Below are 40,735 nucleotides of genomic sequence, written 5' to 3'. Positions count from 1 at the left end.
CCCCAGCTTCTCAGCCCACCCCCGGGTGAACAACCTTCATAGCTTCGACACCTAGTGCCCCTCCACCGCTGAAGCCGGGGCGAAGGCTAGCACCCCTCCACCGCTTCGCGGTCCCCCTCCCCACGCCTGCGGCGCAGGGAGGAGACAGAAGCCCGCACCGTCTCCTCCCCATTCCATGGGGAGGGGGACCCCGAAGGGGTGGAGGGGAAGCCGCCCCGCCCGCGCGTCTACCCGAACTGCCGCTCGAACCGGCCCAGGGCGGCGGGATGCAGGCGCACCACGACATGGGTGCGGCCCTCGGCGTCGGTTTCGCGGCCGGTGACGCGGCCGTTTTCGTAGAGCCAGGCCAGGGCCTCGCCCTGGGAGGGCAGCAGGATCAGCTCGGTCTCGGGGTCGTCGTCGATCAGGTCGGCGATGGTCTGGCGCAGGGGTTCGATCCCCTCCCCGGTCCAGGCCGAGACGGCGACGGCCTTGCCCTGGGCGCGCAGGCGTTCGGCCTGGCCGAGCACGGCCTCGCGGGTCTCGGGATCGAGCAGGTCGGTCTTGTTCCAGACCTCCAGCATCCGGCGGGTCTTGCCTTCGGGTGTGGGGATCTGTTTCAGCACCGCCTCGACGTCTCGGGCCTGGGCCGCGCTGTCGGGACTGGCGATATCGCGGACGTGCAGGATCAGATCGGCCTCGCCGACCTCTTCCAGGGTGGCGCGGAAGCTTTCGACCAGTTCGTGCGGCAGGTCGGAGATGAAGCCGACGGTGTCGGCGACGATGGCCGGGCGGCCCTGCGGCAGGCGGATGGTGCGCTGGGTTGTGTCGAGGGTGGCGAACAGCAGGTCTTTCGCCACCACGTCCGAGCCGGTCAGCCGGTTGAACAGGGTCGACTTGCCGGCATTGGTGTAGCCGACCAGGGCCACGGTCGGGAACGGCACCTTCTTGCGCGCCTTGCGGTGCAGGCCACGGGTGCGGCGCACCTCGTCCAGCTCGATCTTGAGCTTGACGATGCGGTCGGCGATCAGGCGGCGGTCGAGTTCGATCTGGGTCTCGCCGGGGCCGCCGGTCGAGCCGGTGCCGCCGCGCTGGCGTTCCAGGTGGGTCCAGGTGCGGACCAGCCGCGACTTCTCATAGTCCAGCCGCGCCAGCTCGACCTGCAACCGGCCTTCCTTGGTGCGGGCGCGGCGGCCGAAGATCTCGAGGATCAGGCCGGTACGGTCGATGACCTTGGCGTCGAGCGCGTTTTCCAGATTGCGCTGCTGCACCGGGGTCAGGTCGTCGTCGATGACCACGGCCTCGGCCTCGGCGGCGCGGACCAGGGCGGCCAGTTCCTCGACCTTGCCCGAGCCGAACAGGGTCGCGGGCGTGATGCGGCGCAGGTTGACGATCTCCTCGGCGCGCACGTCGAGGTCCAGGGCCCGGGCCAGGCCCGCCGCCTCTTCCAGCCGTTCGCTGGCCAGACGCGGACTGTCGTCCGCGCCGGCACCGGTGCGTTCGGGGTGGATGACGACCGCCCGGATCAGCGGGACGGTGTGATCAATGAATTTCTGGGTCAATCAGTCTTCGTCGGCCTCGGGCTCGTACATGGTGACGGGCGCAGCGGGCATGATGGTGGAAATGGCGTGTTTGTAGACCAGTTGCGACTGGCCGTCGCGGCGCAGCAGCACGCAGAAATTGTCGAACCAGGTGACGATGCCCTGCAGTTTGACGCCGTTGACGAGGAAGATGGTCAGCGGGGTCTTGGTCTTGCGCACGGTGTTCAGGAAGGTGTCCTGGAGGTTCTGGCGCTTTTCTTGAGACATGTCAGGTTTGTCCTGTTCTTCGTTGTTCGCCGGCCGGGGAAGCGGCACGGGGTCGATCGGCGTCGACCCTGCACCTTAGGCACCGTCTTCGCCGGGCTGCAACGCCGGCTCCCTCTAGATGGCCCCGCGTTTCGCCTGGTCAAGATACAGGGTCCGCAGTTTGCGCGTGACCGGTCCCGGCGTGCCGTCGCCGATGGTGGTGCCGTCGATGGAGACGGCGGGCATGACGAAGGCCCCCGCGGCGGTGAAGAAGGCCTCGCGGGCGCGTTTGGCCTCGTCGACGCTGAACGGGCGTTCGTCCAGTTCGATCTTTTCCTGTTCGACCAGGGCGAGGATGGCGGCGCGGGTGATGCCGCGCAGGATGTTGGCCTGGGTATCGCGCGTGCGCAGCCTGCCGTGCTCGTCGACGATCCAGGCATTGGTCGAGGACCCCTCGGTGACCAGGCCCATGTCGTCGACGAACCAGGCCTCATAGGCCCCGCGCTCGCGGGCCGCCTGTTTGGCGAGGATGTTGGGCAGCAGGCCGACGGTCTTGATGTCGCAGCGGCCCCAGCGGATGTCGGGCTGGGTGATGACGGCGACGCCCCGGTCGGCCTGGGCCTCGGCCTTGACCGCACTCATCGAGCGGGCGGTGACGATGACGCTGGGCGGGGTGCCCTCGGGCGGGAACGGATGGTCGCGCCGGGCGGTGCCGCGGGTGACCTGCAGATAGACGATGCCATTGCGCACGCGGTTGCGGCGCACCGTTTCCTTCAGCACCCGGGTCAGGGCGTCGCGGGTCATCGGGATGGCGATGCGGAGTTCGGTCAGGCTGCGCGCCAGACGGGTCATGTGGCCGTCGAAATCGGCCAGTTTTCCGTCGAACACCGACCAGACCTCATAGACGCCGTCGGCGAACTGGAACCCCCGGTCCTCGACGTGGACCACGGCCTGGCCGTGCGGCACATAGGTGCCGTTGACATAGGCGACGCGGCTCATGACTCTTCGCTGCCTTCCACGTCGTCGTCGCCGCCGCGCGACGGCGAAACGCCCAGCGACTTCAGCTTGCGGTGCAGGGCCGACCGCTCCATGCCGATGAAGCCGGCGGTGCGCGAGATGTTGCCGCCGAACCGCATGATCTGGGCGGCCAGATATTCCCGCTCGAACACCTCGCGGGCCTCGCGCAGCGGCAGGGCGATGATCCGTTCGGCCCCCATGGTCGTGCTGCCCGCGTTGTTGCTTTCCTCGGGCGGCAGCATGTCGGCGGTGATCGGCTCGCTGACGTCGCCGGTGGCCAGGATCAGCAGCCGTTCGATGTTGTTGCGCAGCTGGCGGACGTTGCCGGGCCAGGGATGGACCTGCAGTACCGCGATGGCGTCGTCACCGAGACGGCGGCGCGGCAGGCCCTGGGAACTGCACAGGGTCTCGATGAAATAGTCGATCAGCTCGCTGATGTCCTCGCGCCGCTCCGACAGCGGCGGCACCCGGATCGGCACGACGTTGAGCCGGTGGAACAGGTCCTCGCGGAAGCGGCCGGCCTCGATCTCCAGCTTCAGGTCGCGCGAGGTCGAGGTCACGACACGGACGTCGACCTGGACGTCCTGTTCGCCGCCGACCCGGCGGAAGCGCTGTTCGACCAGGACGCGCAGGATGCGGCTCTGGCTTTCGCGCGGCATGTCGCCGACGTCGTCCAGATACAGGGTGCCGTTGTGGGCCCGCTCGAACACGCCGATCTTGCGCGGGCGGCCGTCGACCCCCTCCTCGCCGAACAGTTCCAGGTCGAGCCGTTCCGGCGTCATGCCGGCGGCCGAGATGGCGACGAACTCGGCCCGGGCGCGGGCGCTGGCCTCGTGGATCTGGCGCGCGACCAGCTCCTTGCCGGCTCCCGGGGGACCCGAGATCAGCACCCGGCTGTTGGCCGGGGCGACCTTGGTGATGGTGGTGCGCAGGGTCTGGGCCGCGGCCGAGCGGCCGATCAGGCCGGCCGGGGTCATCACCTGGGCGCGCAGCCGCCTGTTCTCGCGCTTCAGCGTCGCCGCCTCCAGCGCCCGTTCGATCACCACCACCAGCCGATCGGACTTGAACGGCTTTTCGATGAAGTCATAGGCCCCGCGCTTCAGGGCGCTGACCGCCGTCTCGATATTGCCGTGCCCCGAGATCATCACCACCGGCAGGTCCGGGTCGAGCTCCTTGATGATGTCCAGCAGCTCCAGCCCGTCCAGGCCGCCGCCCTGCATCCAGATGTCGAGCAGGGCCAGGGACGGCTTGCGCGCCCGGATGGCGGCCAGGGCCTCGTCGGAGTTGGCGGCGACGCGGACCGCATGGCCCTCGTCCTCCAGCAGGCCGGACACCAGTTCCCGGATGTCAGCCTCGTCGTCGACGACTAGAATGTCGGCTCCCGTGGATCGCATGACGCCTCGCTATTCGGCCGTCGGGGCGGTCGACGGGCGTGAGCCGGCCTTCCGGTCCCCGGCGGCGCCGGTCGGTTTCAGGGGGAAGATAAGGGAGACGCGCGCGCCGCCCAACTGTTCGGCGTCGGCCAGTTTCAGCTCGCCGCCGTGGTCCTCGCAGATGCGCTTGACGATGGCCAGGCCGAGGCCGGTGCCCTTGTCGCGCGTGGTCACATAGGGCTCGGTCAGTCGGTCCCGATCCCTGGCCGGAAGGCCGACGCCGTCATCCTCGATGATGAAGCTGGCGAGGCCGTCCTCGATCTCCAGCCGGGCGATCACACCGGCGGTTTCGTCGTCACCGGCGCGCGGCTCGCGCTCGCGTCGCGCCGCGACGGACTCGCCGGCGTTCTTGAGAATATTGGTCAGGGCCTGACCGATCATCCGGCCGTCGCCCTGCAGCGGCCCGCGCGGCAGCGGGTCGGACATCTCGACCAGGATGTCGGGGGCCGCCACGCGCTGGGCGAAGACGGCCTCGCGCAGCAGTTCGGCCGGGTTTTCGGTGGTGAAGCGCGGGGCCGGCATCCGGGCGAAGGACGAGAATTCGTCGACCATGCGGCCGATGTCGCCGACCTGGCGGATGATGGTTTCGGTGCAGCGATCGAAGACCTCGACGTCGTCGACCACCTGGGAGCGGTATTTGCGCCGCAGCCGCTCGGCCGACAGCTGGATCGGGGTCAGGGGGTTCTTGATCTCGTGGGCGATGCGTCGGGCCACATCGCGCCAGGCGGCGTTGCGCTGGGCCGTGACCAGTCGGGTGATGTCGTCGAAGGTCAGCACCATCTCGCCGCCCAGCCCCCCCTCGATGCGCACGCGCAGGCGGCGGGTCTCGCCGTCGCGGGTGACGTCGATGTCTTCCTCGATATGGGCCTCGGCGCGTTTGACCAGGTCGCTCAGCTCCGGCGAGATCGCGGCCAGCGGCTTGCCGTGCACGGTCGGGGCGTCGATGCCCAGCAGCTGGACCGCACTGTCGTTGACGGCCGAGATCCGGCCCTTGCGATCCAGGCCGATGACCCCGGCCGAGACGCCCGACAGCACGGTCTCGATGAAGCGGCTGCGGCCCTGGGCCTCCTCGCTGGCCGCCTTCAGCGCCGCCTGCTGGGCCTGCAGGTCCTCGGTCATGCGGTTGAAGGCCTGGGACAGGACCACGATCTCGCCGGGATCGCCCTCGGAATTGACCCGGGCCGTCAGATCCCCGCCGGCCACCCGGTCCGCCGCCTTGACCAGGCGTCCGATCGGGGCCGAGATCGCCCCGGCTGCGGACATGCCCAGCCACACGGCCCCGACCAGCACCAGCAGGGCGGTCTCGAGATAGCTGAGGGCGAAGGCGGTCTGGATCCGGGCCCGGCTTTCCTGGGCCTCGCGATAGGCGATGATCGATTCCTCGCCGTTGCGCATCTGGGCGATCAGGCCGGGCTGCATCGGACGCACGAGATAGAGATAGGCGTCACCGTACTCCGACAGCGGATAGAGGGTGCGAATGGTGTCCGGGTTTTCCGTCACATTGATCGGTGCGGTCTCGCCCTGTGCGGCCTGCTCCAGGTCCTGTTGCGACGGCGCGAGGTAGGGTGGCGCGCCCGGCAGTTCGCCCTGGGCCAGCACCTGCCCCCGTCCGTCCAGGATGTAGAGCGCGGGATAGCCGAACAGATCGGCGATCTGGGCCAGGATTTCCGAGAACTCGATGCGATAGGGGAAGCGGGAGCGGGCCTCCGGCGCCGACAGCTCGTTCGAGATCACCTCAAGGTCCGATTCCACCTGCAGGCTGACGTCCCGGACATAGGCGCGACCGATGTTGGCCCCGTTCTCGACCGCCGCCTGGACGTTCTGGCTGAACCACTGGTCGACGCCGCGATTGACCAGAACCCCGAACACCAGCGCGATCAGAATGGCCGGGACCACGGCCACGAGGGAAAACAGGGTGACGAACCGCAGGTGCAGGCGCGCGCCGGCATCGCGGCGATTGCGCACGACCAGCAGCACCCGGCGACCGACGACGACCGCCAGGCCGGCGATCAGCAGCAGATTGCCGATCAGGATGTAGAGGACCGCATGCCCGGCCATGGCCCGGGCCCCGCCCTCGCCGTCGCTGCCGCCGCCGCCGGGGGCCACGGCCACCAGCCAGATGGCGGTGGCGGTGATCAGGAAGGCGATGACATAGGCCGCGGCGAACAGGGTACGGCTGCGTTTCTGCGACAACCAGCCGGTCAGCAGGGCGGGGCTCCGGAACGGATTTCCGGAGTCCTTGTCCGACAACATCTGCAGCGGGTTGCTCATACCCCTCCAGCTTCGGCCAACTGTGGCGCAGGATCAACAGCGGAGTTGCGGATATGCTCCACTTCTGTGTGCCAGAGGTCCGTCAAGGCCTGCGCGACCGCGTCGGGGTCGTCCAGTCGGCACAGGCGGGCCTTGGCCGCGCGCCGTTCCAGCGGGTCGGCCGGCCACGGAGCCTGTTCGATGTACCAGCCCAGGTGTTTGCGGAACATCTTCAGCCCCAGCGGCAGGCCGTAGAAGGCGGCCGAGGCGCGCAGGTGGTCGATGACGATCGTCAGCCGGGCCGCGCGGCCCGGCTCATCCAGCACCGTGCCGTCGGCGAGGGCCCGTTCCAGGTGGGCCGCCAGCCAGGGGCGGCCATAGACGCCGCGGCCCAGCATCACCCCGTCCGCCCCTGACTGTGCGAGAGCGTCGCGCGCGTCCTGGGCGGTCAGGATGTCGCCGTTGACGATGACCGGGATCGCCACCGCCGCCTTGACCTCACCGACGGCGGTCCAGTCGGCGACGCCGGTGTAGAATTGCTTGCGGGTGCGGCCATGGACGGTGACCGCCTGGATGCCGAGACCCTCGGCCCGTCGCGCCAGGTCGGCGGCGTTGCGGCTGGTGTCGTCCCAGCCCAGCCGCATCTTGACGGTGACCGGGCGGCCGGTGGCCTGGACCGCGGCCTCGATCAGCCGGCAGGCCAGATCCGGCGTGCGCATCAGAGCCGAGCCGCAGGCGGCGCCGGTGACCTCCTTGGCCGGGCAGCCGAAATTCAGATCGATGATGTCGGCCCCGGCCGCCTCGGCCATGCGCGCGCCCTCGGCCATGGCGGTGGGATCGCGCCCGACCAGCTGGATTACCGTCAGCGGCAGGCCTTCGCCCACGGCGGCGCGACGCACCACATCGGGCCGGGCCCGGGCCAGTTCGGCGGCGGCCACCATCTCGGTTGCGACATAGGCCGCACCCAGCCGCGAGGCGAGCTGCCGGAAGGGCAGATCGGTGATTCCGGTCATGGGGGCCATCAGCACCCGGCCGGGTACCGAAACGTCGCCGATCTGGAGTCCTGTGCGCATCCGTTCCCTGACACCGGTTGAGGCCCCTCTCGTCAAGGCCGAGTTGGGCGCTTAGAAGGCGGCCATGACATTTGCAGCGATCGTCGTGGCCGCCGGAACGGCCTCCCGGGCCGGGGGTAACAAGCAATGGCGGTCCCTGGGCGGCAAGCCCGTGCTGCGCTGGTCGGTCGAGGCCCTGCTGGCGGCCGGGGCCGAGGATGTGGTCGTGGTGGTGGCTGCGGGGGCCGGTGCCGCCGCCGCCGCGGCCCTGGCCGGGCTTGAGGGCTGGCGCACGGCGACCGGAGCCGACAGCCGGGCCGGTTCGGTCCGCAACGGGCTTGAGGCCCTGGGCGGATCCGACGCCCGTGCGGTGCTGGTGCATGACGCCGCCCGCCCCTTCCTCGACCGGGCCGTGATCGATCGGGTGCTGGCCGGGCTGGACGGAGCCGACGGAGCCCTGCCCGCCCTGCCCGTCGCCGACAGCCTGCGTCGCGGCGACGGCGGTTTCGTCAGCGGTGCCGTCGAGCGCGACGGCCTGTGGCGGGCCCAGACCCCCCAGGCCTTCCGATATCGGACCCTGGTCGACGCCTGCGCCGCCTGGACAGATGCGCCCGGGCCGGCCGACGAGGCCACCGCCGTCGAGCGCGCCGGGGGGCGTGTCCGGCTGGTCGCTGGTGATGCCCGTCTGATGAAACTGACCTATCCCGAGGATTTCGCCATGGCCGAGACGCTGATCGCCCGCCGGACCCGCGTCGGTCAGGGGTTCGACGCCCATCGCTGGGGGCCGGGAAGCTCGGTCTGGCTGTGCGGGGTCGAGATCCCGCATGACCAGACCCTGATCGGTCATTCCGACGCCGACGCCGGGCTGCACGCCCTGACCGATGCGATTCTGGGGGCCATGGGCGACGGCGACATCGGCGATCATTTCCCGCCCACCGACCCGCAGTGGAAGGGGGCGTCGTCCGACCGTTTCCTGACCCATGCGGTCGCGCGTCTGGCGGCGCGCGGCGGTCGGCTGGTGAACGTGGATGTGACCCTGATCTGTGAGCGCCCGAAGGTGAAGCCGCACCGGCAGGCGATGCGCGAACGCCTCGCCGACCTGCTGTCGCTGCCGCTCGACGCGGTCAGCGTCAAGGCGACGACGACCGAGGCCATGGGCTTCACGGGGCGGGGCGAGGGTCTGGCCGCCCAGGCGCTGGCGACGGTCGAGCTGCCCGCCTAGTTGCCGTCACCCATGCCCCGGACCATGGCCCCGAACAGATTGATGTAGTCATCGGTCCACGGCCGCACGTCCGGATCGGCCAGGGTGCGCCAGCCGCTGTCGGGGCGGAATTCGGCCAGGCCCGCCGGCGTCGGTGACAGGACCAGGGCCTCGGTCGAGGCCTCGGCCATGACCGGCGACTCCGGGGTTTCGATATAGATGCGGTGGCGGCTGGCCACGCCCAGGGCGCGCGCCGCGGCGGCGGCCGGCAGGGTGATGTCGAGGTTGCGGTTCGACAGGTGCAGCACCACCACCCCGTCGGGCTTGAGCAGCGACAGATAGCCGTCGATGGCCTCGACCGTCAGCAGATGGGTCGGCACGGCATCGGACGAGAAGGCGTCGATGATCAGCAGATCGTAGGTGCCGGCCGGCTCGCGCGCCATCGTCAGCCGCGCGTCGCCCAGCACGGTCCGGACCGGGCCGGCGGCACAGTGCGAAATATAGGTGAACCAGTCCGGGTCCCGCGACAGCCGGTCGACCATGGGGTCGATCTCGAAGAAGGTCAGCCGGTCGCCCGGCCGCTTGTAGGCGGCCATGGCCCCCGAACCCTGGCCGACCACACCGATATTGGTCCCCGGGCCGCGTGACTGCACCATCTGGGTGGCCTGGCCGATCGGCGTGGCCGTCGCATAATAGAGGGTCGGCCGGCACTCGAACTCCGGAGCTCGCGCCTGGGCCCCGTGCAGGGTGGTGCCGTGCATCAGCACATGGACGTCGCCGCCCAGCCGCGGGTCGGGCACATTGGCCACGCGCATCACCCCGAAGAAGCTGCGCTCGCTGTAGCTCCAGTCATAGCCGCGGGCGATGTGCTGGGCCGACAGGGTGATCAGGGCCAGCAGGATCACATAGGCGGGGGTGCGGTCGCGCAGCAGGAAGGCCCCGATCATCGCGACCATCAGGATGACCTGGGTCAACTGCTCCATGCGCCAGTCGAAATTGCGGTTGAAGGCCCAGGCCAGGTCCCAGTCGGCCTGGAACATGGCCGACAGCAACGGCGGCAGGGCGCAGACCAGCACCGCCCCGACGAAGGTCAGGATCTCCCATTTCCGCACCTCTTCGCGCGACCACGGCCGGGCCAGGGCGACCAGCACCAGCACCAGCGGATATTCCCACACCATGTTGAAGATGACCGGGGCCAGCAGGGCGGTGAAGGCCCCGCCGACCACGCCGCCCAGCGACAGCAGCAGATAGAATTCGGTCAGCCGGTCGGGCGGTGGCCGCCGCTCGGCCAGGCGCTGGTGGCACATCAGGGCCAGGAAGAAGAAGGTGGCCAGATGCAGGGCGAACATCAGCGGCCAGGCCCCGGTGCGGAAGGCGGTGAAGCTGACGCAGACCGCGCCCAGGGCCCCGGCGAGGGTCAGGGTCACCGGCAGGGGGATCCACGGCCGGGTCTGGAAGGCGATGACGAACGTCAGCAGATACAGGGCCAGCGGGATGACCCACAGGAAGGGGGCCGAGGCCACGTCGGTCGACAGATGGGCGGTGACCCCCAGCATCAGGCTGGACGGGGCCGCCGCCAGCAGCACCCATTTGCCGCGCTCCAGCCAGGCGACCGGCGGGCTGCGGACCAGGCGGGCGGGCTCGAGGCGGCGATCGGCGCGCCGGAACCAGACCACGCCGGCCAGGGCGGCGATCATCAGCACGAACAGCAGATAGCCGCCGCTCCAGCCCCAGCGCTGGCCGGACAGCGCCGCCAGCGGCTCGACCAGAACCGGATAGGCGAGCAGGGCCAGGAAGCTGCCGAGATTGGAGGCGGCATAGAGGGTATAGGGGTTCTGGCCGTCGGCATGACCGGCGCGGACCCGGGCGTACCAGGCCTGCAGCAGCGGGGCGGTGGCGGACAGGACGGCGAACGGGGCCCCGACCGACAGGGTCAGGGTCGCCAGCAGCCACAGGATGGGGGCGGACGGGTCCGGATCGCCGGTCACGCCGCTGATCGCCAGCGGCAGGGTTACGGCCGCGGCCAGCAGCAGGGCCAGGTGCACCCCCAGCTGGACGCGCATCGAGCCGAGCTTCTGCAGCAGATGGGCATAGCCGTAACCGATCAGCAGCGCGCTCTGGAAGAAGACCATGGCGGTATTCCAGACGGCCGGCGATCCGCCCAGCATCGGCAGGACCAGCCGGGTCACCATCGGCTGCACCACGAACACCAGGGCGGCCGAGGTGAAGATGGCCACCGCGAACAGCCAGGGAGTCAGGCGGTCGGCGACCGGGGGGGCCGCGCTCCGGTCGATCACGGTGTCGCTCATCTGGCCCTCCGGTTGCGGGCCCCGTCGACAGATCGGCGGCCGGGGGCCACGTTAGACCGACTCGCGCCCGCTTCGGATAGACCCATGTTCCCAGACGACATCGATGCCCTCGCCGCGACGGTGATCCGGCTGGCGATCGGGCGCGGCCTGCAGCTGGCCACGGCCGAGAGCTGCACCGGCGGGCTGGTGGCCGGGGCCCTGACCGGCGTGGCCGGCTCATCGGCAGTGCTCGACCGCGGCTTCGTCACCTACAGCAATGCCGCCAAGACCGATCTGGTCGCGGTGCCGGCCGCCCTGATCGAGGCCCACGGGGCCGTATCGGCCCCGGTCGCCCGGGCCATGGCGGCCGGGGCCCTGGCCCGGTCCGCCGCCGCCCTCGCCGTGGCGGTCACCGGCATCGCCGGCCCCGGCGGCGGCACGGAACACAAGCCGGTCGGGCTGGTGCATTTCGCGACGGCGGGGTCGACCGGGGTGGTCCATGTCGAACACCGGTTCGGCGATCCCGGGCGCGAGGCGGTGCGCCTCGCCAGTGTCCGGGTGGCGCTGACCCTGCTGATCGACCGGTTACAGGCCGGATGAGCGGGGCCGGTCCGATCCTGGTCGACGCGCGCGGTCATCGGTGTCCGGTGCCCAGTCTGAAACTGCGCCGGGCCATGGCCGGCCTGGGCCCGGGCGTGCGGCTGACCCTGCTGGCCACCGACGCGATGGCGCGAATCGACGTCCCCTGGCTGATGAGCGAGCTCGGCGGCCGGATGATCGGGATCGAGGAAGCCGACGGCGTCCTGACGCTTACCGTCGAGACGCCCGTCGCTCCGACAGGTTGACGACGGAGCTCGGCAGGGGTTCGGGCGGATCGAGCGACGCGATCCGGTGGGCGCGCAGCGCGATCTCCAGTTCGGTGGCGAAGGCCCCGCCGTAGAAGATGGCGTTGACGTTCCACGACAGCCAGATCAGCAACACCACGACGGCGCCGACCGAGCCGTAGGTCGCCCCCAGCAGGGCGATCTGCTCGACATAGACGGCGCACAGCCACGACGACACCATCGACATCACCGTGGCGACCAGCCCGCCCGCGACCGACGGCCCCCAGGCGACCGGGACGCGATGGGCCATCGCATAGCGGTAGAGCAGGGTCAGGCCGAGGGCGAGGCCCAGGGCCGGCAACAGGCCGTCATAGGGCAGGCCACTCTCGCTGATCTGGATATTGGTCCCGGCGTGCTGCAGCAGGCGCAGGGTCACCACCGCCCCCGAGACGATGGTGAACAGGGTGAAGGCGACGACGGCGACGAAGAAGGCCAGCAGGTTGAACCGGAAGAAGCCGTGCGGCTCGCTTTCGTCATGAATAAGGTTCAGTCCGGCCAGCAAGGCCTTGAATCCACGGTGGGCGGCATAGGCACCGACAATCAGGGCGAAGGCGCTCTGGGTCGAGACGGTGCGCGCCGAGGTGTTGGCCAGCCGTTCGATCTCGGCCAGGAAGATGGCGCGGGCCGCCGAGGGCAGCACATCGGCCAGGGCTGCGGCCTGTTCGCCGACCTGTCCGATCGACATCACCACCTTGTAGAAGCCGATCAGGATGGCGATGGCCGGGAACACCGCCAGCAGGGCGAAGAAGGAGACGCCGCCCGTATAGAGCATCACGTCCCGACCCCAGCTGCGGGTGAAGGCGCGCACGGCCAAGCGTCCCCAGAGCGACGGTCGGCCCATGAACCGGGCCTCGGCAATGTCCGACTTAAGGTTCAAACCGGTTCCCGCGACCGCACAGTCGGCAAGTCTAGCGCAATTCGGTGGCGGGGAAAGCAGATGGTTCATCCCCGGCATTCGCCGCTGCGGCGTTGCGTCCGCGCCCCGGCCCTCGCTATGGTCGCCCGGGGTTCGCTCGACGCGTGTTCAGTGTTGTTGGACCGGGGCCATGGAGACAGTGTTTGGGTTTCGATCCGCGTATTCTGATTGTCGCGCCTGACGACGATCTGATCGGGCCCCTGTGCCAGGGGCTCGACGCCCTGGGCTGGACCACGGTCACGGCCCGGACCCTGCCCGCCGCCCTCGCCAGCCTGGCCGACCTGCCGGTCGAGGCGGCCATCGTCGATGCGCGCGCTCCCGGCGTGGCGGCCACGATCGCCGCCCTGCACGACGCCGTCCTGCCGCGACGCCTGCCGGTGATGGCCGTGGGCACGGGCGATGGCGATTCGCCGCCGGCCGGGGCGGACATCGTCATGTCGACGCCGCCCCACGCCGTGCAGGCCGCCCTGCGGCTGGAACATCTGGTGCGTACCGCCATCGCCGGGGAGGAGATGATCCAGCGCGAGGCCACCTTCGCGGCGCGCGGGGCCCCCCTGCCCCCGGCAGTGGTTGACGTGTCGCCGCTGCGGATCCTCGCGGCGGGCAAGCCCGATCATCGCTTTCTGGCCCTGTCCAATGCCCTGACGGCGCGCGGCTGCGAGGTGGTGGCGGCCCCGACCCCCTACACGGCCTTCGACTATCTGCATGAGCGGCCGTTCGATGCCGCCATCCTGTGGGGGGCGGAGGATCATGCCCCGGCCCTGTCGATCGCCGCGGGCATGAAGCGCAACACCCGCCTCTATCATATCCCGGTGGTCCTCTATCTGCGGGGCAGCGGCGAGATCAATCTGGGCGAGCTGTACAACCGGGGTTTCGCCGACGTCGCCGCCGCCGATACCGCCGAGGACGAGACCGCGGAACGGGTCGTGGCCCTGGCCCGGGGCCATCGGCACCACCAGAGCATCCGCAAGGCGCTGGAAGCCGCGCGGGGCTCGGGCCTGACCGATCCGACCACCGGCCTGTTCACGCCCGAACTGTTCGCCGCCCACCTGGCGCGGATTTCCGGCGGGGCGCGGGTCCGCCGCCGGCCGCTGTCGGTCTGCGTGCTGCGGGTGGCCGAGACCGAGGCGGTGGTCCAGGCGCGCGCCGACGGCTGGCTGGACCGGGCCCTGCCCCAGATCGGGGCCATGGTCTCGCGCCTGATCCGCACCGAGGACACGGCGGCGCGCCTGTCGGCCGATGTGTTCGCCCTGGCCCTGCCCGCGACCCCGGCCGCCGCCGGGCGGATCGCCGCCGAACGGATTGCCGCGGTGATCGGCTGCACCGCCTTCGACGCGGGGCCGGACCGGTCGCCGTTCGTGGTCGAGTTCGAGGTCGGGGCCGCCGAGGCGGTCGCCTCCGAGTCGCCGGCCGCGGTGCTGGAGCGGGCCTCACGCGATGTCGGCAAAACCCAGAGCAAGATCGCGCCGGATTGAGGTCGTCCGTCGGGGCTCAGGCCGCGGCGACCCGGGCCAGGTCGGTGGTGATCCGTTCGGCCACCTTCAGCCGTTCCTCCGGCGTGTCCCAGTCGCCCTTGACCACGATCTTCTGGTCCGGCCGCAGCTTCCAGAAGGCATGGTTCTTCTGGATCAGCCCAACCAGGCCCATCGGATTGGGGAAGGTGTTGTTGCGCAGGGTCAGCACCGCCCCCTTGGGCCCGATGTCGATGCGCTCGATACAGGCGATCTTGCAATTGGCCTTGATGCCGACGATGCGCAGCAGCTGACGGGCCTCGTCCGGCAGCGGGCCGAACCGGTCGATCAGCTCGGCCGCCAGGGCTTCGCGCTCCTCGCTCTGCTCGGCGTCCGAGAGGCGACGGTACAGGCTCAGTCGAACGTTCAGGTCCGGGACATAAGCCTCTGGAATCAGGACCGCCGCCCCGACATTGATGGCCGGTGACCAGCCGCGGTCCGGGGCCTCGCCCCCGCCGGTCTCGCGCAGTTCGGCGACCGCGTCCTCCAGCATCTGCTGATACAGCTCGACCCCGACCTCACGGATGTGACCCGACTGCTCGTCGCCCAGCAGATTGCCGCCGCCGCGCTGGTCGAGGTCATGGCTGGCCAGCTGGAAGCCGGCCCCCAGATTGTCGAGCGACTGCAGCACCTGCAGCCGGCGCTCGGCCGACAGGCTCATCGGCCTGTTGGTCGGTGTGGTCAGATAGGCGAAGGCCCGCGCCTTGGAGCGGCCGATGCGGCCGCGGATCTGGTGCAACTGGGCCAGGCCGAACATGTCGGCGCGGTGCACGATCAGGGTGTTGGCGGTGGGAATGTCGAGGCCGCTCTCGACGATGGTGGTCGACAGCAGCACATCATAGGTGCCGTCGTAGAAGGCGCTCATCACGTCTTCCAGCTGGGTCGGCGACATCTGGCCGTGGCCGACGACGCATTTCACCTCGGGCACGTGCTCGCGCAGGAACTGCTCGATGTCCGGCAGGTCCTTCAGGCGCGGCGCGACATAATAGGCCTGACCGCCGCGGTATTTCTCGCGCAGCAGGGCCTCGCGCACCAGCACCGGGTCCCACGGCGTCACATAGGTCCGCACCGCCAGCCGGTCGACCGGCGGGGTGGCGATGATCGACATCTCGCGGATGCCGGACAGGGCCATCTGCAGGGTGCGCGGGATCGGTGTGGCCGTCAGGGTCAGCAGGTGGACGTCAGCGCGCAGCGACTTGAGCTTTTCCTTGTGCTTGACGCCGAAATGCTGCTCTTCATCAACGATAACAAGGCCCAGATCGCGGAACCCGACCTGATCTGACAGGACGGCATGGGTGCCGACCACGATCTCGAACTGGCCGGTCTTCAGGCCCTCGCGGGTCTCGGCCGCGTCCCGGGCGGTCACCATCCGCGACAGGTGGCGCACCGTCACCGGCCAGCCGGCGAAGCGCTCGCTGAAGGTCTTGAAATGCTGGCGCGCCAGCAGGGTCGTCGGGCAGACGATGGCCACCTGCTGGCCGCTCATGGCCACGACGAAGGCGGCGCGGATGGCCACCTCGGTCTTGCCGAAGCCGACGTCGCCGCAGATCAGCCGGTCCATCGGCGTCCCCTTGCCGAGGTCCTCCAGCACATCGCCGATGGCATTCAGCTGGTCGTCGGTCTCCTCATAGGGGAAGCGGGCGCAGAATTCGTCGAACAGGCCGTGCGGCGGGGTGATCGACTCCGAGGTCCGCATCGCCCGCTTGGCCGCCAGGGCGATCAGCCCCTCGGCCATGTCGCGCAGCCGGGCCTTGGCCTTCGACTTGCGGGACTGCCACCCGGCCCCGCCCAGCCGGTCCAGCTGGACCCCGTCGCTGTCGGTGCCGTAGCGGGTCAGCAGGTCGATGTTCTCGACCGGCAGATAGAGCTTGCTCTCGCCCGCATACAGCAGCTCGAGGCAGTCGTGCGGGGCCTCCTGGATCTCGAGCGTCTTCAGGCCTTCGTAGCGGCCGATGCCGTGGTCCAGATGGACGACCAGATCGCCGGTGGTCAGGGCCGAGGCCTCGGCCAGGAAGTTCGAGGCGCGCCGCTTGCGTCGCGGTCGCGCCAGCCGGTCGCCGAGGATGTCGGTCTCCGAGATCACCGCCACGTCGTCGGTGACGAAGCCGTGCTCGACCGGCAGGACCCCGCGCAGCATGATCTCGGGCGGCGCGGCCTGGACATCGGCCCAGTTGCGCACGGCGATCACATGCTCGAGCCCGTGGTCGGCCAGCATGGCCGCGAGCCGTTCGGACGAGCCTTCGGTCCATGAGGCGAACAACACGCGTCGGCCGTCGGCTTTCAGGCTGCGGGCGTGCGCGGCGACGGCCTCGAACAGATTGACGCTGTCCTGGGCCCGCTCGGCCGCGAAGGTCCGGCCCAGGCGGCCACCGACGTTGTCGTCGGGGCCCTGCAGCGGGGTGAAGCGGCGCACGGCGCGCCCGGCCAGGGCACTGTTCCAGTCGCCGTCGTCCAGATACAGGGCGGCCGGTTTCAGGGCGCGGTTGGCGGTTCCGGTCTTGGCCTTCGACGCCTGCTGGCGGGCGTCCCAGGCGTCGGCGGTCAGGGTCCAGCGTTCGGCCCGCGCCTGTTCGACCTGGTTGTCGAGGAAGACGGCGGCGCTGTCCGGCAGATAGTCGAACAGGGTCTCCAGCTGCGGATAGAGCAGCGGCAGCCAGTGCTCCATCCCTTGCCGGCGTGCGCCTTCGCTGACGGCGGCATAGAGCGGGTCATCGCCTCCGGTGCCGAACAGATTGAGATAGCCGGTGCGGAAGCGCGAGATGGTCTCGGCGTTCAGCAGGGCCTCGGACACCGGCGACAGGGCCACGGCCTTCAGCTGGCCGGTCGAGCGCTGGGTGGCCGGATCGAAGGTGCGGATCGACTCCAGCTCCGAGCCGAACATGTCCAGCCGCACCGGCTCCTCGAAGCCGGGCGGGAAGACGTCGATGACGCCGCCGCGCACCGCATATTCGCCGCGCTCGGACACGGTCGAGGCGCGCACATAGCCGTTGATGGTGAAATAGGTTTCCAGCGCCGCCGTATCGAGATCGCGACCGACCCGGGCCTCGAAGCCCGCGCTGTTGGTGACGCTGCGCGGCGGGGTGCGCTGGATGGCGCCGGCCACCGTGGTCACGATCAGCAGCGGTGTACGATCGTCCGGCGCACGGTGCGACAGCCGGGTCAGGGTGGCCATCCGCGCCGCCGAGACCGAGGACGACGGGCTGAGCCGGTCGTAGGGCAGGCAGTCCCAGGCGGGATAGTCCAGCACCTCGAGGTCGGCGGCGAAGAAGCCGAGGGCCTGGCTGAATTCACTGGCGCGGCTGTGGTCGCGGGCGATGAACAGGCTGACCCCCCCGCCGGCCGCCAGCTGTTCGGCCACGGTCAGGGCGTCGAGGCCCTCGGGTGCGCCGCCCAGCTGGGTATCGATACGTCGCGGAAGACTGCCGTCCATCACCCCGCGCCCTCGGCGACCACGGCGGCGACATGGTCGCGCATGAAGGCCTGCAGGCGGGCCATCACCGGGCCATCGTGTTCGGGCGGGATCGGCGTCGTACCGATGATCCAGGCATAGAGGTCGTGATCCTCGGCCTCGAGCATCGCTTCAAAGGCGTCCAGCTCGGCGGTGTCGAGCGTCGGACCGATCTGTTCGGCGAAGGGACCCAGCACCAGATCGGCCTCGCGGAAACCCCGGCGCCAGGCCCGGAAGATGATCCGGCCCAGGCGTTCTTTCAGACGTGCGTTCGTATCGGCCACAAGGATCCTTGCCCGGTTCATTCGATTCACTGACGCGTTCAGATAGCGTTCCATGGGGCGTTTCGCCAGCTATGCTGTCGGCATCATGCGGCCCCAGATTCTCTTTCCCCTGTTTGCGGAGGTTTCCAGCCTGAAGGGCGTGGGACCGCGCATCCTGCCGCTGGTGCAGAAGTTGGCCGGACCGCTGGTGCGCGACGTGCTGTTTCTCGGCCCGACCGGCCTGATCCTGCGCCGCCGCACCACGGCCGCCGCCGCCGTCGAGGGCGAGGTCGGGGTGTTCGATGTGGTGATCGACCGGCTGATCCCGCCGCACAAGGTCGGGGTGCCGCTGAAGATGCGGGCCAGCGACGACACCGGCTTTATCCATTTGATCTGGTTCGCCGGCTCACCGACCCATATCGACCGGCTCGCGCCGGCCGGGTCGCGGCGGCTGGTCTCGGGCAAGGTCGAGCGTTTCAACGGCGAGGTGCAGATCGCCCATCCGGACTACATCCTGGCCCCCGACAAGGCCGACGAAATTCCGGTGGTCGAGGCCGTCTATCCGGCCACGGCGGGCCTGACCTCGCGGGTGGTGCGCAAGCTGGTGACGGGGGCGCTGGCCGTGGCTCCCGAGCTGCCGGAATGGCAGGACCCGGCCTGGCTGGCGGCGCGTGGCTGGCCGGACTGGCACGCGGCGATCATGGCCCTGCACGCCCCGGCCGGCCTGGCCGACCTCGAGCCCGACGCCCCGGCGCGCCAGCGACTGGCCTATGACGAACTGCTGGCCCACCAGCTGGCCCTGGCCCGGCGGCGGCAGGCGCGGCGGGTTACGCCGGCCACGCGGATCACGCCGGGTGAGGCCTCGGCCGCCCTGCTGGCCGCCCTGCCCTTCACCCTGACCGGGGCCCAGGTCGGGGCCATCGCCGAGATCCGCGCCGACCTGGCCTCGGGCGAACAGATGGGCCGGCTGCTGCAGGGCGACGTCGGTTCCGGCAAGACCGCGGTCGCGGCCCTGGCCATGGCCGATGCGGCGTCGTCGGGGGTTCAGTCGGCCCTGATGGCCCCGACCGAGATCCTCGCCCGTCAGCACTGGCAGCGGCTGGCTCCGATGCTGGAGGCAGCCGGGGTGCGCAGCGTGCTGCTGACCGGGCGCGACACCGCCGGCGAACGGCGCGAGCGTCTGGCGGCCCTGGCGTCCGGCGACGCCGCCGTGGCCATCGGTACCCATGCCCTGTTCCAGGACGCCGTGGTCTTTGACCGGCTGGGTCTGGCGGTGATCGACGAACAGCACCGCTTCGGCGTCAGCGAACGCCAGCGGCTGCAGGCCAAGGGCGATCCGCGCACCGGCGGCGTGCATCTGCTGACCATGTCGGCGACCCCGATCCCGCGCACCCTGGAACTGACCCAGTACGGCGAGCTGGAGGTGTCGCGCCTGACCGAAAAGCCGCCCGGCCGCACGCCGGTCGCCACGGCGGTCCTGCCGCTGGCGCGGATCAGCGAGGTGGCCGCCCGGCTGAAGGCCGCGGTCGACAGCGGGGCCCAGGCCTACTGGATCTGTCCGCTGGTGGCCGAATCCGAGGCCAGTGACCTGGCCGCCGCCGAGGCGCGGGCCGTCGACCTGGCGCGTGTGCTCGGGGTCGAGGTCGGCCTGGCCCACGGCCAGATGCCCGGAGCCCGGCGCGAGGCGGTGATGGCCGAGTTCGCCGCCGGCCGTCTGCCGGTGCTGGTCGCCACCACGGTGGTCGAGGTCGGGGTCGACGTGCCCAATGCCTCGATCATGGTCATCGAACACGCCGACCGGTTCGGCCTGGCGCAGCTGCACCAGCTGCGCGGACGGGTCGGGCGCGGGGCCAAGGCCAGCGCCTGTATCCTGCTGTACGGCGGTCAGGACGGGGGGCTGGGCCAGACGGCGCGCGAACGGCTCGAGACCCTGCGCCGCACCGAGGACGGCTTCGAGATCGCCGAGGAGGATTTCCGCCTGCGCGGCGGGGGGGATCCGCTGGGCCTGCGCCAGAGCGGTTTCCCGGCCTACCGGTTAGCCGATCCGGTGCGGCACCGGGCCCTGATGCAGACGGCGGCGGACGACGCCCGTCTGGTGCTCAACCGCGACCCCGACCTGACCTCGGCCCGGGGTCAGGCGGTGCAGGTCCTCGAGGCCCTGTTCGACTGGCGCAACGACCGGGCCGGAACCGACTAGATCCGGGGCTGGTCGGCCAGCCAGACCGCCAGCCTTGCCTCAACATCTGCTTCAATATCGCCATAGAACAGATTGTAGGGGCGTGCCTTTCTACGATCGCTCCAGCTTCCCGTCTCGCGGAAGGACTCCAGTCCGGGCTGGCTGTAGCGCAGCAGGCCGTCGCGGCATTCGGTGGCCACCTCACGGGCGATCAGGGCCGGACGCGCGCCCTGTTCCAGGCCGGTGGCATTGGTCGCTCCCCGGTGGTGACGCGCCTCGACCGGCGCGGTATCAGTCGAGCCGGTCACCGGATTGACGCAGAGGGCGGCCCGGTCGTTCAGATCCACCAGCTGACCCCGCGCGTTCCACACCAGCGCCCGCCGCAGCCGTCCGCGCGCGGCCCCGTCATTGTCGAAGGCCACCGGAGACCAGGCGACCACGCAGCCGGTGCGGTTGCGGCTGACGCAGGCCGGCACCGCCGGGGCCAGGCCGGAGGCGGGCGCCACCACATCCATCAGATAGACCGCGACCAGCCGGCGCCGCAGGGCCGGATCGTCGGCGATCCGCTCGCGGACCAGCCGTTCCAGCAGTTCCCCGCCCTGTTCGACCCCGGCCAGCACCAGGGGGCCGTGCGGGTGGCCGTCCAGCCAGACGTCGAACGCCGCGGCGATGTCACCGTAGGCGAAGGCCCGGGCCTCGCGGGCATCATCGCGCAGGGTCAGCCGGGTATAGAGGCTGGCCTGGCGGTAGCGGGGGGCACTGATGGCCCCGGCGCGCGCGAACGGCCCGGCATAGTTGGGCAGAACGACCCGCTTCAGATAGGCGTCCGCCTTGCGGTCGCCGATCGGTCCGTTCCACTCGCGCCCGCCGTCATAGGTGGTGGAATGGACGAAGAAGACGGCGGCGGGACCGGCGTCGGCGGTGCGGGCGTCGCGCAGGGCCCAGGCGGCCGGCGTGGCATAGTCCGGGGGCGGGGGCGGACTGTAGGTCTGGAACGGCACCTGGGGGTTCAGTCCGGCCTGCAGGATGTCGCCACGCCAGACCGCAATCGCCGCCACAAACGCGAACACCAGCGCAAAGCCGGTCCAGCCGACCCATTGGCGCAAGGTCAGCGGCGGGCCCTTCATCGATACGGATCCGGGGTGGCGAGATAGTCCTGCACATAGCGCCGGACCCCCTCTTCCAGCGGCGTCGACTGGCCCTCGAAGCCGGCGGCGCGGATCCGGTCCATCCGGGCCTCGGTGAAATACTGGTATTTATCGCGGATCACCTCGGGCGTATCGACATAGTCGATGCGGGCCGCCTTGCCGGCGGCGGCGAAGGTGGCGCGGGCCAGGTCGGCGAACGAACGGGCCTGACCGGAGCCGGCGTTGTAGATGCCCGAGACCGACGGCGTCTCCAGCAGCCAGATGATGATGTCGACCACATCGTCGACGAAGACGAAGTCGCGCATCTGGCCGCCGTCGGCATAGTCGGACCGGTGCGAGCGGAACAGGGTCACCGGCTTGTCGGCGGCGACCATGGGCCAGATCTGGGCCACGACCGACTTCATCGTGCCCTTGTGGCCCTCGTTCGGGCCGTAGACGTTGAAGAATTTCAGCCCGGCCCACTGGGCCGGGGCCTGACTGCGCTCGGCCTGGCGCAGGGCGTACTGGTCGAACAGGAATTTCGAATAACCGTAGGCATTTAGCGGACGAAGCGCCGACAGGGAGTCAAGATCGTCCTTGTCCTCGAAGCCCTGCTCGCCGTCGCCGTAGGTCGCGGCCGAAGAGGCGTAGATCAGCCGGCAGTCGCGGATGGCGCACCAGTCCCACAGGTCGCGCGACAGGGTGTAGTTGGTGCGCAGGATCAGGTCGGCGTCGGGCTCGGTGGTGGCCGAGATCGCCCCCATATGCACGACCGCCAGTATGTCCTCGGCGTGGCGTTCCAGCTGTTCGAACAGCTCCTCCGGCTGCCAGAAGTCGGCGATCGGGTGTTTGGCGATATTCTTCCACTTGGCCAGGTCGGCCGTCTCCAGCCGGTCGCAGACGACGACGTCGTGGCGGTCGTCGGCGCACAGCCGGGCCACAATGTTGGAGCCGATGAAGCCGGCCCCGCCGGTCACCACGATCATCTGACGGCTCATGCGGGATCCTTCATCTTCTCGATGGTGCGGGTGGTGGAATAGCCGTCGCTGAAGGTGGCCAGACGGACCACCCCGCCCCAGCTTTCGACCGCGTCGCCGCCGACGACGCCCTCGCGGGTATAGTCGGCCCCCTTGATCAGCACATCCGGGCGCAGGCGTTCGATCAGGGCGATCGGGGTCGGGTCGTCGAAGGAGGTGACGCGGTCGACGCTGGACAGGCCGCCCAGCACCACGGCGCGGCTGTCCAGATCATTGACCGGCCGCCCCTCACCCTTGAGCCGTCGCACCGAGTCATCCGTGTTCAGCGCCACGATCAGCCGGTCGCACCAGCCGCGCGCCTGGGCCAGATAGGCGACGTGGCCGCGGTGCAGGATGTCGAAACAGCCGTTGGTGAAGCCGACCTTCAGGCCCTGGCGTTTCCAGCCCTCGACCTCGGCCGCCAGCTCGTCCAGCGGGGTGACCTTGGCGTGGGCGGCGTGGGCGTGCTGGCTCATCTCGGCGTCGATCAGCTCGGCCGGGGTGACCACGGCCGTGCCCGCCTTGCCGACCACCACCCCCGAGGCGAGGATGGCGAACTGGACGGCGGTTTCCAGCGTCGATCCGGCCGCCAGGGCCAGGCCCAGGGCGGCCAGACCGGTGTCCCCGGCCCCCGAGACGTCGAACACCTCGCGGGCCCGGCCCGGAAAATGCTGAACCGGCCCGTCCCGGCGGGCCAGGCTCATACCCTTGCCGGCGCGGGTGACGACGATGGCTTTCGCGGTCGTTGCGGCCAGCAGGGCGGTCAGGGCCGCCTCGACCTCGGCGTCGGTCTCGACCGGCAGGCCGGTGGCCCCGGCCAGTTCGCTGGCATTGGGCTTGATCACATCGACGGCCCCGTAGCGGGCGAAGTCGCGTCCCTTGGGGTCGACTACCACGGCCGCGCCGCTCGCACGGGCTGCGGTCAGGGCCGCGGCGATCAGGCCGTCGCCGACCACCCCTTTGGCGTAATCTGACAGAAGAATCGCAGAAGCCGTGGAAAAGGCGTCGCTGTCATCCAGTGTCTGACGCTGATCCGACTCGTCGTCGAGACGCAGCAGCTGCTGGCCGGCGGCGACGAACCGGGTCTTGATCACGGTGCTGGCCCCGGCTGGTCGGACCACGAAATCCTCGATCCGGGACTCATCGGCGATCAACCGGCCCAGATCCTGACCGGCGGCGTCGTCGCCCGCCACCGCCCCCAGTCGCGCCCGCCCACCGAGGGCCGCGACATTGCGGGCGACATTGCCGACCCCGCCGGGCATGGCCACCGTCTGACCGGCCCGCAGCACCGGAATCGGGGCCTCGGGCGAGATGCGGCTGACCTCGCCATAGACGTAGCGGTCCAGCATCAGATCGCCGACGCAGGCGATCTTCAGGTCGCGCACCCGGTCAAGCAGGGTCTGCAGGGTCCCGAGGTCGAGGGGACGGGTTTCGGGAGATCGTTCAGCCATGGAACCGGGCTACCGGATTCACCCGGCCTTGGCCATCACGGCCTTGGCCAGATCATCGAAGGCCAGCAGCTCGGCGCACAGGGCCTCGAACCGGTTCAGCGGCACCATGTTGGGCCCGTCGGACGGGGCATTGTCCGGGTCCTGGTGGGTTTCCATGAAGACGGCGTCGACGCCGACGGCCACGGCGGCCCGGGCCAGCACCGGCACGAACTCGCGCTGACCGCCCGAGGAGGTGCCCTGCCCGCCCGGCTGCTGCACGCTGTGGGTGGCGTCAAACACCACCGGGCAGCCGATCTCCCGCATCACCGGCAGGCCGCGCATGTCCGAGACCAGGGTGTTGTAGCCGAAGCTGGTGCCCCGCTCGCAGGCCATGACGTTGGGATTGCCCGCGCCGGCGACCTTGGCGATGACGTTCTTCATGTCCCACGGGGCCAGGAACTGGCCCTTCTTGATGTTGATGACCTTGCCGGTGGCGGCGGCCGCCAGCAGCAGGTCGGTCTGGCGGCACAGGAAGGCCGGGATCTGCAGCACGTCCACGGCCTGGGCGGCCTCGGTGGCCTGGCTTTCCGAATGGACGTCGGTCAGCACCGGCAGGCCGGTGACCGCGCGGATCTCGGCGAAGATCGGCAGGGAGTCCTTCAGGCCCAGACCGCGCGCGGCGCTGGCCGAGGTGCGGTTGGCCTTGTCGAAACTGGTCTTGTAGATCATGCCGACATTCAGCCGCTCGCCGATTTCCTTCAGCGCATGGGCCATTTCCAGCGCGTGCTGGCGGCTCTCCAGCTGGCAGGGGCCGGCGATGAAGGCGATGCGGTTGCCGCCGCCGATGACGACGGGTCGCCTCAGGCCTTCGGACAGGGTGATGATGGCGTTGGGTCGGCTCACGGGCGGGACTTTCGACTGGATGGGGGCTTGTGACGCTGGGTCGATGCCGGGTCTATGCGGCCATCAGGTGGCGTCAGCCGTAACTGTGCGCAAGCTACCATGGAGATCGCCCCCGTGACCACCGAGACGCCCCCCGACGACGCCCCGGTCATCGTCTGGTTTCGCCGCGACCTGCGCCTGGCCGACAACCCGGCCCTGGCGCACGCCCTGGCGACGGGCCGGCCGGTCGTGCCGGTCTATATCCACGACGAGGGCGGGACGGTGCGCCCGGCCGGGGCCGCGTCCCTGTGGTGGCTGGACGGATCGCTGCGGGCCCTGGCCGCCGACCTTGCCGCCAAGGGGGCCCCGCTGGTCCTGCGCCGCGGGAACTGCGAGGCCGAGCTGCGGCACCTGATTGCCGAGACCGGGGCCGCGACGGTGTTCCTGAACCGGCTGTTCGAGCCCGAGGCCTGGAGCCGGGACGCCGACATCGCCCACGGGCTGAAGGCCGAGGGGGTCGAGTGTCGGGGCTTCAACGGCTCGCTGCTGGCCCGGCCCGGGACGGTGCTGACCGGCAGCGGCGGGCCGTACAAGGTGTTCACCCCCTTTCTCAAGACGCTCCTGGCCGGGACCGAGCCGTCGCCGCCCGTGCCGGCACCGGCGGCCGTATCCGGCGTCGGGACCCTGGCCTCCGCCTGCATCGACGACTGGTCCCTGAAACCCACGCGCCCGGATTGGGCCTCCGGCTTCGTCGGAACCCCCGGCGAGGCCGGGGCCGCGGCGGCGCTGGCGGCCTTTGTCGATCACGGACTGGGCACCTACAGCCGGGATCGCGACAGGCCCGCGGTCCCGGGGACCAGCCGCCTGTCACCGCATCTGCATTTCGGCGAGCTCTGCCCGTGGCGCGCCGTGGCCGCCGCCCGTAGCGCCGCCGCCGATGGCCGGGTTCCGGGACCGGAGGCCGAGAAATTCGTGGCCCAGCTGGGCTGGCGCGATTTCTCGACCCATCTGCTGCACCAGTTTCCGGCCATGGCCGACCGGGCCTTCCGGCCGGATTATGACGCCATGCCATGGCGTGAGGATCCCGCCGGCCTCGCCGCCTGGCAGACCGGACAGACGGGATTTCCGATTGTCGACGCCGGCATGCGCCAGCTCTGGGCGACGGGCTGGATGCACAACCGGGTGCGCATGATCGTCGGTTCCTTCCTGGTGAAGGACCTGCTGATCGACTGGCGCGTGGGCGAACGCTGGTTCTGGAACACCCTTGTGGATGCCGATCCGGGCAACAATATTCAGAATTGGCAGTGGATCGCTGGATCCGGAGCCGATGCCGCCCCGTATTTCCGGGTGTTCAACCCGGTCACACAAGGCGAAAAGTTTGATGCAGACGGTCGATATGTCCGGACATGGGTCCCCGAGTTGCGGCGGCTCCCCGACCGCTGGCTGCACGCGCCGTGGACCGCCCCGCCCGAGATCCTGCGCCAGGCCGGGATCCGGCCGGGCCACGACTATCCCCGGCCGATCGTCGATCATGCCCGGGCCCGGCTCCGCGCGCTGGATGCCCTGCGCACGATCACCCCGGCCCGCAATTCTGATGACTGAACCGACCGCCGCCGTGTGCCGGGCATGACCGCCGTTACGGCCGACATCCCGACGGCGGCCGCGCGCACGCCGCGGGGCTTCAGTCTGCTGCTGCGGTTGCTGGCGGCCAACTGGACCTATGGCCGGCTGTCGGTGCAATTGCCGAACGGCGAGGTGCATCAGCTCGAAGGCGGTCGCCCCGGTCCCTCGGCCATCCTGGATGTGCGCGACTATCGCTTTGCCGGGCGGGTGCTGGCCAGTGGCGACATCGGTTTCGCTGAAGGTCATATGGCCGGTGAGTGGGAAACCCCGCATCTGGCCGTGCTGCTGGAGTCGATCGCCGCCAACTATGACCACATCCGTCAGGTGGTCGACGGCAATCCGGTCATGCGCGTGATCAACCGGCTGTCGCACCGGCGTCGCCGCAACAGCCGCAGTGGCTCGCGCAAGAACATCCATGCCCACTATGACCTGGGCAATGCCTTCTATGCCGCCTGGCTGGACGCGACCATGACCTATTCGTCGGCCCGGTTCGCCGGTCCGGACGACGGTCTGGAGGCGGCCCAGACCCGCAAATACGCGGCGCTCGCCCGGCTGATGGATCTGCAGCCCGGCCAGACCGTGCTGGAAATCGGCTGTGGCTGGGGCGGGTTCGCCGAATATGCGGCACGCGAGATCGGGGCCCATGTCACCGGGGTCACCATCTCGCAGGAGCAGCACGACTTCGCCCGTCGCCGCCTGTTCGAGGCCGGTCTGGCCGAGCGGACCGACATCCGCATGCTCGACTATCGCGACGTCGCGGGCCGGTTTGACCGGGTCGCCTCGATCGAGATGTTCGAGGCGGTCGGCCGCGAGTACTGGCCGGCCTATTTCGACAAGATCCGCGAGGTCCTCGTCCCCGGCGGTCGCGCGGGCCTGCAGATCATCACCATCCAGGACGCCCTGTTCGAGGACTACAACAGCCGGACCGACTTCATCCAGAAATACGTCTTCCCCGGCGGCATGCTGCCGTCCGAGGCCCGGCTGCGGCCGGTGATCGAACAGGCGGGTCTGGACTGGCAGGCGGTCGAGCGCTTCGGCAGTGACTATGCCGACACCCTGGCCCTGTGGGACGGGCGCTTCCAGGCCGCCTGGCCGGACATCCGCCGCATGGGCGGCTTTGACGAGCGTTTCCGGCGGCTGTGGCGCTTCTACCTCGGCTATTGCGAGGCCGGTTTCCGCTCGGGGCGGACCGATGTGATCCAGCTGGCGCTGAACCGGATCTGAGGGTGTAGGATTCGGCCATGACCCCGTCCTTGCCCCTGATCACCGTCCCTGACCTCAAGGCCCTGCTGGGCCACACCGATCTGCGGATCGTCGATGCCAGCTGGCATCTGGACGGGCGCGACGGGCGGATCGATTTCGCGCGCGAACGGCTCCCCGGGGCGGTGTTCTTCGATCTGGAGGCCGGGTCGGACCGGGCCAGTCCCCTGCCCCATATGCTGCCGACGGCCGCCGCCTTTGCCGCCCATGTCTCGGCCCTGGGCATCGGCGATCAGGACGACATCGTCGTCTATGACACCCCCGGCCTGGTCTCGGCCGCGCGGATCTGGTGGATGTTGCGGACGTTCGGCGCGTCGCGGGTCCGGGTGCTGGACGGCGGCCTACCGGCCTGGCGCGCGGCGGGCGGTCCGCTGGAGGCCGGACCCCGGTCGCCGCCGGACCCGGCCCGGTTCCGGGCCCAGTTCGATCCAGATGCGGTGGCGGACCGGGCTGCGGTGGCCGGCGCTGCCGACGCCGGGGTCCAGGTGCTGGACGCCCGGTCCGCGGGTCGCTTCGCCGGCACCGCCCCGGAGCCCCGACCGGGCCTGCGCGGCGGCCATATGCCGGGGGCCTGCAACCTGCCCTTCGCCGACCTGCTGCGGCCGGACGCGACGATGAAGCGCGGGGCGGCCCTGCAAGCGGCGTTTCACGCGGCGGGGATCGATCCCGACCGGCCGGTGATCACCAGCTGCGGCAGCGGCGTCACCGCGGCTGTCCTGTCCCTGGGGCTGGCCGTCCTCGGCAAGCCGTCGCGCCTGTATGACGGCAGCTGGGCGGAATGGGGCGGTCGCGCCGACACGGCGATCGCGACCACCCCGACAGACCGTTAGGGCGGCGGGGCGACCGGCTCGGGCAGGCCTTCCGGCACGATGTCGTCGGTCTCGCCGCGCGACACCACCGTGGCCAGCACCAGGTCGCCGGTGACGTTCAGCGTGGTGCGGCACATGTCGAGGAAGCGGTCGACGCCGAGGATCAGGCCGATGCCCTCGGCCGGGACCCCGACCATGACCAGGATCATGGCCACCACCGGCAGGGAACCGGCGGGGACGCCGGCGGTGCCGATGCCGCCGAGGATACAGACCAGCATGACCACCACCTGCTGGGTGATCGTCAGGTCGATGCCGAAGAACTGGGCCAGGAACAGCACCGTCACCCCCTCGAACAGGGCCGTGCCGTTCTGGTTGGCGGTCGCGCCGACGGTCAGGACGAAGCGGGCGATCTTGCGCGGCAGCTTCAGTTCGAACTCGGCGGCCCGCAACGCCACCGGCAGGCTGGCGTTGGACGAGGCGGTCGAGAAGGCCACGACCATCGGCTCGCGCACGGCGCTGAAGAATTTGACCGGCGACATGCCGCCCATGGTCCAGACCACGATCGGATAGACCACGAACATATGGATCAGCATGGCCCCGACGGCGACGCCGACATAGGCGGCCAGCCGCACCAGCAGTTCCCAGCCGAACAGGGCCGCCAGGTTGAACATCAGGCAGGCGATGGCGATCGGGGCCAGTTTGATGACCAGGTTGATCAGCTTCATCGTCACTTCGAAGATGCCCTCGATCACCTCCTGAAGGCGGTCGGTCGAGCGGCTCCTGGCCATGACCAGGCCGATGCCGAACAGGAGGGCGAAGACCATCACCGGCAGGATCTGGTTCTGCGAGGCGGCGGTGAAGACATTGGACGGGATCAGGTCGAGGAAGAACTGGCCCAGCTCGACGGACTTGGGCGCATTGCCGACGATATTGGCGGCCCCGGCCGCGCCCTCCTCGAGGAGTCTCTGCGCCAGCAGCGGATCAACGCCGTCGCCGGGCCGGAAGATATTGACCATGGCGATGCCGATCAGCACGGCGATGCTGGAGACGACAACGGTCAGCATCAGGGTCTTGGTGCCGGCCCGGCCCAGCGCCTTGAGGTCGCCCATCTCGGCGACGCCGACCACCAGGGCCGAGAACAGCAGGGGGATGACCAGCATGAACAGCAGGCGCAGGAAGATCTGGCCGGCCGGTCCGGTGATGTTCGAGGTCAGCCACTGGACCCAGCCGGTGTCGGCGCCGACCGTCAGATTGACGAACATGCCGCCGCCCAGCCCGACGAGGAAGCCGATCAGCATCAGCCAGTGAAGCGGCAGCTTGCCGCGCTTGATCGTATCCATAGGTCTTCCCCCGGGGCGCTCTTGAGTGGCGTCTATCGAATCGGCAGGGCGTAGATCAACCCGCCGGGTCGTGCGTTCCATTGTGCGTTCAAGCCGCGCGCCAGGTCGAGCGCTGAATCGTCACCCAGGTTGCGATTGAAGATTTCCCCGTAGTTGCCCACGGCACCGATGGCATTGCGGGCCCAGTTCCTGGACAGGCCCAGCATCGGCCCGAACTCGCCCTCGACCCCCAGCAGGCGACGCACGCGCGGGTCGGTCGAATCGCGGGCCTGGGCGGCCACCGTGGCCCTGGTCACGCCCAGCTCCTCGGCGAGGATCACCGCGTTCAGGGTCCAGCGCACGATGGCGGTCCATTGTTCGTCGCCGCGCCGCACGACCGGGCCGAGGGCCTCCTTGGAGATGACGTCGGGCAGGATGGCGTGCTGCTCGGGGTTCGACAGGGTGGTGCGGGTGGCCGCCAGGGCCGAGATGTCGGCGCTGAGGGCGTCGCAGTCCTCGCGGGCATAGGCCTGGCGCGCGGCCTCCTCGCTGGGCAGGACCACGGGCCGGTAGTCGATGCCGCGCGAGCGGAAATAGTCCGCGGCGTTCAGCTCGGACGTGGAACCGGCCTGGACGCAGACCCGGGCCCCCTTGAGCTCGACCGCGCTGTTCAGGGTCAGGGCCCGGCGCACCATGAAACCCTGGCCGTCGAAATAGTTGATCCCGGCGAAGCTCAGGCCTTCGCCGCCGTCACGGGTCATGGTCCAGGAGGTGTTGCGCCACAGGACGTCGACGCGACCGTCATCCAGCGCCTCGAACCGCCGGCCGATGGCCAGGGGCACAAACCGGACCGCGTTCGGATCATTGAAGATGGCCGCGGCCATCGCCCGGCAGAAGTCGACGTCGAAGCCGCGCCACTGACCGCGATTGTCGGTGTAGGCGAATCCGACAAGCCCCTCGTGGACACCGCAGTTGAGCCGGCCGCGCCGTTTGACGGTCTGCAGCGTGGGACTGGCGATCGGTTCGACCGTGCTGGTTCGCGGCGCGGGGCTCGGGGTGCCGTCGGGAACCGTCTCGTCCGGGGTCCGGTCCCGTCCGCAGGCCGCCACGGCGAGGCTGAGGACCACCGCCGTCGCCGCCCGCCAAATCGCTTTCTTGCTCATCCGCGCCTCGCCGTCTCGCGCCCGACCATGGCTGTCGGGGCCTTGCACCGTGTCCCACTTTAGAGGCTCTTGGCGAGGCAATCGCAACCCGTCCGGGCAATCCAACCGTCATGGCTCCACAATCCGACCGTACCCGTCTCATCGCCGGCGCGACGCGTCGCGGCCGGGGACGCCGCCCCGTCAATCCGCCGATCGAGCGCGCCTCGACCCTGCTCAACGACAGCGCCGCCCTGATGCGCGACCCCGGCCCCGGGCCGGTCTACGGCATCGAGGACCTGGGGGCCGCCGGCGAACTGCGATCCGCCCTGTCCGACCTGGAAGGGGCGCGCTGGACCGGCCTGGTCCCCTCCGGGCTGGCCGCTGTGACCGTGCCGGTCACCGCCCTGACCCGGCCCGGCGACGAGGTCCTGACCACGGACGCCGTCTACGGCCCCAGCCGCCGGTTTCTGACCCGGCACCTGGCCGCGCGCGGCGTGACCAGCCGGTTTCATCAGGCCACCGCCTCGACCGAGGCGGTCATCGCCGCCCTGACCGACCGCACCCGGGTCCTGCTGATCGAATCGCCCGCCTCCCTGACCTTCGACGTTCAGGATGTCGCCGCCCTGGCCGCGGCCTGCCGCGCCCGCGGGGGGCTGACCGTGATGGACAATACCTGGGGGGCCGGACTGGCCTTCCGCCCGCTGGCCCATGGTGTCGACGTCAGCGTGCAGGCGGTGACCAAATATGTCGGCGGCCATTCGGATCTGCTGATGGGGTCGATCGCCGTCGCGGACCCCGCCGTCGGCCGTCCGATCGCCGAGACCCTTGAGGACCTGGGCTGGCGGGTCTCGCCCGACGACGCCTGGCTGGCGCTGCGCGGGCTGCGCACCCTGCCCCTGCGCTATGGCGAGCAGGGGCGTTCGGCCCTGCGGGTGGCCGAATGGCTGCAGGCCCGGCCGGAGGTGGCGCGCGTCCTCTATCCTCCGCTTCCCGGATCCCCCGGTCATGCTCTGTGGCGGCGTGACTATGATGGCGCGGCCTCGATCCTCGGCGTGGTCCTGAACGGCGGCACACCGGCGTCGGCCGACGCCCTGCTCGATTCGCTGACCCTGTTCGGGCTCGGCTTTTCGTGGGGCGGGTTCGAGAGCCTGATCACCCACGAGACCTCGCAGCTGGCCTGGCGCCAGGCACCGCCGACCCTGGCCGGCCCGCTGCTGCGTCTGCATATCGGCCTGGAGGATCCGGTCGAGCTGATCGCCGACCTGGAGCAGGGTCTGGACCGGTTCGGAACCGGGCGGCGTCTGTGCTATCGATGACGGCCTGTCGTCTTGCGCGTCCGGGGGGAATGCGATGCTGGGGATCATCCGAGTTGTGCGCCGCACGATCGAGGGTTCGATAATTTCGGTCCTGATCATCGCCACCGTGGCGATCCTGGGCGTCTCCGAGACGGTCAACACGTTGCTCGCCGAGCGAAGCGTATCGTCGCTCCTGTTCCTGCTGGTGCTCGCGATCGTACTGGCGGACCTGATCGGAAAATTCATCGCGATCGTGGGTTCAACCTTTCCGGACCTCATTCCCGCCGTCGGTGACGACGACGTGAAACGGGCCTCCCTGCTCCAGCGCCTGCGTCCGGTGCAGACCGTCGCGCTTCTCTCCGGGGTCTATGCGGCGCGGCTCGTCATGTTCCTGGTCATCTTCGCGCTGATGGGGACCAGCTACGCCTTCGCGCCCCAGCCGGTGCAGGAGACCCTGTTTGGTGATTTTGGCGCCCTGGACGCGACCGAGACCTTCCTGCGCGAAGGGATCGCGGGGTCGATCGGCTATTTTCTGTTCTTCCTCGGGCCTGACGCCCTGAAGCCGATGACCAAGCTGATCGTCGCCGAGCCGCTCACCTCGGCGACGATCAACGGTGAAATCTTTCTCGTGGGAATCAGGCTGTATGGGCTGGCGTTCGCGCTCGCGGCCCTGCGCACCCTGGCGACCCCGATCATCTACCTGCGGGCCCGGCAGCGCGCCGCCCGTCTGCCCGATCCCGCGGCGCGACCCGCCTAGCGCCGGCGCGGGATGACGCCAGGCGCCGTGTCGCCGGTTCGTTCCGCAGTCGTCGCGGTCCGGCCGCGGGCCGGCGAAAGCCGACTGTCGACCGGGTGTGCCGGACCGTCACGAGCGATGGCGATTCCGTGGTTCCCCTGGCGCGCCCAGCAGGACTCGAACCTGCAACCGTCCGCTTAGAAGGCGGGTGCTCTATCCGGTTGAGCTATGGGCGCTTGCGGCCGGGGCCGGAGGGCGGACGTCGGCGCAGCGGCCTCAGTGGGTCCAGGGCTGTTTGCGCGCGGTGGCGAAATTGTCGGCATAGGTCTTGATGATCACCGGCGGCTCCTGCGGGGTCTGCAGGCGGAACGGGATGCCGTGCCGCTCGGCATAGGCCACGGCCTCCTCGCTGGTCTCGAAGCTGAGCCGGACCTGGCCGTTCATGTCGGTGGAACCGGTCCAGCCCATCAGCGGATCGATGATGCGGGCCGAGGCCGGTTCAAACTCCAGCCGCCAGTCATGGGTTCTGGCCTTGCCGGACTGCATCGCGGTCTTCGCGGGTCGATAGATGCGCGCCAGCATGGCCGGGTCTCCAGAATTCGCCGCACGCGGCGCACACGGCCGTCCGAGGCCGGGATAATCATGCCTTCCCCGGGGTCCTGAGACCCGGGCCACCGATGGTCGGAGTGAGAGGATTCGAACCTCCGACCCTCTGGTCCCAAACCAGATGCGCTACCAGGCTGCGCCACACTCCGAACCGGCGGAGGCGTCTCTTGCCACGGACCCCGGTCCGCCGCAACGCGTGATCAGCCCCCGGGACGGAAGAATTCGTGTCGGACCTGGTCGCCGGCCCTGGCACCGATCTCTTCGGCCCGTCCGGCGCGCAGTTCCAGCACCCCGCTGGCGGCCCCCCGCGACGGGATGGTGATTTCCGAGAACGGAACCGCGTGGGCGGCGATCGAGACGATCCGGCCCCGGGGGTCGATGTAGATGATGTCCAGCGAACTGGGTGTGTTGCGCATCCAGAACGCCCGCTCGGCCACGTCGGGGAATTCAAACAGCATGCCGCGATCGTCGGCCAGCGGCTCGCGGAACATCATGCCGCGCTGGCGCTCGGGTTCCTCGTCGGCGATCTCGACCCAGAATTCATGCTCGCCAGTGGCGGTCACGATGGTCAGGGGTTCCAGCGGTCGCCCGGTGGCGTCCTTGGGTGTCTGGGCCCCGGCGCAAGCCGTGAGCGGTGCCAGCAGCATCGCCGCCAGCATGCCCGTCAGGATCCTACGACGACTGGACATCTCGCTACGCCCTTCTGGGGCGAGGTCAGTCGCCCGGTTTGATTTCCGCGACCACCAGCCCCTTGGGACCGTCGGCGAATCGCACGGCCACCGCCTCGCCGGGCAGGAGATCATCCAGGCCACAGCGCCGCAGGGTCTCGACATGGACGAAGATATCGCCTGGTTCGCCGTTGCGCACCACGAAACCGTAGCCCTTGGTGCGATTGAACCATTTTACGACGGCCATCTCCATCGGCCCGGCCGGGACGGATTCGGGGGTGGCCGGATGCGGGGCGTTATAGGAGCGCAGGCCGTCATAGCCGGACTTCTGGACGGAAGGGCCGCTTCCGGGCGGCGGCGCATCGCCGACCTCGACCACCTCGGCGACCTGCCAGCCCTTGGCCCGGCAGACGCAGTCACAGACGATCGGTGCGCCCTCGGCGGCGACGTCGAGTCCGCTGTCCCGCAGACTCGAGATGTGGAGCAGCACGTCCTTGAGTCCGGTCAGGTCCGGATCGTCAGGGACGATAAAGCCGTACCCCTTGCCGGGATCGAACCATTTGATCCGGCCAGTCACACGGACCACCGTGTGCGTATCGGAGTCTTCGTATTCTGGCACCACGCCTCCCCGGCCCGCGTTTGTCGCAGACAGGGAGATATACTAACACGGTTCGGCGAACGGCTGAAAAGGGAAAAACGAGTATTTCACTGCCAATACCGCTTCCGACAGAATGAAATTTCAACCCTGCCGCCGCTTCCGGTCAAGCTGGGCAATAAAACGGTCGCGTGCGCAACGGCCTGTCGCCGACAGGGCACGAATCGTTCCGGGGTTTGGGGAAAGGCTCCGCGTGGTAGTCCCTAGGGGAGTCGAACCCCTCTCTTCAGGTTGAAAACCTGACGTCCTAACCGATAGACGAAGGGACCACTGCGCGGAGAGCGGGCGATATAGCCGCCGATTCCGGGTCGTGCAAGCCCCAGTCTGCGGGTCTGCAAAGGTTTTTTTGACGGATCTGGTCAGCCCATGCGTGGGTCGGCGATATCCTCGATCTCGAACTGGACGCCCCGGCGACCGTTCCAGTCATCCGCCTTCAGCCGGCCGGCCACGCTCAAACCGCCCTGCCCCGCCAGCAGGGCCCGCCCGCCCGGCAGGTCGGCGCAGCGCCAGGCAATGGCCTTGACCGACGCCCCGTCGGCCCCGACCAGCCGGCAGCGTACGTGACCGCCGTTCATCGCCACGGCGTCGCGCACCTGAACCCCGTGCAGGGCGAACAGCGGCTCGGGATTGGCCGGGCCGAACGGGGCCAGACGCTCGAACTGTTCGAACAGGGCCCGGCTGGCGGCCCCCGGTTCGATCAGCGCATCCAGCTCGACCCGGTCCATCGCGTCGGCTCCGGCCTGTTCGCCGATCATCCGGTCATTGAGGAAGTCGCGCAGGGCATCGATGGCGTCGGCCCGCACCGTCAGGCCCGCGGCCATGGCGTGGCCGCCGCCGGCGATCAGCACGCCCGTCTCCCACGCCGCCTGCACCGCCCGGCCGAGGTTCATGCCCGGCTGCGACCGGCCCGAGCCCTTGCCGATGCCGTTGACCGCATCGACGCCGATGACCACGACCGGCTTGCGCCAGCGCTCGCGCAGCCGCCCGGCGACGATGCCGACCACCCCGGGATGCCAGTCGTCGCCGGCGATGACCACCACGGCCGAGCCGTCGTCATGGGCTCCGGTGGCCTCGACCCGGCGCTGGGCCTGGTCGGTGACGTCGCGCTCGACCTCGCGGCGGGCAATATTGAGGGCGTCGAGTTCCCGGGCCAGGGCTGCGGCCTCGGCCGGGTCGTCGGTCGACAGCAGGCGGGCCCCGAGGTCGGACTTGCCGATCCGTCCGCCGGCATTGATGCGCGGGCCGAGGATGAATCCGGCGTGGTTGCTCTTGGCCGGTCCCTCCTCGGCTCCGGCCGCGGCCAGCAGGGCCTTCAGCCCCGGATTGCGCCAGTCCGACATGACCTTCAGGCCGAGGCTGGTCAGGGCCCGGTTGAAGCCGGTCAGGCCGGTGACGTCGCAGATCGCCCCCATGGCGGCCAGATCCAGCCACTGGCGGATGTCCGGCTCGGGCCGGTCGGCGAACAGGTTGCGGGCCCGGCCCTCGCGGTTGAGCGCCGCCAGCAGCACGAACACCACGCCGGCGGCGGCCAGGTTGCCCTGGCCGGAGTTGCAGCCCGGGCGGTTGGGATTGACCACGGCGGCGCAGACCGGCGGATGCTCGCGCATCATATGGTGGTCGATCACCACCACCTTCAGCCCGATGGCCGAGGCGTGGGCCACGGCCTCATTGGCCGCCGCGCCGCAGTCGACGGTGATGACCAGGTCGGCCCCGGCCGCCTTCAGGGTGTCGAAGGCCCGCGGGCTGGGGCCGTAACCCTCGGTGATCCGGTCCGGCACATAGATGGGCAGGTCGACGCCCAGGGCCCGGAACCAGCGCACCAGCAGGGCGGCGCTGGAGGCTCCGTCGACGTCATAGTCGGCGAAGACATGGACCGAGGCCCCGGCCTGGATGGCGTCGAGAATGGCCACGGCGGCCGCGTCCATGTCCATGAAGCTGGACGGGTCGGGAAACAGGGCCTTCAGCGTCGGGGCGAGGAAGTCGGCCCCCTGGTCGGCCCGCACGCCCCGGGCGGCCAGGGCCCGGGCCAGGGGTTCTTCCAGCTCCAGCGCCTGCATATGGGCGCGGATGGTCGCGGCCTCGGCCGGGCGCTGCCGCCAGACCCGGCCGGACAGCGAGCGGGTCACCCCCAGAAAGGCGGGTTCGGCGGCCGGTACGGGCGCGCCGTCGGCCATCAGACCGGCCGCGTCGTGCGGATGCGCTGCACCGTGCGGGTGCTGGAATCCATCACCAGCGTATGGGTGGTGACGAAACCGTTGTGCATTCTGACCCCGTCCAGCATCGCCCCCTTGGTCACGCCGGTCGCGGCGAAGATGGCGTCGGTGGACACCAGTTCATGCAGGTCATATTTGCGCTCGAAATCGGTCACCCCGGTCTTTTCGGCCCGGGCCCGCTCGTCGTCGTTGCGGAAGACCAGCCGGCCCTGGAAATGGCCGCCGACGCATTTCAGCGCCGCGGCTGCCAGCACCCCCTCGGGCGCGCCGCCCGAGCCCAGATACAGGTCAATGCCGGTTTCGGGCTCGGCCGTATGGATCACCCCGGCCACGTCACCGTCGGTGATCAGCATCACCTTGGCCCCGACGTCCCGCAGGGCGGCGATCAGGTCAGCGTGGCGCGTGCGGTCCATCACGCAGACGGTGATTTCGGACGGCTGGACCCCCTTGGCGGCGGCCAGCGAGCGGACATTGTCCTGCGGCGTCATGTCGAGGTCGACGGTGCCGGGCTTGAAGCCGGGCCCGATGGCGATCTTGTCCATATAGGTGTCGGGCGCATGCAGCATGCCGCCGCCGGGCGACATGGCCAGCACGCACAGGGCGTTGGCCATGGCCTTGGCCGTCAGGGTGGTGCCTTCGAGCGGATCGAGGGCGATGTCGATGACCGGGCCTTTGCCGGTCCCGACCTTTTCGCCGATGTAGAGCATCGGGGCCTCGTCGCGTTCGCCCTCCCCGATGACGATCTTGCCGTCGATGGCGAGCGCATTCAGCGCCGTGCGCATCGCGTCCACGGCCAGCTGGTCGGCCGCCTTCTCGTCGCCCCGACCGATCCCGGCATAGGAGGCGATCGCCGCCAGTTCGGTCACCCGGGCCGCATCGGCGGCGAGGGTCGAGGAATAGGGGGCCTGGTCAGCCATGGATGAACTCCTGGAACGAAAAACTCCGGATTCTGTCGTCCGGTCGAAGGTAGGGGGCGTGATCAACGCCGCGCGATGGGCGGCGGGGCGCGGCCGCGTTCCCGGAGCTCATCGGCAAGAGCGTCGATCTCGGCCCGGGTCCGGGCCGTGGCCGGGGCGATCCGGGCCGCCGCGATCCGGGCCATGACGGCCGCGACATAGGCGTCGGGATCGGACAGGGTCCAGTCCAGCCGTGACACCTCGCCCGACAGGGTACCGCCGGTGACATTCAGGGTGGCGACCTGGCCGGCCACGACGGACGCCGGCGGCAGATCGGTGGGCGTGGCCGGAAAGTCTTCCCAGCGGGGATAGGTGCGGTTGGCGTCGACCAGGGCCACGACGGCCGGACTCGAGGCCACGCCCTCGCCATGGCTGCCCGCGCAGCCGGCGAGGCCGCCGAGAATCGCTCCCGACAGGAGCGTGACCATCTTTTTCCGTGCTGACACGTTCATTTCGGACCCGGTCATATGCCATGATCGGGGGCGGCGGAAGGGCGGTGCCGCCGCCCGATGACCGCAAGTGACGAATCCAGGGACTCCGACCATGGCCAAGCGCCCGTCAAAGCCCACCGGCGAGGCTGCCGCCGCAACCCCGCGTGCGCCGCGCAAGGCCGGGAGACCGACCTCGGCCCGGCCGCGCGCCGCGGCACGGAAAACGCCGGTGGACGAGAGTCCGCCCCCCGAATCAGCGGCTCCGAAAACGCCGGATCCGGTCGCCGATCCGGTCGCCGACCTGGCCGCCGACCAGCGCCGGATGATCGAGACCCTGTCGTTGAACCTGGCCAAGGCCGCGATGACCGCCCAGACGGCCATCGCCGAGGCGGCGCTCAGCCAGGCGGATCGTCCCGCCGCCCTGTCGGCTGATCCGTTCAACATCGGTCCGGCGATGACCGAGGTGATGTCCAGTCTCGCCGCGCGCCCGGACAAGCTGTTCTCCGCCCAGGCGGATCTGTTCGGCCGCTACATGACCCTGTGGTCCGATACCGCCCGTCGTGCCGCCGGCGAAGAGGTTCCCGCCCCGCCGTCGAAGGACAAGCGGTTCAAGGATCCGGCCTGGTCGGAAAATCCGATGTTCGACGTGATGCGCCAGTCCTATCTGGCCACGGCCGACTGGATGAACGGGCTGGTCTCGAGCGTCGAGGACGTCGACCCCCGTACGCGCCGCCGCGCCGAATTCTTCACCCGGCTGCTGACCGATGCCTTCTCGCCGTCGAATTTCCTCGCCTCCAATCCGGCGGCGCTGAAGGCCATGGCCGAGAGCAATGGCGAATCCCTGGTCAAGGGCATGCAGAATTTCGCCGCCGATCTCGAGCGCGGGGCCGGCAAGCTGAAGATCAGCCAGGCCGACTACGGCCAGTTCGTCGTCGGCGAAAACGTCGCCACGGCCCCCGGACAGGTGGTCTGGCGCGACGAGCTGTTCGAGCTGATCCAGTTCGATGCGGCCACCGACAAACAGCGCGCCATTCCGTTGCTGATCTTTCCGCCGTGGATCAACAAATTCTACATCCTGGACCTGCAGCCGCAGAATTCGATGATCCGCTGGCTCTCGGCCCAGGGCTTTACGGTGTTCGTCTGTTCCTGGGTCAATCCGGACAAGGACAAGGCCGGCTGGGGCTTTGACGAATATCTGCAGAAGGGCATCTACCGCGCCACCGAAAAGGTGATGGAGCAGTGCGGCACCGACCGGCTGAATACCGTCGGCTACTGCATCGGCGGCACGCTAATGGGGGCGGCCCTGGCCCATATGGCCGCGAAGGGCGACAAGCGGGTCAACGCCACCACCTTCTTCGCCGCCCAGCATGATTTTGCCGAGGCCGGCGACCTCCTGTTGTTCACCGACGAGCACTGGCTCAATGAAGTCGAACAGATGATGGACGCGGCGGGCGGGGTCCTGCCCGGGGCCTCGATGGCCGACACCTTCAATGCCCTGCGCGCCAATGACCTGATCTGGTCGTTCTTCGTGTCCAACTATCTGATGGGCAAGTCGCCGCCGGCCTTCGACCTGCTGTTCTGGAACGCCGACCAGACCCGCATGCCCAAGACCCTGCACATGGACTATCTGCGCAGCATGTACGGCAAGAACCTGCTGGCAAAAGGCGAGTTCAAAATCGGCGGCGAGACGGTCGACCTGAGCAAGGTGACCATCCCCCTCTATTTCCAGGCCAGTCGCGAGGACCATATCGCGCCGATGAATTCGGTCTATCGCTCGGCCCGGGCCTTCAGCAACGCCGACGTCACCCTGACCCTGGCCGGGTCGGGTCATATCGCCGGGGTTATCAATCCGCCGTCGGCCAACAAGTACCAGCACTGGACCAACCCGGCCCTGCCCGCGACCCTGGCCGAATGGCAGGCCCGGGCCGAGGAGCATCCCGGCAGCTGGTGGAATCACTGGGCCGCCTGGCTGCACGAACGGTCCGGCGAACTGGTCGCGGCGCGCGATCCGAAAACGGGTCCGCTGAAGCCGATCGAGCCGGCCCCCGGCAGCTATGTGAAGGTGAAGAGTTGATCCGTATCGAGCCGAACCTGCTGCTGGCGGTGACCACCGGCGTGGCCGTGGCCCTGCTGGTCACCACGGCCTCGGTCTTCGGCGAGCCGGACCAGACGCTGAAATACCTCATCCTGGTGGCGCTCTGTTCGGCCGGCTTTGTGCTGCTGAACGGCCTGTGGAGCCGGCGCATGAAGCTGGAGCGGCCACCGATGGTCCATGCCGAGGCCGCGACGACAGCCGTCTGGGCCAGTCTGTTCCCGTTGATGGTGATCCTGTCGGCTGCCGTGCCCCTGGTGTTTCCGGGGC

At 69.7% G+C, this 40,735-nt stretch carries 34 protein-coding genes and 3 tRNA genes (1 of these 37 cut by a window edge); 12 read left to right on the top strand and 25 right to left on the bottom strand.

Features of this window, described 5'->3' with window-relative positions; all coding sequences use genetic code 11:
- Positions 1–227: 227 nt before the first annotated feature.
- The 6 genes from hflX to dusB form a co-directional block, all read right to left on the bottom strand.
- Positions 228–1,541 (bottom strand): GTPase HflX, encoded by a 1,314-nt coding sequence (gene hflX / locus AACZ75_RS08140; RefSeq protein ID WP_339872322.1) that lies wholly within the window; start codon positions 1,539–1,541, stop codon positions 228–230.
- The gene (hfq, locus tag AACZ75_RS08135; RefSeq protein WP_339872321.1) at positions 1,542–1,787 is read right to left on the bottom strand and encodes an RNA chaperone Hfq; all 246 of its coding nucleotides are present in this window, start codon (positions 1,785–1,787) and stop codon (positions 1,542–1,544) included. It lies immediately after the preceding gene.
- 114 nt (positions 1,788–1,901) lie between these two features.
- Positions 1,902–2,765 carry a D-amino-acid transaminase gene (locus AACZ75_RS08130; protein WP_339872320.1) on the bottom strand — a complete coding sequence of 288 codons (864 nt, stop codon included), beginning with the start codon at positions 2,763–2,765 and terminating at the stop codon, positions 1,902–1,904.
- Positions 2,762–4,177: a sigma-54 dependent transcriptional regulator gene (locus AACZ75_RS08125; protein ID WP_339872319.1), complete on the bottom strand. Its 1,416-nt coding sequence runs from the start codon at positions 4,175–4,177 to the stop codon at positions 2,762–2,764. Before AACZ75_RS08125 ends, AACZ75_RS08130 begins: the two co-directional genes overlap by 4 nt.
- A gap of 9 nt (positions 4,178–4,186) precedes the next feature.
- Positions 4,187–6,487 carry a PAS domain-containing sensor histidine kinase gene (locus tag AACZ75_RS08120; RefSeq protein WP_339872318.1) on the bottom strand — a complete coding sequence of 767 codons (2,301 nt, stop codon included), beginning with the start codon at positions 6,485–6,487 and terminating at the stop codon, positions 4,187–4,189.
- Positions 6,484–7,539 carry a tRNA dihydrouridine synthase DusB gene (gene dusB / locus AACZ75_RS08115; RefSeq protein ID WP_339872317.1) on the bottom strand — a complete coding sequence of 352 codons (1,056 nt, stop codon included), beginning with the start codon at positions 7,537–7,539 and terminating at the stop codon, positions 6,484–6,486. The genes AACZ75_RS08120 and dusB overlap by 4 nt, the downstream gene beginning before the upstream one ends.
- A gap of 64 nt (positions 7,540–7,603) precedes the next feature.
- Between dusB and AACZ75_RS08110 the strand changes: the two genes are divergently transcribed.
- Entirely contained in the window at positions 7,604–8,740 is a 1,137-nt protein-coding gene (locus tag AACZ75_RS08110) for a bifunctional 2-C-methyl-D-erythritol 4-phosphate cytidylyltransferase/2-C-methyl-D-erythritol 2,4-cyclodiphosphate synthase (protein WP_339872316.1), read from the top strand.
- Here AACZ75_RS08110 and AACZ75_RS08105 read toward each other — a convergent pair.
- On the bottom strand, positions 8,737–11,028 hold the full coding sequence (locus AACZ75_RS08105) for a fused MFS/spermidine synthase (protein ID WP_339872315.1): 2,292 nt from the start codon (positions 11,026–11,028) through the stop codon (positions 8,737–8,739). The two genes, AACZ75_RS08110 and AACZ75_RS08105, sit on opposite strands and share 4 nt — an antisense overlap.
- Positions 11,029–11,112: 84 nt before the next feature.
- Here AACZ75_RS08105 and AACZ75_RS08100 point away from each other — a divergent pair, with 84 nt between their 5' ends.
- Both AACZ75_RS08100 and AACZ75_RS08095 read left to right on the top strand, forming a co-directional pair.
- On the top strand, positions 11,113–11,607 hold the full coding sequence (locus AACZ75_RS08100; protein WP_339872314.1) for a CinA family protein: 495 nt from the start codon (positions 11,113–11,115) through the stop codon (positions 11,605–11,607).
- Positions 11,604–11,852 (top strand): sulfurtransferase TusA family protein, encoded by a 249-nt coding sequence (locus tag AACZ75_RS08095; RefSeq protein WP_339872312.1) that lies wholly within the window; start codon positions 11,604–11,606, stop codon positions 11,850–11,852. The genes AACZ75_RS08100 and AACZ75_RS08095 overlap by 4 nt, the downstream gene beginning before the upstream one ends.
- Here AACZ75_RS08095 and AACZ75_RS08090 read toward each other — a convergent pair.
- Positions 11,818–12,768 carry a YihY/virulence factor BrkB family protein gene (locus AACZ75_RS08090; protein WP_339872311.1) on the bottom strand — a complete coding sequence of 317 codons (951 nt, stop codon included), beginning with the start codon at positions 12,766–12,768 and terminating at the stop codon, positions 11,818–11,820. The two genes, AACZ75_RS08095 and AACZ75_RS08090, sit on opposite strands and share 35 nt — an antisense overlap.
- Before the next feature lie 182 nt (positions 12,769–12,950).
- Between AACZ75_RS08090 and AACZ75_RS08085 the strand changes: the two genes are divergently transcribed.
- A complete protein-coding gene (locus tag AACZ75_RS08085; RefSeq protein WP_339872310.1) occupies positions 12,951–14,282 on the top strand; it encodes a diguanylate cyclase in 1,332 nt (443 codons plus the stop codon).
- 16 nt (positions 14,283–14,298) lie between these two features.
- On the opposite strand, the gene mfd is transcribed toward AACZ75_RS08085, so the two are convergent.
- Positions 14,299–17,748 carry a transcription-repair coupling factor gene (mfd, locus tag AACZ75_RS08080; protein ID WP_339872309.1) on the bottom strand — a complete coding sequence of 1,150 codons (3,450 nt, stop codon included), beginning with the start codon at positions 17,746–17,748 and terminating at the stop codon, positions 14,299–14,301.
- Positions 17,748–18,050: a succinate dehydrogenase assembly factor 2 gene (locus AACZ75_RS08075; protein WP_339872307.1), complete on the bottom strand. Its 303-nt coding sequence runs from the start codon at positions 18,048–18,050 to the stop codon at positions 17,748–17,750. The genes mfd and AACZ75_RS08075 overlap by 1 nt, the downstream gene beginning before the upstream one ends.
- 85 nt (positions 18,051–18,135) lie before the next feature.
- On the opposite strand from AACZ75_RS08075, the gene recG reads away from it, so the two are divergent.
- Complete coding sequence (gene recG / locus AACZ75_RS08070; protein ID WP_339872333.1) at positions 18,136–20,226, top strand: ATP-dependent DNA helicase RecG; 2,091 nt, start codon at positions 18,136–18,138, stop codon at positions 20,224–20,226.
- Here the strand turns inward: recG and AACZ75_RS08065 are convergent.
- From AACZ75_RS08065 to kdsA, 4 genes are read right to left on the bottom strand one after another with little or no spacing between them, the layout of a single operon-like run.
- Complete coding sequence (locus AACZ75_RS08065; RefSeq protein WP_339872306.1) at positions 20,223–21,332, bottom strand: DUF3089 domain-containing protein; 1,110 nt, start codon at positions 21,330–21,332, stop codon at positions 20,223–20,225. The two genes, recG and AACZ75_RS08065, sit on opposite strands and share 4 nt — an antisense overlap.
- Positions 21,329–22,330, bottom strand: coding sequence for an ADP-glyceromanno-heptose 6-epimerase (gene rfaD, locus AACZ75_RS08060; RefSeq protein ID WP_339872304.1), 1,002 nt, complete (start codon positions 22,328–22,330; stop codon positions 21,329–21,331). The genes AACZ75_RS08065 and rfaD overlap by 4 nt, the downstream gene beginning before the upstream one ends.
- Positions 22,327–23,799: a D-glycero-beta-D-manno-heptose 1-phosphate adenylyltransferase gene (gene rfaE2 / locus AACZ75_RS08055; protein WP_339872303.1), complete on the bottom strand. Its 1,473-nt coding sequence runs from the start codon at positions 23,797–23,799 to the stop codon at positions 22,327–22,329. Before rfaE2 ends, rfaD begins: the two co-directional genes overlap by 4 nt.
- Positions 23,800–23,817: 18 nt before the next feature.
- Positions 23,818–24,681 carry a 3-deoxy-8-phosphooctulonate synthase gene (kdsA, locus tag AACZ75_RS08050; RefSeq protein ID WP_339872302.1) on the bottom strand — a complete coding sequence of 288 codons (864 nt, stop codon included), beginning with the start codon at positions 24,679–24,681 and terminating at the stop codon, positions 23,818–23,820.
- Positions 24,682–24,780: 99 nt separating this feature from the next.
- On the opposite strand from kdsA, the gene AACZ75_RS08045 reads away from it, so the two are divergent.
- From AACZ75_RS08045 to sseA, 3 genes are read left to right on the top strand one after another with little or no spacing between them, the layout of a single operon-like run.
- The gene (locus AACZ75_RS08045; protein ID WP_339872301.1) at positions 24,781–26,262 is read left to right on the top strand and encodes a deoxyribodipyrimidine photo-lyase; all 1,482 of its coding nucleotides are present in this window, start codon (positions 24,781–24,783) and stop codon (positions 26,260–26,262) included.
- Between the two features lie 24 nt (positions 26,263–26,286).
- On the top strand, positions 26,287–27,507 hold the full coding sequence (locus AACZ75_RS08040) for a cyclopropane-fatty-acyl-phospholipid synthase family protein (protein ID WP_339872300.1): 1,221 nt from the start codon (positions 26,287–26,289) through the stop codon (positions 27,505–27,507).
- 17 nt (positions 27,508–27,524) lie between these two features.
- A complete protein-coding gene (sseA, locus tag AACZ75_RS08035; protein WP_339872299.1) occupies positions 27,525–28,373 on the top strand; it encodes a 3-mercaptopyruvate sulfurtransferase in 849 nt (282 codons plus the stop codon).
- On the opposite strand, the gene AACZ75_RS08030 is transcribed toward sseA, so the two are convergent.
- Positions 28,370–29,692, bottom strand: a complete 1,323-nt coding sequence (locus AACZ75_RS08030) for a dicarboxylate/amino acid:cation symporter (RefSeq protein ID WP_339872298.1) — start codon at positions 29,690–29,692, stop codon at positions 28,370–28,372. The two genes, sseA and AACZ75_RS08030, sit on opposite strands and share 4 nt — an antisense overlap.
- Before the next feature lie 32 nt (positions 29,693–29,724).
- A complete protein-coding gene (locus AACZ75_RS08025; RefSeq protein WP_339872297.1) occupies positions 29,725–30,834 on the bottom strand; it encodes an amino acid ABC transporter substrate-binding protein in 1,110 nt (369 codons plus the stop codon).
- Positions 30,835–30,944: 110 nt separating this feature from the next.
- Between AACZ75_RS08025 and metC the strand changes: the two genes are divergently transcribed.
- Both metC and AACZ75_RS08015 read left to right on the top strand, forming a co-directional pair.
- Positions 30,945–32,129 (top strand): cystathionine beta-lyase, encoded by a 1,185-nt coding sequence (metC, locus tag AACZ75_RS08020; RefSeq protein ID WP_339872296.1) that lies wholly within the window; start codon positions 30,945–30,947, stop codon positions 32,127–32,129.
- Between the two features lie 34 nt (positions 32,130–32,163).
- Entirely contained in the window at positions 32,164–32,865 is a 702-nt protein-coding gene (locus AACZ75_RS08015; protein WP_339872295.1) for a hypothetical protein, read from the top strand.
- 138 nt (positions 32,866–33,003) lie between these two features.
- On the opposite strand, the gene AACZ75_RS08010 is transcribed toward AACZ75_RS08015, so the two are convergent.
- From AACZ75_RS08010 to AACZ75_RS07970, 9 genes are all read right to left on the bottom strand, one after another.
- Positions 33,004–33,080: transfer RNA gene (locus AACZ75_RS08010), tRNA-Arg, on the bottom strand.
- Between the two features lie 40 nt (positions 33,081–33,120).
- The gene (locus AACZ75_RS08005) at positions 33,121–33,426 is read right to left on the bottom strand and encodes an ETC complex I subunit (RefSeq protein ID WP_339872294.1); all 306 of its coding nucleotides are present in this window, start codon (positions 33,424–33,426) and stop codon (positions 33,121–33,123) included.
- Between the two features lie 96 nt (positions 33,427–33,522).
- Positions 33,523–33,599 (bottom strand) — tRNA-Pro (locus tag AACZ75_RS08000).
- Positions 33,600–33,650: 51 nt separating this feature from the next.
- A complete protein-coding gene (locus AACZ75_RS07995; RefSeq protein ID WP_339872293.1) occupies positions 33,651–34,139 on the bottom strand; it encodes a DUF192 domain-containing protein in 489 nt (162 codons plus the stop codon).
- 25 nt (positions 34,140–34,164) lie between these two features.
- Positions 34,165–34,737 (bottom strand): cold-shock protein, encoded by a 573-nt coding sequence (locus AACZ75_RS07990; RefSeq protein WP_339872291.1) that lies wholly within the window; start codon positions 34,735–34,737, stop codon positions 34,165–34,167.
- Between the two features lie 230 nt (positions 34,738–34,967).
- Positions 34,968–35,042 (bottom strand) — tRNA-Glu (locus AACZ75_RS07985).
- Positions 35,043–35,132: 90 nt separating this feature from the next.
- Positions 35,133–36,947 carry a single-stranded-DNA-specific exonuclease RecJ gene (gene recJ, locus AACZ75_RS07980; protein ID WP_339872289.1) on the bottom strand — a complete coding sequence of 605 codons (1,815 nt, stop codon included), beginning with the start codon at positions 36,945–36,947 and terminating at the stop codon, positions 35,133–35,135.
- Entirely contained in the window at positions 36,947–37,903 is a 957-nt protein-coding gene (gene glpX, locus AACZ75_RS07975; RefSeq protein ID WP_339872287.1) for a class II fructose-bisphosphatase, read from the bottom strand. The genes recJ and glpX overlap by 1 nt, the downstream gene beginning before the upstream one ends.
- 62 nt (positions 37,904–37,965) lie before the next feature.
- Positions 37,966–38,370 carry a hypothetical protein gene (locus AACZ75_RS07970; protein ID WP_339872285.1) on the bottom strand — a complete coding sequence of 135 codons (405 nt, stop codon included), beginning with the start codon at positions 38,368–38,370 and terminating at the stop codon, positions 37,966–37,968.
- Between the two features lie 115 nt (positions 38,371–38,485).
- Between AACZ75_RS07970 and phaC the strand changes: the two genes are divergently transcribed.
- A complete protein-coding gene (gene phaC / locus AACZ75_RS07965) occupies positions 38,486–40,447 on the top strand; it encodes a class I poly(R)-hydroxyalkanoic acid synthase (RefSeq protein ID WP_339872284.1) in 1,962 nt (653 codons plus the stop codon).
- Positions 40,444–40,735 carry the 5' portion of a hypothetical protein gene (locus AACZ75_RS07960; RefSeq protein WP_339872283.1) on the top strand. 86 nt of this gene lie beyond the right edge of the window, so the window shows 292 of its 378 coding nt (coding positions 1–292); it begins with the start codon at positions 40,444–40,446; its stop codon lies beyond the right edge, outside the window. Before phaC ends, AACZ75_RS07960 begins: the two co-directional genes overlap by 4 nt.

The organism is uncultured Brevundimonas sp., from assembly GCF_963975535.1.
Classification (GTDB): Bacteria; Pseudomonadota; Alphaproteobacteria; order Caulobacterales; family Caulobacteraceae; genus Brevundimonas.
The sequence above is the reverse complement of the archived record's forward strand: the minus strand, read 5'-3'. Positions and strand labels throughout refer to the sequence as shown.

What these genes read in the sequence shown, in the direction of transcription:
- AACZ75_RS08040 (WP_339872300.1), top strand. Translation starts at nt 26,287, where the DNA reads ATGACCGCCGTTACGGCCGACATCCCGACGGCGGCCGCGCGCACGCCG.
- phaC (WP_339872284.1), top strand. Translation starts at nt 38,486, where the DNA reads ATGGCCAAGCGCCCGTCAAAGCCCACCGGCGAGGCTGCCGCCGCAACC.
- AACZ75_RS08105 (WP_339872315.1), bottom strand. Translation starts at nt 11,028, where the DNA reads ATGAGCGACACCGTGATCGACCGGAGCGCGGCCCCCCCGGTCGCCGAC.
- AACZ75_RS08015 (WP_339872295.1), top strand. Translation starts at nt 32,164, where the DNA reads ATGCTGGGGATCATCCGAGTTGTGCGCCGCACGATCGAGGGTTCGATA.
- AACZ75_RS07995 (WP_339872293.1), bottom strand. Translation starts at nt 34,139, where the DNA reads ATGTCCAGTCGTCGTAGGATCCTGACGGGCATGCTGGCGGCGATGCTG.
- rfaD (WP_339872304.1), bottom strand. Translation starts at nt 22,330, where the DNA reads ATGAGCCGTCAGATGATCGTGGTGACCGGCGGGGCCGGCTTCATCGGC.
- AACZ75_RS08065 (WP_339872306.1), bottom strand. Translation starts at nt 21,332, where the DNA reads ATGAAGGGCCCGCCGCTGACCTTGCGCCAATGGGTCGGCTGGACCGGC.
- rfaE2 (WP_339872303.1), bottom strand. Translation starts at nt 23,799, where the DNA reads ATGGCTGAACGATCTCCCGAAACCCGTCCCCTCGACCTCGGGACCCTG.
- AACZ75_RS08110 (WP_339872316.1), top strand. Translation starts at nt 7,604, where the DNA reads ATGACATTTGCAGCGATCGTCGTGGCCGCCGGAACGGCCTCCCGGGCC.
- recJ (WP_339872289.1), bottom strand. Translation starts at nt 36,947, where the DNA reads ATGGCCGACGGCGCGCCCGTACCGGCCGCCGAACCCGCCTTTCTGGGG.
- mfd (WP_339872309.1), bottom strand. Translation starts at nt 17,748, where the DNA reads ATGGACGGCAGTCTTCCGCGACGTATCGATACCCAGCTGGGCGGCGCA.
- sseA (WP_339872299.1), top strand. Translation starts at nt 27,525, where the DNA reads ATGACCCCGTCCTTGCCCCTGATCACCGTCCCTGACCTCAAGGCCCTG.
- metC (WP_339872296.1), top strand. Translation starts at nt 30,945, where the DNA reads ATGGCTCCACAATCCGACCGTACCCGTCTCATCGCCGGCGCGACGCGT.
- AACZ75_RS08005 (WP_339872294.1), bottom strand. Translation starts at nt 33,426, where the DNA reads ATGCTGGCGCGCATCTATCGACCCGCGAAGACCGCGATGCAGTCCGGC.
- AACZ75_RS08130 (WP_339872320.1), bottom strand. Translation starts at nt 2,765, where the DNA reads ATGAGCCGCGTCGCCTATGTCAACGGCACCTATGTGCCGCACGGCCAG.
- AACZ75_RS08030 (WP_339872298.1), bottom strand. Translation starts at nt 29,692, where the DNA reads ATGGATACGATCAAGCGCGGCAAGCTGCCGCTTCACTGGCTGATGCTG.
- AACZ75_RS07970 (WP_339872285.1), bottom strand. Translation starts at nt 38,370, where the DNA reads ATGGTCACGCTCCTGTCGGGAGCGATTCTCGGCGGCCTCGCCGGCTGC.
- AACZ75_RS08025 (WP_339872297.1), bottom strand. Translation starts at nt 30,834, where the DNA reads ATGAGCAAGAAAGCGATTTGGCGGGCGGCGACGGCGGTGGTCCTCAGC.
- hfq (WP_339872321.1), bottom strand. Translation starts at nt 1,787, where the DNA reads ATGTCTCAAGAAAAGCGCCAGAACCTCCAGGACACCTTCCTGAACACC.
- recG (WP_339872333.1), top strand. Translation starts at nt 18,136, where the DNA reads ATGCGGCCCCAGATTCTCTTTCCCCTGTTTGCGGAGGTTTCCAGCCTG.
- AACZ75_RS08095 (WP_339872312.1), top strand. Translation starts at nt 11,604, where the DNA reads ATGAGCGGGGCCGGTCCGATCCTGGTCGACGCGCGCGGTCATCGGTGT.
- glpX (WP_339872287.1), bottom strand. Translation starts at nt 37,903, where the DNA reads ATGGCTGACCAGGCCCCCTATTCCTCGACCCTCGCCGCCGATGCGGCC.
- AACZ75_RS08045 (WP_339872301.1), top strand. Translation starts at nt 24,781, where the DNA reads ATGGAGATCGCCCCCGTGACCACCGAGACGCCCCCCGACGACGCCCCG.
- AACZ75_RS08125 (WP_339872319.1), bottom strand. Translation starts at nt 4,177, where the DNA reads ATGCGATCCACGGGAGCCGACATTCTAGTCGTCGACGACGAGGCTGAC.
- dusB (WP_339872317.1), bottom strand. Translation starts at nt 7,539, where the DNA reads ATGCGCACAGGACTCCAGATCGGCGACGTTTCGGTACCCGGCCGGGTG.
- AACZ75_RS08120 (WP_339872318.1), bottom strand. Translation starts at nt 6,487, where the DNA reads ATGAGCAACCCGCTGCAGATGTTGTCGGACAAGGACTCCGGAAATCCG.
- AACZ75_RS08100 (WP_339872314.1), top strand. Translation starts at nt 11,113, where the DNA reads ATGTTCCCAGACGACATCGATGCCCTCGCCGCGACGGTGATCCGGCTG.